Raw genomic sequence first — 57,445 nt, 5'->3', positions numbered from 1 at the left:
GTCCGTTCCAGGGGAGAGGAGTAGATGGCGGCGACGGGCAAGCCCGCGAGGCGCTCCGACACCCGTTGGGCCTGGGCCCGGCCCCGCTCGGACAGGTGCAGTCCCGGCGCGCGGCCCGGCAGCACCTTCCCGGTGGTTGGCGTCTCCCCATGCCGGATCAGGAGAATCAGGGTGCGCTGGGCAGTCATCACCACAAGAGTAGATGGGCCGGCTGGACAGCGTGCGATGATTCCCGGAATTTCCTCGATTCCCGGCAGGCCTGGGGCTACCGTGGAGTGGTGACTGATCGACCCGAAATCTTCACTGTTGGTGAATTGCGTGCAGCCGGGCATGTCCAGAAAGACCTGCGCCACGAAATCCGCGACAACCTGCTCGCCGCGCTCGCCGAAGGCCGCGATCCGTGGCCCGGGCTGTATGGCTTCAGCCGCACGGTCATTCCCCAGCTGGAGCGCGCCCTGATCGCCGGCCACGATGTGGTCCTGCTCGGAGAGCGCGGGCAGGGCAAGACGCGGCTCCTGCGCACGCTCGCGGGGTTGCTGGACGAATGGTCTCCTGTGATCGAGGAGTCGGAGCTGAACGAGCACCCCTACGAGCCGATCACCGGGCAGTCCCGGGCCCGCGCCCTCACCGAAGGGGACCGGATGCGGGTGGCATGGCGGCACCGCTCGGAGCGGTACGTGGAGAAGCTTGCCACCCCGGACACCTCCGTCGCGGACCTGATCGGAGACGTGGACCCGATGCGCGTCGCCGAAGGCCGCCGCCTGGGCGATCCTGAAACCATCCACTACGGCCTGGTGCCCCGCTCCAACCGGGGGATCATCGCCATCAACGAACTGCCGGACCTCGCCGAGCGGATCCAGGTGTCGATGCTCAACGTGATGGAGGAACGTGACATCCAGATCCGCGGCTACGTGTTGCGGCTGCCACTGGATGTCCTTGTTGTCGCCTCCGCCAACCCCGAGGACTACACCAACCGCGGCCGGATCATCACGCCGTTGAAGGACCGCTTCGGCGCCGAAATCCGCACGCACTACCCCCTTGAGCTGGACGATGAGGTCTCGGTGATCCGGCAGGAGGGGCAACTGGTGGCTGACGTGCCGCCGGTCATCCTCGAAATCCTGGCCCGCTACACCCGGGCGCTCCGGCAGTCACCGGCGATCAACCAGACCTCCGGCGTCTCAGCGCGGTTCGCGATCGCCGGTGCCGAAACGGTGGCGGCGGCTGCACTGCGCCGGGCCAGCGTGCGCGGCGAAGGCGAAGCCGTGGCAAGGATCGTGGACCTCGGCACCGCGGTGGACGTCCTCACGGGCAAGATCGAATTCGAATCAGGTGAGGAGGGCCGGGAACAGGCAGTCCTCGACCACCTCCTGCGCACGGCCACTGCCGAAGCGGTGCGGGCGCACTTCCAGGGCATCGACATGGGCCCGCTGGTGGCCGCGCTGGACGGCCACCGGACAGTGACCACCGGGGACCATGTCACGGCGGATGAGTTCCTGGCCAACCTGCCGTCCCTGAACGGCTCGGGACTATACGACCAGATCAGCGGACGCCTGGGAGCGAAGAACCAGGGACAGCGCGCCGCCGCCATCGAACTTGCCCTGGAAGGCTTGTACCTCGCCCGCCGGATCTCGAAGGAATCCGACGACGAGGAAACCATCTACGGCTAGCCGTGTTGGAAGCAGTACAGCCGGGAGCACAGCAGAGGAGGCGTCATGGCCAGCCACAACCACTCCGCCAGGTACGGCCGGTACACGGGCGGGCCCGATCCGCTCGCGCCGCCGGTTGACCTTGCCGAAGCGCTGGACGCCGTCGCCGAGGACGTGATGGCCGGGTACTCGCCGCGGCATGCGCTGGAGGAGTTCCTGCGCCGCGGCGGGCGGGACCGGGAAGGCCTGGATGACCTCGCCCGGCGCGTGCAGCAGCGCCGCAGCGAACTGCTGGGCCGGCACCGGCTGGACGGAACACTCAACGAGGTCCAGAAGCTGCTTGAGACGGCGGTGCTGGAGGAACGCAAGCAGCTCGCCCGCGACGCGATGATGGATGACAACGACCGGGCCTTCCGTGAGATGCAGTTGCAGAACCTGCCGCAGTCCACGGCGGCGGCGGTGAACGAACTGGCCTCCTATGACTGGCAGTCGGGGACCGCCCGGGAAGCCTACGAGCGGATCAAGGACCTGCTGGGCCGCGAGGTCCTCGACCAGCGGTTCGCCGGCATGAAGCAGGCACTCGAAAACGCCACGGACGAGGACAAGGCAGCTGTGGCAGAGATGCTGCGGGACCTCAACGGGCTGCTGGACAAACGCCGGCGCGGCGAGGACACGGACCAGGACTTCCAGGACTTCATGGCAAAGCACGGCGGCTTCTTCCCGGAGAACCCGCAATCGGTCGAAGAGCTGATCGATGCCCTCGCCAAGCGCGCCGCCGCCGCCCAGCGACTCCTGCAGTCGATGTCCCCTGAGCAGCGCGAGGAGCTGATGCGGCTTTCCGCCCAGGCTTTCGGCTCACCGGAACTGATGGCGCAGCTGGACCAGCTCGATGACAGCCTCCGCGCCCTGCGGCCGGGTGAGGACTGGAACGGATCCGAGCGGTTCGAGGGCCAGGAGGGCCTGGGACTGGGCGACGGCACAGGAGTACTCCAGGACATCGCCGAACTGGACGGACTCGCCGACCAGCTGTCCCAGTCCTACAACGGATCCAACCTGGACGACCTGGACCTCGATGCCCTGGCCCGCCAGCTCGGCCAGAACGCTGCCGTCACGGCCCGCACCCTGGCCGGGATTGAACGGGCCATGCAGGACGGCGGCTACCTGCGCAAGGGAAGTGACGGCGACCTGCGGCTCTCCCCGCAAGCCATGCGGCAACTGGGCAGGTCCCTGTTGCGGGACACCGCGAAGCAGCTGTCCGGCCGGCAGGGGCGCCGGGACACGCGCACCGCCGGCGCAGCCGGCGAGCAGACCGGTTCCAGCCGCCCCTGGGAGTTCGGGGACGCCGAGCCCTGGGACGTCACCCGTACGATGACCAACGCGATCCACCGCACGGTGGCCGACGGCGGCACGCCGGCACAGGGACTGCGGCTCACCGCCGCCGACATCGAAGTCAGCGAAACCGAGGCACGTACCCAGGCCGCCGTCGTCCTGCTGGTTGACGTCTCCTTCTCGATGGCTGCCGAGGGGCGCTGGGTGCCGATGAAGCGCACTGCCCTGGCCCTGCACCACCTCATCTCCACGCGCTTCCGCGGCGACCGCCTCGAACTGATCACTTTCGGCCGCTATGCCCGGTCCATGGACATCGCCGAACTGACGGCACTGCCGTCGCGGCGGGAACAGGGCACCAACCTGCACCACGGCCTGCTGCTGGCCGGCCGCTTCTTCCGCCGCCACCCGTCGATGCAGCACGTCCTGCTGCTGGTGACCGACGGCGAACCCACCGCCCACCTGCTGCCCGATGGCGAGCCGTGGTTCTGCTGGCCCTCGGATCCGGAAACCATCCGGGTCACGGTGGCGGAGCTCGACCGGCTGGGCCGCGGCGGCACCCAAACCACGTTCTTCCGGCTCGGCAATGATCCCAGCCTGGAGCGGTTCGTGCAGCGCATGGCCCGGCGGGTGGGGGCCAGGGTGGTGGCGCCCGACGTCGGCGGGCTGGGGGCTGCGGTGGTGGGGGAGTACCTGCGGGCGCACTTCCGCGGACAGGCGTTCGACGACGCCGACTGGACGTCCTGGGACCGCTGACCGTCCTACTGCGCCGGCGTGGGCAGGGTGAGGATCTCGGCACCGTCCCCGGTGATTGCGATGGTGTGCTCGCTGTGCGCTGTCAGGCATCCGGTGGCGCTGCGGAGGGTCCACCCGTCAGCGTCGGTGACGAGTTCGGCGGTGTCCGCCATCACCCAGGGCTCCAGCGCCAGCAGCAGGCCCGGTAGCAGCGTGTACCCGCGGCCCGGCCGCCCGGTGTTGGGGACGTGGGGGTCCTGGTGCATGGTTGAGCCGATGCCGTGGCCGCCGAACTGCGTGTTGATGGGGTAGCCGGCCTCGCTGAGGACCGAACCGATGGCATGGGAGATATCGCCGATGCGGGCGCCGGGACGGGCAGCGGCGATGCCGGCATACAAAGCGCGTTCGGTGGCATCGATCATGGTGATGCTTTCCAGCGGCTGTGAGCTGCCCACGATGAAACTGATGGCGGAGTCCGCAGCCACCCCGCCCTTGACGACGGCGAGGTCAAGGGTGAGCAGGTCGCCGTCGGCCAGGGTGTAGTTGTAGGGCTTCCCGTGCAGCACGGCATCGTTGACCGCTGTGCAGATGTAGTGGCCGAACGGCCCGCGGCCAAAGGACGGCTCGTAGTCGATGTAGCAGGATGACGCCCCGGCGCCGATGATCATTTCCCCGGCCCACCGGTTGATGTCCAGGAGGTTGGTACCCACCGTGGCGCGGCTCTTGATGGCCTGCAGGATGTCGGCGACGAGGGCTCCTGTTTCCCTTGCCCGGATAACTTCGGCGGGGGTCAGGATCTCGATCATGCGGCGGCCTTCCTCGTCTGGAGACCAACAACTATACCCAGCACTGGGCCAGCAGGTTCAGGCGCGGGAATCCTGGGCCGGCCCCTGGTCCGAGGGCGCTGCCGGTGCACTGGCCCGGTCCGCCGGAGCACCCTGCCGCCGGCTGGCCACCAGGAATGGAACTGCAAGGCTCTGGAAGATTCCGGCCAGGGCCAGTGACGCCGGGTAGCCATAGAGGTCCGCGCTCCGGCCAAGCAGCGGCTGCACCACCACGCCGCCGCTGGACCCCATCAGGGAGGCGAAGCTCAGCACCGTGGCCCGCTGCTTCGACGGGATCATGTCGTTCACGTACGCCTGCCGCACGGGCATGGCGCATGAGTCGACGACGGCCCAGAGCGTCAGCAGGACCAGGGCGGGCCAGAAGACCCGGGTGAAGCCGAGCACCAGCAGGAGCACCGCACTGATGCTGCCGGTCAGGATCAGCACAGACGTCCGTTTATGGAACAGCCTCCTGGCATAGGGCGCCAGCCAGCCGCCCACCACTTGGGCGCCGGCCACGATGGCCGCCGCGAGGCCAGCCACGGAGTAAGCGTGCGGGTCGCCGTAGAGTTCCAGCAGGAAAGGCTGCAGCGCATAGAAGACATAGATCCCGACGCCGGCACTGAACGGGGAGGCCAGCATCACGTACCGCACGGGCGGGATTTTCAGGCCATTATCGATGGAGGCCGTCAGGACAGCGCGCGTCGCCTTGAGGGGGTGCGTGGAGCGCTCAGGCGTGAACCCGACGTCGTGCATCAGGCCGAAGGCCACAGCGAACATGGCCAGCAGCACGCCCACCCGCACCAGGAACGGCACGCCGAGGCTGGTGGCCTGGGCGATCACGCCGCCGGCTACCGAACCGGCGAGCATCGCCACGCCCGAGACCATCTGCCCCCGCCCGAAAACCGGTTCCAGGCCGCCCTCGTAGCCGGAGTAGCGCAGTGCGTCGACGAGCCACGCCTCAACGGCGCCCGAGAAGAAGGTGAAGCCCAGCCCCAACAGCACAGACACCACTGCCCACAGCGGAAACGGGGCTGAGAACTGCCACAGCAGGTAGTAGAGATAGGTGGAGCCTGCCAGGGTTACGGTGCCCAGCAGGAACGACGCCCGGCGGCCCCAGCCGTCAGCAACAACCCCCGTGGGAACCTCGAAAATCACCATCCCCGCGGTGAAGAAAGCGTTGGCGGCGAAGGCCTCGAAGTTGCTCAGGCCGGCGTCCAGCAGGAACAACGTGTTGACGCCCCAGATGAAGGAGGCGGCAAGGGTATTGCCCAGCGTCAACGTCAAGTAAATGCGCTGGATCTTTCGGGCGGCAGCGTTCATGGGTTCGCTGTCCCGGCTGCGGATAGCACGGAACACGAGGCCATTCTCGTCCCGATCCGCCCGCTATGCCAGAGCTGGTGCCAGGACGGAGTCTGGCGGACGTGCGGTGCCACAGGCGGTCATCTGGCAGGCTCTCCGAACCTCACGGTTCGTGCGTCGCGGTGATGTCGTGCGATGCGGCCCATTCACTCACATCCCGCCGTTCGATCGCCGCTGCCATCAGGTCGGGGAACAGATCGGGGGTGCAGGCGAAGGCCGGGACCCCGATTCCGGCGAGGGCTGCCGCGTGGTTGGCATCGAAGGACGGGTGACCGCTGTCACTGAGGGCCAGCAGCGCGATCATGGTGGTGCCGGACCCGACGATGCTGGCGGCCCGGCGCAGCATCTCCTCGGCGATGCCGCCTTCGTAGAGGTCGCTGATGAGCACCAGGATGGTCTCGGTGGGCTGGGTGATCCGGTCCTGGCAGTACGCCAGGGCACGGTTGATGTCCGTGCCGCCGCCCAGCTGGACGCCGAACAGCACATCCACCGGATCGTCCAGTTCATCGGTCAGGTCCACCACTTCGGTGTCGAAGGCCACCAGCCGGGTACGCACTGAGCGCAGGGAGCTGAGCACCGCCCCGAACACACTGGAGTACACCACCGACTCGGCCATGGAGCCGGACTGGTCGATGCACAGGATGATCTCACGCTGGATCTGGGTGCTGCGCCGGGCATGCCCCACCAGCCGCTCGGGCACGATGGTCCTGTATTCGGGCTGGTAGTGCCTGAGGTTGGCCGCGATGGTCCTGTTCCAGTCGATGTCCCGGTGCCGCGGCCGCCTGGTCCGTGCGGCCCGGTTCAGCGCACCGGTGACCGCCTGGATGGTCCTGGCACGCAGCCGCTCCTCCAACTCATTGGTCACCTGGCGGACCACCGCCCTGGCCGTCTCGCGGGAATGCTCGGGAATCACCCGGCCCAGGCCGATCAGCGTACTGACAAGCCCGACGTCGGGCTGTACCGTCCGGAGCATCTCCGGCTCGAGGAGCAGCTGCCGCAGGCCCAGCCGTTCCATGGCGTCCGCCTGCATCACCTGCACCACGCTGGACGGGAAGTACCCGCGGATGTCGCCCAGCCAGCGCGACACGCGGGGGCTGGAGGCCCCGAGGCCGCCGCGGCGCTGGTCCTCACCGTATAACTCCTCCAGGGCGTGGTCGCGCCGGGCGTCGGCGGCCGAAAGCTCCACCTTGTTGCCTTGTGCGTCCCTGATGCCATCGGCCCCGTGCCCGCCAAGCACCAGCCGCCAGCGGGCCAGGCGTCCGCGGCTGTCATCGCGCTCCGTCACGCCACCACGTCCCATCCGAGGTACCGGGCCATTGTCCGGACCGCGGGGCCCGCCGCCGCCAGGTCCGGCAGATCTTCGTTTCCGGCCTGGACGCTGCCGCCAATCCGTGTCACTTGTTCGCCGATCTCCCGCCGTTCAGGCTCACTGAACGCCGAAAACGTCCTGCGCAGGAGCGGCAGGACGTCGTCGAAGGTCTCGTCGTCCACGCCGGCCACCCAGCGGTCCACCAGCTGCAGGAGCCGCGGATCGTAGATCAGCAGCGTTGCGTCGCCGGAGACCACGCCATCAAGCCAGGCCGCGGCTTCCCTCGCGGGGGTGGCAACGGAGAGCCGGCGGCTGAGCCGTGCGGCAACCTGGTCCGGTTCAACCAGTCCCGCATCCAGCAGCAGCCGGGTGGCCCGTCCCGCCACCGCTCCATGGATCAGGTCCGAGCCTGCGACGGCGGACAGGGCCCTGTGCCAGTCATCCAGGGGAAGGTCCGGCACCAGGGACAGCCCGTGCTGTGCGGAGTCGATGGCGCGCCGCATCACGTCCGCGGCTTCATCATCCAGGCCGGCGCACGCCGTCGGCAGGCCTACGCAGGCGCGCACCACTGTAGTGTCCAGGATCATCCGCACCCCCGTCACGTCCACACCGCGCACATTGCCGTACCGGCAGGTGCGGGCCAGGGGCGCGACTGCTTCCAGAAGCGGGGCGACGTCCTGCTGCAGGGCAGTCCGCTCGGCGAGGACCGAGACCACGGCACCGATTCCCTCCGGCAGGTCTGCGAGGAGGCAGTTCGCGAGCAATCCGCTCAGGCTTCCCAGGTTGGCGTCTTCCCGGGCGCGCTCGGCAACATAGGCCGAGGCGGCCGCGGCCACGGTGGTGCCGTACCGGCCGGCCTCCACCACGGCGATGGCCAGCTCCGGCTTCCACTGCAGCGTCCACGCCTCCTTGAACGTGCCCAGGGTCCGGCCCGTTTCGGCGGGAATTCCCCAGTCCACCCCGAGCAGCGCCAGCCGGTGCAGCAGTACGGAGCGGGCCAGCTGTGCGGGTTTGCGCAGGTCCAGGGCCAGGACCTCCTCCATGGCGCTTGGCTTCCACCGCAGCCTGCGCTGGGTGGCGGCAAGATCGGCGGCGAGGGGGACGGTGGGCGCGGAATCAGGCACGCTACCCAGCTCGAGTCCCACGGTCAGCTCCCGGTGAACCAGGGCCAGCGGCAGCGGCGACCCGTCGCACAGCACCGCCTGGGCGGCATCGTCAAGTTCTGCCAGTCCCGGACTGGGCCGTCCGCGGACAGTGGCGAGTGCGTCCGCCATCCTTGTTGCCTCCACCACTGATGCCGTTGACGCGTCCAGGTTCTCGCCGCGCAATGCGCGCGCCACCCGGACCAGCCAGGTGGTGGACACGTCCGTGCCCGGGTCTTTCCCCATCCAGTGGGTGAACAGATGCTGGTACCAGCCGGGTGCGGTGACGCCGGCGCCGTACCCGCTGGCCAGGCTGAGCCGGCCCGAGGTCCACGGCACCCACGTCACGGCGATCTTCGTTTTGGGCAGGCCGGCCAGGACCTTATTGTCGGCGGCGGCCGGCGGAAAGTGGGCGGGTACCAGTGCCGGTGCATGGTAGGCGCCGCACACCACGGCAATGCGGGCGTGCCCCTCGCGGAGGGCGGCCCGGAGCAGCCGCCGCATCGACGCTTCCCGCCGGTTGTTTTCCAGCACATCAGGATGGTGGGCCGGCCTGTCATCGGCTGCGCGGATTTCGGCAATCGCTTCAGTCAGCGCCTCGAACCGCTCCACGGGGTCGCTGTGGCGGTGCTCCACGGCGTCCTCCCACCAGCGCTCGGCATCGCTGTACCCGGCCGCGCGGGCGAGGATCCCGATGGCGTCCGGCCGGTAGGGGCGGGAATCCGCGGAGGAGGAGCCGCCGTCGTCCGCCAATAGCGGCTCCTCCTCTGCCGGCGCCTCGTCCGACGGCGGGACGTCACCCGCCTCCCGCAGCGCGAAAGTATGCGCTGCGGGCAGGTCAATGGCGCGCACCTGCGCGCCTGTGGACAGCGCCCAGCGGATGGCCACCCACTCCGGGGAAAAGCTGGCCATTGGGTAAAAGGAAGCCAGCCTCGGCTCATCCGGAACATAGATCAGTCCGGCTACCGGCGGGACCATCTCCGGGTCGCTGAGAAGGGGAATCACCTGGTCCAATTCCGGCGGTCCCTCCACCAGCACAAGGTCCGGCCGGAGGGCGGCGAGCGCCTCGGCCACGGAGTGCGCCGAGCCGGGTCCGTGGTGCCGGATTCCGAGGACGTGGACTTCTGTCATGGTTGCAGGAGTCCCGGTTTCAGTTGGAGGATTCGAGGTCGCGGCAGGCCCGGTAAAGGTCCTTCCACTCCGGCCGGTTCCGGACCACGGTCTCCAGGTATTCCTGCCAGATCACCCGGTCCTGCACGGGGTCCTTGACCACGGCGCCCACCAGGCTGGCGGCCACGTCCTGTGCCCGGACGGTCCCGTCGCCGAAGTGGGCGGCCAGGGAGAGGCCGTTGGTCATCACCGAGATGGCCTCAGCGGTGGACAGCGTTGCCGAGGGCGACTTGATGGTGGTGCGCTGGTCCTGGGTGACGCCGGCCCGGAGCTCGCGCATCACCGTCACCACGCGCCGGACTTCGGAAAGCGCCGCCAGATCGGCCGGCAGTTCCAGGGACGCCCCCAGGCTGCGGACGCGGGTGGTGACGATCTCCACCTCCTGCTCCATGCTGTCCGGGAGTGGCAGCACCACGGTGTTGAAGCGCCGCCGCAGCGCGGAGGAGAGGTCGTTGACGCCTTTGTCCCTGTTGTTTGCCGTGGCGATGACGTTGAACCCCTTGCGGGCCTGCACCTCTTCATTGAGTTCCGGAATGGGCAGGCTCTTTTCGCTGAGGATGGTGATGAGTGAGTCCTGGACGTCGGACGGGATCCTGGTCAGTTCCTCCACCCGGACCAGGCTTCCGGTTTCCATGGCCCGCATCACCGGCCCCGGGACCAGTGCCGCCCGGGACGGCCCGTCGGCGAGCAGCCGGGCATAGTTCCAGCCATAGCGCAGTGCCTCTTCCGGCGTGCCCGCCGTCCCCTGCACCACCAGGGTGGAAGTTCCCGAGATGGCCGCCGCCAGATGTTCGCCCAGCCAGGTCTTGGCCGTGCCCGGCACCCCGAGCAGGAGCAGGGCCCGGTCCGTGGCCAGGGACGCCACCGCGATTTCCACGAGCCGCTCCGACCCCAGGTACTTGGGCGTGACCACCACGCCGTTGGGCAGGGTTCCACCCAGGATGTAGGTGGTGACGGCCCAGGGGGACAGCCGCCAGCTGGGCGGCCGGGGCCGGTCGTCGGCGGCGGCCAAGGCCGCGAGTTCCTCCGCGTAGGCGGTTTCGGCGTGGGCGCGGAGAACGTCCTGGGCGGGCTGGGCATCGGTCATGAAAAAGCCTCCGTCAGGGATTGTCGGAACGATTGGTATTGCACGGCGTCGCGAAGCACGCGGCGCCGTGCGGCGTCGTCGTCGGAACGCTCCAGGAGCTGCCGGCACTGTCCGGCGGCCTCGGGCGGGAGTGCTGCCGGCAGGATCCCTGCCAGCATGACCGCCAGCTGGCCGCCGTTTTTGGCGGTGATCTGCTCCAACACTTCGGCAGCGAGTGCGGGTCCCCAGGGCCGGGGCAGGTCCCGCAGGGGTTCGACCAATGCGAAGGGCGGTGCCGCGCTGCTCCGGAGCTGCCGCACCAGCCTCTCCTCGCGTTCAACCGATGGCAGGCAGGCCAGCAGGCGCGGCTCAAAGCGGTCCTCCAGCAATGCACGCACCCACTCGAGGTCGGCCCGCCGGGCAGCGGTGGACGCGATGGCTTCCAGCACCCGCGTCTCGCCCTTAAGCAAGGCAATGGCCGACGCCGGGCCGCGGCCGGTTGCCGAGGTCCAGGTATCGAGCGGGGCACCCCGGATAATAGCGTCGAGCCGGGCCAGCCGGTCCGGTTCGCCGCTGCGCGGATGCGCAGGAACTCCGTCCCGGAGCGCGGCAGCGTCAGGTTCCGGCGGCAGCCCGATCTCGAGGTGCTTGCGCAGCACGCCGTTGAGCCGGAGCAGGGGGCGGAGCCGTGCCGCCATGCGCGCTGCGCGGGCGCTGTCCGGCAGCCGGTCGAGCAGCGCCGCCGCGGTGTCGCGTACGCTTTTGGCTTTGTCATCCAGGGCCCGCTCCAGCAGTTCCTCGTCGTCCGGTCCGAGGTTGACGGTGAACGTGGCGAGGTGGGCGGCACGTTCCCGGGCGGCGAGGTTGTCCCAGTGCCCGCCAAGCAGCGTGCGGGCGGCGGCCGGATCAGTGCGGCGGAGCCGTTCCAGTTCTACGGTGGCGTCCGTACCCGCCAGCTCTGCCCAGTCACCCGCTGCACCGCCTTGCTGATGTCCGGCGCCGGAATCGCTGGTCCCTTGGTCACTCTCAAGCAGGCCCTGCAGCCACCGGCCGCGCGTTCCGATGGCCGGGTGCAGGTGCTCCGCAACCGATGGTCTGGTGGCGGCCGCGGCGAGGAGGGGCGGCAGGAGCTTGTGTGGAACCCGCACTCCTGAAGCTGCGGCCAGCCGCAGCCAGTCCGCCACCAGCAGGGTGCGCAGCTCCGGCCCCACCGGCGGCTGCGTGAGCAGGAGGTCCAGCAGCCGGGCGGCCTCACCGGTGGCCTGCGGACACTGGTCCGGTGGCGCTGGTTCGGCCAGGCCGGCATCATCCAGGCGGCGGGGTTGCCGGGCGGCGCGGATGACGGCGTCGGCGAGCGCGGCCTGGTCCAGAAGCGATTCTTCGGCGGTGCGACCTTCCGGCGGGCGGACGCCCAGCTCTGCGGGCGGGGGAGGCGCGGGTCGCCGGGCGGTTCCCACCAGGGCGGCAGCACGGAGTTCGGCCAGCCAGGTCATGGCGTCACCACCGCGTTGCCGACCACGGCGGACAGCGGCCGCACGCGGCCCTCCTCCAGCTCACCAAAAATATCCACCGGATGGCCGCCGGTGAGGGCGAGCAGGGAGTCCAGGGGCGCATCGACCAGAGGAAGCGCATCTCCGGCTTCATCCCGAAGCCACCCGGAGCCGCCAGTGGAGAGGCGCACTCCGGCCAGCAGCACCGGATGGCGCTGCCGCCACGGGGACGAGGCGACGGCGGCTGATTCGGCGTTGAGTGCCTGGCGGATACTGCTTCCCTCGCCCAGAGTCTGGGCCGTCCCCGCCGTGCCAACGCTGCCGGTGAACAGCGCCCGCCGGGGCGCTGATCCCGGATACCTTGCCACTGTGGCCTCCAACAGCGCGCCGGCGAGTTGGGGTGTTGCGAGTGGCTCGCTCCGGGCAGCGAAATCCAGGAGGACCACCACCGTTCCGTCCGGGCCGCGCAGCCATGTACGCTGCTGCTGGAGCCGCCCGTCGTCGCTGCGGTGGGCGCCGAGGACCAGCCAGGGGCCCGGCAAGGCCTCCACGCCCTCGACCTCCGAGGCAGGAACGGACCAGCCGACGGCAACCCGGAGGTCGGCAAGTTCGTCGGGGGGCAGGTGGTCCCGGATCCGCCAGGCTTTGGTGAGCGCCCACCACCTGCCTGCCCGGTGGAGGAGGTGATCGGTCCAATCGCTGCGGGCGTGGATGTCCGAACCCATGGTGCGCACCTGTTCGGCCAGGCCCGGGAGCTGGGCATCCACCAGGCGGGCGGCCACACCGTCCCACCACGAATAGGGCTGGGACCTGGCCGAGGCCATGCCCGTCCGTACCAGGTCTGCCAGCCACCGGGAGAAGTCCGCGATGCCGGCATCCATGAGTGCCAGCCGGTCGGCAAGCCGTTTTGCCTGTGCCGCCGGATCGGCCGGCTGTTCGGACTGGCGCCGTTCCCGCACGGTTGCCCGGCCGGCGCGCTGTTCCGCCCATTCCCGGGCGAAATCCGCAGCCTCTGTTCCGGCGTCGGCCGCTTCACCCCGGGACCACAGCAGGAGGAGGGCGAGCGCATGCTTGCACGGAAACTTCCGGCTGGGGCAGGAGCACCGGTAGGCCGGGGCGGCGAGGTCAACGCTCACCTGGTAGGGGGTCTTTCCGCTGCCCTGGCACTTGCCCCACACCAGCACGTCGTTGCTGCCCGTCTCGGACCAGGGCCCCGGGCGGGCGAGTTTGCGGGCGGCGGCCAGGGAAGCTGCATCGGGCGCGGCGCCGGCCACCCTGTCCTCGCTCCAACGCCCCATGAAGCACATTGTGCCCGATGTTCCCAGCCGCGCAAGGGCGGGCCGGCGGCGTGGCGGCCGGCGCATGCTGCCCCGGAGGGCCGTTTTCCGTGTCAGGATCAGGGTATGCCTGACCGCCTGATGCTGCTGGACACCGCCTCGCTGTACTTCCGTGCCTTCTACGGCCTGCCCGATTCGATCCGCCGCCCGGACGGGATACCCGTCAACGCGGTCCGGGGCCTGCTGGACATGATCGCTCGGCTCACCACGGACTACGGCGCCACCCACCTCATCGCCTGCTGGGATGACGACTGGCGGCCGCAATGGCGGGTGGACCTGCTCCCCACCTATAAGGCCCACCGGGTGGCAGAAGTGAACGCCGGCGCTCCGGACATTGAGGTGGTGCCGGACGCACTTGAGGCCCAGCTGCCCATGATCCGCACGGTACTGGGCCTGGCCGGCATCGCGATTGTCGGTGCGCCCGACCACGAGGCCGACGACGTGGTGGGCACCTACGCCAGCCACGCCGGCATCCCGGTGGACGTGGTCACGGGGGACCGCGACCTTTTCCAGGTCTGCGATGACTCCAGGCAGGTGCGGGTCATCTACACCGCCCGCGGCATGCGGAACCTGGATGTGATGACCGAAGAGGTGGTGGTGGGGAAGTACCGCGTGCTGCCCCAGCAATATGCCGACTACGCCACCCTCCGCGGTGACGCCTCCGACGGACTGCCCGGCGTCGCGGGGATAGGTGAAAAAACGGCGGCATCGCTGTTGTTGAAGTACGGAAGCCTCGAGAACCTGCTCGAGGCGGCTGCGGACGCCGGCAGCGGCCTCTCGTCGCCGGTCCGGGCCAAGCTGGAAGCCGCCGCGGACTACCTCAAGGCAGCGCCCGCCGTCGTACGCCTTGTCCGGGACCTCGAGCTGCCCAGCCTGGAGGAGGCAGGCGCCCGGCTGAACCCCGCCACCGGCGAAGCACGCACCGAACTGGAACGCCTCGCCGTGGACTGGAACCTGGGCGGCTCTGTCCGCCGCCTCCTCGATGCACTGGACCGCGCCCGCCCGTCCTGAATCGCTCCGCACGGCCCTGGGTGCCGGCCTGGCTGGGGTGCGGAAAACTGCCCATTTCTTGAGCAAAAGTGACATCCCGGGGTGGATACCCTGCCGCTAGGGTGGCTTCAATGGTTCAAGCAGCCGGACCTCTTCAACGGGGGATTGGAGTGGCTATGGCTGACAGCCCGCACAGGCGCGGTACTGGCAGAAATGACGGCGGGAAGAAACGCGGCCCGGACGAGGCAGGGGATGCCGAGGCGCCGCAGCAGGAGGAATCCGAAGCAGCCGGCCGGGAGGAAGCACCTGCTGACCCCGGGCAGGCACCCCGCCCGCCGCGTCTTTACGGTTATGACCCGGACCAATGGCCGGAGCCCCGTTGACGGACTTTTCCCGGTCACAGGTTGCAGGCGGTCCGGGCAGCAGACAAGCAAAGCAGGGCGTGGCTAAGCTGGGTGTGTTCCGCATGATCAGTCCTGCTGACGAAAGTTAGGTGAGTGCCATGCCGAAGACCGGGAAGAACGATCACGCCCGCAAGGATGAGCTTCCCTCGACCCTGCAACGATCGGACCAGAAGGCGCAGGATACGTTCGCCAAAACCTACGACTCCGCCATGGAGTCCTATGACAATGACGAAAGCCGCGCAGGGCGTGCCGCCTACGCTTCCCTGAAGCACAGCTACGAAAAGGTCGGCGACCATTGGGAGCCCAAGGAGAAGCGCGGGCCTTCGGACGAGCGCGCGGAAAAGGGGCTTGGCTCGAAAGAGCCCACTGCGGGCGGCGTGGACGCCAATGCCTCCAAGAAGCACCTGATGGAGCGGGCCCGGGAACTGGACATCAGCGGCCGGTCCAGCATGGACAAAGAAGAACTCGTCAAAGCGCTGCAAAAGGCGAATGACGCCGCAACCCGCAAGGCGCGCGGCAAGTAAGAGCAGCAGCCAGTACAACCAGGCAAGGACGCCAGGAGGTTCCGATGTCGGTGAAGGGCAAGGACGCAGCAGGCCGGGGCGGGCCGGAAGGACGCCAGGGCAACGGCTCCGCCGGCATCACGCCCAGGGATCCTGCCCTGGTCCGGAACGTGGCGCTCGTGGGCCGGTCCGGCGCTGGCAAAACCACCCTCATCGAGGCGCTGCTGGAAGCCAACGGCATGATCACCCGGAAGGGCTCTGTGGTCGACGGAACCACCGTGAGCGACTCCGATCCCGCCGCCATCCACCAGCAGCGCTCCGTGGCGCTGTCCGTGGTGCCGCTGCCCGTGGCGGGCATCAAGGTCAACCTCCTCGACACGCCCGGTTATCCTGACTTCATCGGCGAACTCCGCGCGGGCCTGCGCGCCGCGGACGCCGTCCTGTTCGCCGTCTCCGCCGTGGACGGGGTGGATGCAGGCACCACCGCAATCTGGCAGGAGTGCCAGTACCTGGGCATGCCCCGCGCGGTGGTCATCACCCGGCTGGACCATCCCCGCGCTGATTACGACGGCGTCCTGGCGGCCTGCCGCGAAGCGTTCGGCGACACTGTGCTGCCGTTGTACGTTCCGGTCCGGGCCGGCGGGGAAGTCACTGGCCTGCATGGCCTGCTGACCGGGACGGTCTTCGAGTATCCAGCGGAGGGTTCCGGCCCGGCGGCTCGGGCGGCGGACCCCGGGGAACTGGCGGACGCGGAGTCTTCCCGGGCTGAGCTCATCGAGGGAATCATCGCCGAAAGCGAAGACGAGACACTGATGGACCGCTACCTTGGCGGGGAGGACATCGATGCCGGCGTCCTCATCCCTGACCTGGAAACCGCCGTCGCCCGCGGGTCCTTCTTCCCGGCCGTGCCCGCCTCGGCGATGACCGGGCTGGGAACCGCCGAACTGCTGGAGCTCCTCACGAAAGCGTTCCCGTCTCCACCGGAGCGCAGCCTGCCGCGGGCCACCGACCTGTCAGGCTCCCCGGTGCGCGCCCTCGCCTGCGACCCTGCCGGGCCGCTCGCGGCAGAGGTTGTCCGCACCACGGTGGATGCTTTCCTGGGCCGTGTCTGCTTGGTCCGGGTCTTCTCCGGCACCCTGAGCGGGGACACGCCCGTGCATGTCAGCGGGCACGGGCTGGCGGACCGGGGTCACCAGGACCATGACACCGACGAACGGCTCACGCACCTTTACTCACCGCTGGGATCCACCCTCCGGCCCGTCCCTTTTTGCATCGCCGGTGACATCGCGGCCGTGGCCAAGCTGGGCACCGCGGAGACCGGGGACACCATCTCCGCGAAGGACCAGCCGCTGCTGCTGGCCACGTGGGAGATGCCGGAGCCGCTGATGCCGGTGGCCGTCGAAGCCGATTCCCACAGTGACGAGGACGCCCTCGCCCGCAGCCTGGGGAAGGTGGCCGCCGGAGACCCGACGCTGAGGGTGGAACGGAACGCCGAAACCCACCAGCTGATCCTTTGGTGCATGGGGGAGGCGCACGCCGAAGTGGTGCTGGACAGGCTCCGCGACCAGGGCGTGAAGCTGCACACTGTGGACGTGGTCACGCCGTTGCGGGAAACCTTCTCGGCCCCGGCAGCCGGGCACGGCCGGCACGTCAAGCAGTCCGGCGGCCACGGCCAGTACGCCGTGTGCGACATCGAGGTGGAACCGCTGGCCAGGGGCGCAGGCTTCGAGTTCGTTGACAAGACTGTGGGCGGGGTGATCCCCGGAACGTTCATTTCGTCAGTGGAAAAGGGTGTCCGGGCGCAGATGCAACGAGGTGTTGCCTCCGGCTTTCCTGTGGTGGACCTTCGGGTGACCCTGGTAGGAGGCAAGGCGCACAGTGTTGATTCCTCCGACGCAGCATTCCAGGCGGCCGGCGCCCTGGCCCTGAGGGAGGCCGCCGCCGCGGGAAGCATCCAGCTGCTCGAGCCTGTCTCGTCGGTGGTGCTCAGCGTTCCGGACGAGCATGTGGGCACAGTGATGAGCGATCTCTCCGGCCGTCGGGGCAGGCTCACCGGGACGTCGTCATCCGGCGGGGACCGGACCGAAATCACGGCGGAAGTCCCGGACCAGGAACTGCTGAAATACGCGGTTGAGCTGCGCGCTTTGACTGCTGGCACCGGAACGTTCAGCCGGCACTACCTCCGGCATGATCCCCTGCCGGGCAACCTGGCCGCGGCGGGCCGCTGATCGGGGGATCGGCAGCAGAAGAAAAGCCCCATGGACGGGTCCGGACCCGAGGCGCTGCAGCGTTCGGCGGAAACGCTGCAGCGCACCCTCGCCAGTCAGGGCTTCTGATCCGGCGCCCGGAGCCGTTTCGGCTACTGCTCCTGCAACGCCGGTCCTGCACCGCCGGAGTCAATAGGAAATGAATGCCACCAGTTCGCCCACCCGGTCCTCCGGGTAGTTTTTCGCAATGTCGCCCTGGCTGAGGACGCCCACCAGGTCATGGCCGTCAATGACCGGCAACCTCCGCACCTGGTGGTCCTGCATGGTCCTGATGGCCTCCTCGATGGAGTCGTCGGCTCCGATGGTCACGGGTTTGCCTTCGCCGAACTGACCCGCAGTCGCGGTCCGCGGATCCCCGCCCTCCGCCAGGCACTTAACCACGATGTCCCGGTCCGTGAGCATGCCCTTGAGCCGGTTGTCCTCGCCGCAGATGGGCAGTGAGCCCACATCAAGTTCCTTCATCTTCCGTGCTGCCGCTTCCAGGGTTTCGTTTTCACCCACGCACTCCGCGCCCCCGGTCATGATCTCCCGTGCCGTTGCCATGATCGCTCCTTCCTGATGTGGTGCCGCGTCGACGGCCTCTTCGGGTGGCCCTTCGGGACCTTGCTCCTGATGGGCGGCCCGCAGAACCAGCTGATGACAAAAATGCTAAGCCTGCTGATTATTAGTGTCCAGAGGTGGAGTATGACTGCCAGGGCCGGAGTTAGGACCGCTCGGCGGGCTCCGGTCTCCTCGAGATCAATGCTTGCTTCGCCGCCATCAGGTAGTAAGCTTGCTGACCAATACTAGTAAGCCTGCTGATTAATTGAGACAGGAAGAGGCCATGGGTACAGTTTTCGCCGCCGCTTCGGCATTGGTGGTTGCCGCAGCCGGTGCAGCCGCGGCCCTCAGCGCTCCCTTTGGTGCTGCCGGCCACGGGGGCCAGTATCTTGCAGGACACGTGCTCCTCGGGCTGGGCCTCGGGCAGTCGATCGCCATCCTGCTGCGCGTCGCGGTCAAGCGGCTGCTCGCACGGCGGGCCGCCGCCAGCGTTGCTGAGGCTCCTGTATACACGGCGCCGGTCGGTGTCCTGCCGGCCCGGCCGGCGGCGCTGGCCCCGGCAGCAATCGCCCAAACATCCGCTTTCCCAACACCGGATACCCATGCAACCGCTGCCCGTGAATCGATGGCTCCAGTAAGTGTGCTTCCGGCGCGGCCTGCGGCGATGGTTCCGCTGCGGGGCCGGCATGCCGCCTGAGGCTCCGGTATTGGCCGCGGGCAGTGATGGCCGTCCCGGCCGAAAAAACTCCTGGCTGTGGCGTGCAGCCGCTGCCCTGGCTGGTGCCGCCTGTCTTGCCGTGGTTCTGTATACCGCCGCACCGCTCCTGCGGCCCCGGGATTCTGATGCCGGGACACTTCGGGGCCTGCAGGTCAGGGTCCTGAACATCAGCCAGGCGGCGGCAGAGAACAGGATGGATGGCGCCCTCGCCGCACTTGAGGCCCTGGAGAAGGACCTGAACGATGCCGCCGGCCAGGGCCTGATTTCCTTGTCCCGTTACCGCGGAATCGAAGCCGCGGTGGAGGACGTGCGGGCGGACATCAATGGCCAGCTTGCGGCAGCGTCGGCCCTCGCACCAGTAGTCCCGGCTCCGGCAGCATCCGAGCCGTCTACACCGGCTGAGCCTGCGGAACCGGCACCCCAAACCCAACCCGAACAGCCGGCCTTGGTTCCGGCACCGGCTCCGGTCCAGCCGCAACCGGTGGTGCCGGGTCCGGCCAAGGAGTCAAAGGGCAAAGGCAAGGGGAAACCCTAGCCCGGTTCCGGGCACAATGGACCAATGACTTCTTCGGGCAGGCAGCAGCAGCCGTTGGCGGCCAAACCCTTTGATCTTGGGACCATTGGTGCCGGTTTGGCCTTTGCGGAATCGTTGCCTGCCCTCACCCGGGCGCTCGGTGGCGGGGCAGGACCGGCGGCAGTTGTACAGGCGCCGCCCGGGACCGGCAAGACCACGCTCGTCCCGCCGCTCCTTGCAAACCTCGTGGCACACGGCAGCGGACGCATTGTGGTCACCCAGCCCCGCCGCGTTGCTGCCCGGGCGGCCGCCAGGCGCCTCGCCGTGCTGGACGGCAGCGCTCTGGGCGGCCGCGTTGGCTACTCCGTGCGCGGCGAGCGGAAGGCAAGCCAGGGAACCGTCGTCGAATTCGTCACGCCCGGAATCCTGTTGCGCCGCTTGCTGGCCGACCCCGGCCTCGAAGGCATGGCGGCGGTGGTCCTCGACGAGGTCCACGAACGCGGGATGGAAACGGACCTGCTGGTGGGCATGCTCGCCGAGGTCCGGGAGCTGCGGGGCGACCTGACCGTCGTCGCCATGTCCGCGACCCTGGACGCTCCGCGGTTTGCTGCACTTTTTTCCAACAGCGGCGGCAGTACTGACGACGACGGGGCGCCGGCTCCCGTAGTGGACTGCGCCTCAGTGCTTCACACCCTTCACAACGACTGGCGGCCCGCGCCCGGGCCACGGCTGGACGGCAGGGGAGTGACGCCCGCCTTCCTGGAGCACGTGGCCCGGACGGCCGCGGAGGAGTTCATCCGGGTCCTCAGGGGCGACACTTCCAGTGACGCGCTCGTTTTCCTCCCCGGCGCGAGGGAGGTTTCGCGGGTCGCGGCCGACCTTCGGCGGCAGCTGGGCAGCAGCGCTGACGTCCTGGAACTCCATGGTCAGGTGACAGCCGCTGAACAGGATCTGGCGGTTTCCGGGCGGTTGCCCGGCGGCAAGGCACGGATGATTGTCTCCACCGACCTGGCCGAGTCCTCCCTCACGGTTCCCGGTGTCCGGCTGGTTATTGACTCCGGCCTGACCCGCGAGCCGCGCCGCGACGCCGGCCGGGGCATGAGCGGGCTGGTCACGGTTTCCTGTTCCCGGGCCTCGGCCGATCAACGGGCGGGGCGTGCTGCCCGCCAGGGACCGGGGCGCGTGGTGCGCTGCTACGACCAGCAGGCCTATGGCGCAGCCCCTGCCCACGTCATGCCGGAAATCAGGGTGGCGGACCTCACCGGCGCCGCGCTGCTGCTCTCTGCCTGGGGTTCTCCCCGGGGCGAAGGCCTCGCGCTGCCGGACCAGCCGCCGGGGCCGGCCATGGACGACGCGATGGAGGTGCTCCGCGAACTGGGCGCCGTGGCGCCTGACGGCCACGTCACCGCCGCGGGTCGGCTTCTTGCCGGCATCCCGGCCGATCCGCGGCTGGGACGGGCGCTGCTGGACGGAGCGGCCGCCGTCGGGCAGCTGGCCGCCGCGGAGGCAGTGGCTCTGGTCTCGGCTGACCACCGGGCTCCGGGCGCAGACCTCACCCGCCTCCTGTCCCAGCTCCGTGATAAAAAGGGCGCAGCTGCCCGGCGCTGGGCGGAGGACACGCGCCGGCTTGCCGCCCTGGCGCAGCGCGGTGCGCTCTCCGCTTCGCCCGTCCTGCCATCGCCGGTGACCGGCAGCGCAGTGGTGGGAGCCGTCGTCGCCCTTGCCTTCCCCGACCGGGTGGCACGCCGCGTGGACGGCGACCCGCCCAACCGCTACCTCCTGTCCTCCGGAACGCGCGCCGGGCTGCCCGCCGGCAGTTCCTTGTCCGGCTACGAATGGCTGGCCGTGGCAGAAGTAACCCGTGCCGACGGCAGGGATGCCGCCCGCACCGGCGCCGTGATCCGCTCCGCCGCACCGCTGACGCCTGACCTCGCCGAAGCCGCGGCCGGGCACCTCCTGACGGACGCCGTCGAAGCGCAATTTGTGGGCGGCCGCGTGTCCGCCCGGAAAGTCCGGCGCCTCGGGGCGATCGTCCTGTCGTCCACCCCTGTCCGGCCGTCACGGGCCGAGGGGAGCGCCGCCGTCGCGAGGGCCTTGAAAAAGGAAGGACTCGGCGCCCTGGAATGGTCGACGGCGGCAGAGGCGCTCCGCCGCCGGCTCGCCTTCCTGCACCACGGACTGGATGGTTCCTGGCCGGATGTCTCGGACCAGGCCCTGTTGCTGCGGCTCGAGGAGTGGCTGGGCCCGGAGCTGGAAGCCCTCGCCGGCGGAGCAGCCGCACGTTCGGTTGACCTGGCCGGCCCGCTCCGGCGGCTGCTGCCCTGGCCGGAGGCCGCCCAACTTGATGACCTCGTGCCGGAATGGCTCGAGGTGCCCAGCGGGTCGCGGATCAGGATCGGGTACCCGGAGGCTGCGGATAACACGGGCCGCCCGGTGGTGGCCGTCAAGCTGCAGGAGTGCTTCGGGTGGGCAGAGACACCCCGGCTCCTGGGCGGCCGCGTGCCGGTCCTGTTCCACCTGCTGTCGCCGGCCCGGCGCCCCCTGGCCGTCACCGACGATCTCACATCCTTCTGGTCGGGCCCCTACGCCCAGGTCCGGGCTGAAATGCGCGGGCGCTACCCCAAGCACCCCTGGCCCGAGGATCCCTGGGCGGCCACCGCCACCGCACGCGTCAAACCCCGTCAGTAGCCGCATTCCGGGCACGCCTTGCAGCCTGGTCCAGGCTCCGTGAGAACTAAGATACACAGCCGAAACGTCCCGTCGATGGGCTGAAACATGCTCCGGTTAGGCTCGTTCCTACCTGGACAGAGTGGTCCACATCAGACATGGAAGGACGTAAAGATGTTTCTCTTGAACAGCCTTAACCTTTTGCTCGACGGCCGCCGCTTCGAGGACGGCCGGTCCCAAAACGGCGCCGGCGGAACCAGCGAGTTCCCAGAAGGCCGCCTCACCTCCGCCGCCTGGGAAGGCTGGTGGCACGAGGACGCAGCCGCGTAGCACTGCCACGGGGACTGAGGGCAGTTTCACCACTGCTAAATCATGACCGCATTATGGGGACCTGTCCTTGATAAACGCTGCCACCGGCCCGGCCAGGGAGGCGCCCACCTCAGCGGCGGGGCGCCTGGTGCCGGCGACAGCGAAGGAGTGGTCGCCGCCCTCCACCCACTGAAGGACAGCATTGGGGCCGATGCGGGACACCACGTCGGCCAGGAGTTCCGGAGTGGCGAATGTGTCCCGGCTGCCCTGCAGGAACAGCATGGGAGCGGCCAGCCCGTACAGATGTTCGTCCCGCAGCTTCTCGGGCTTGCCCGGCGGATGCAGGGGATACCCCAGGTAGACGAGCCCGGCAGCGTCCATACCATCCGCCACAGCCATGGACGCCATCCGGCCGCCAAAGGATTTACCGGCCGCCCAGAGCGGGCCCGCGTCCTGATGCTTCCCTGCCTGCTCGGCAGCGATAGCCATGGCAGCACGCCATGCCGCGATGGCCACAGGCGGCCGGTCCGGAAACTTCCTTCCGGCTTCGCGGTAGGGAAAATTGAAGCGCAGTGTCGCCACGCCCAGCCCGTTCAGTGCCGCCGTGAACCCCGTGAGGAACGGATGGTCCATCCCGGCGCCGGCGCCGTGGGCAACCACCAACGTGGCGGAAGGATTGTCGGGGCGGGCATAAGTTGCGGTGACGGTCACGTCGCCCACCGTAATGGTCAGGGGAACTTCCGGGGCTGGCATCCCTCCATCATGCCGGACCGGGAGGCGGAAATCTGTCCGGTTTCCGGAGCCGGGGTGTACGTTGTCCCCATGGCGAGCGAACAGACCACCATCATGGTTCCGGGCCCCGACGGCGGCCGTGAGATGCGCATTTCCAGCCCCAACCGCGTCCTTTGGCCGGACCTGGGGCTCACCAAACTGGACCTGGCACGTTACATCTGCGACGTGGGAGAAGCCTTCATCGCGGCCAACGGGGACCGGCCGGTGGCCCTTCAAAGGTACTCGGACAACGTCAATGGCGAGATGTTCTTCTCAAAGAACCCGCCCAAGGGGACGCCGGACTTCATCCGGACGCAGAAGGTGGTTTTTCCCAGCGCCCGCACGCATCCGATGCTGATCCTGGATGAGCCCGCTGCTGCCGTGTGGGCTGTCCAGATGAACACGGTGGTCTTCCATCCGTGGCCCTCACGCAGCGCTGACACCGACAACCCGGACCAGCTGCGCATCGACCTGGATCCGCAGCCGGGCACCGACTTTGGGGATGCCGTCCCCGCGGCGCTGGTGATGAAGGAGGTCCTGGCCGAGGCCGGACTGACCTGCTTCATCAAGACCTCCGGCAACCGCGGGCTGCACGTCTACGCCCCCATCGAGCCCACGCGGGAGTTCCTCGACGTGCGGCATGCCGTCATTGCCGCCGCCCGTGAAGTGGAGCGGCGGATGCCGGAGCAGGTCACTACCGCGTGGTGGAAGGAAGAACGGGGGAAGCGGGTATTCCTGGACTTCAACCAGGCCAACCGCGACCGCACCATCGCCGGCGCCTACAGCCCGCGTGCGCTGCCGCATGCTTCGGTCTCCTGCCCGATCACCTGGGACGAGCTGGAGACTGCCGACCCGAAGGACTTCACCATCCTGACCGTGCCGGACCGTCTCAAAACTGTGGGCGACCCGTGGGCGGACATGCACAGCACGTCGGGCACCATCGACACGCTTCTAAAGTGGTGGGAGCGGGACCTTAAGGCCGGCCTCGAGGAGATGCCATTCCCGCCGGACTACCCCAAAATGCCCGGCGAGCCGCCCCGGGTGCAGCCCAGCCGCGCCCGGAAGCAGGACTGACGGACTATTCGAAGCGTGCCGGGTCTCCGGTACCGCGCCGGACCACCTCAGCCACTCCGCTGGAGAAATCCACTACGGTGGTGGGCTCCGCCCCGCAGTCGCCGGCATCGATCACCGCGTCCACCAGGTGGTCCAGCCGCTCCTTGATCTCCCAGCCCTGGGTCAGCGGGTCTTCCTCGTCCGGCAGCAGCAGCGTGCTGGACAGCAGGGGCTCACCGAGTTCTGCCAGCAGCGCCTGCACCACCCTGTTGTCGGGGATCCTGACTCCTACTGTCTTCTTTTTGGGGTGCAGGAGCCGCCGCGGAACCTCTTTGGTGGCAGGCAGGATAAAGGTGTAGCTTCCGGGGGTCACGGATTTGATGCTGCGGAAGACGTCGTTGCCTATGTTCACGAACTGCCCCAGCTGGGCGAAATCCTTGCAGACCAGGGTGAAATGGTGCTTGTCGTCCAGGCTGCGGATGCTCCTGATCCGGTCCAGGGCGTCCTTGTTGCCCAGCTGGGCCCCCAACGCATAGCAGGAGTCTGTGGGATAGGCGATCAGTCCGCCGTCGAGCACCATGCGTACTGCCTGGGCGATGGCCCGGGGCTGCGGATCCTGCGGATGAACGTCAAAGTATCTGGCCATGTACCCGAGCCTACGTTCCCGCGCCGCGCCGCCGCATCATTGAAGCGCCCGCCGCATGTGATGCGGGCGGGGCGCACGGCACGCGGGGGCCGGACTGGGTGGCAGAATGTGGCTCATGGCTATGGAACGGATCGTCGTGGGCCTTCAGGGCGACGACGACGGGGAACTCCTGGTGCGCCGCGCCGCGAGGCTTCTCCACCGGGGCGTTGGCGGGGAACTGCTCGCCGTCCATGTACGCACCCCGGCCGGGACCCGGGCGGAGTCCCCGCAGGCACTCGAAGCCCAGCGCCGCCTGGTCGCAGACGTCGGCGGCAGCTATCACACGGTATCGGCCTCCGACGCCGCCGCCGCCCTCGTGGAGTTCGCCCGCTCGGCAGCGGCCTCCCACATCCTGGTGGGCCAGTCCCGCCGCCGCAGGATCACGGCCCCCTTCAGCCTGGGCGTGGACACCAAAGTGGTGCGGGAGGCGGCGGACATTGACGTCCAGGTGGTGCCACTGGTCCGGTACTCAGGCGGCCGGGGGAGGCGGCCGGAACTGGGCCGGGCGCGGACGGGGTTCGGGTTTGCCCTCGCCGCGGTTCTTCCGCCTTTGTTGCAGCTCCTCCTGGCCATGTTCGATCACAGTGTGGCCACCGCGGTGCTGATTCAGCTCACCGGCGCCGTGGCCGTAGCTCTCGTGGGCGGATTGTGGCCGGCGGTTTCGGGTGCCCTCTGGAGCAGCCTGCTGGTGAACTACTTTTCCACTCCGCCCCTCGGCGACCTCGCCATCCACGACCCCCAGGACCTGCTCTCGCTGGCGGTATTTGTCGGCGTTTCGGTGGCGGTGGCCGGCGTGGTGGATGGATCTGCCCGGCGTTCCAAGGAAGCGTCCCGGGCACAGGCCGAAGCCGCCACCCTGGGTGATCTTGCCTTGGGCGCGTCCCGGTCCGAGGACACCCTCCACGGCCTGCTCGCTGAAGCCCTCGATGCCTTCGGTGCCTCCGGGGCCGCCGTCGTCAGCAACCTCCCGGCCGCCGGGCATCGGGATCCGAGGGGTCAGGAAACAGGGCGCACGCCGCTCCTGCTGGCGGGAGCCGGTGATATTTCCGGCTGGCAGGACGGAGCCCAGGACCTCCGCGGCCTTCCGGGCGCCACTACCGTCCAGGTGGACCCGGTGACGTGGCTGGTCCTGTTCGGCAGGGAGGTGCCGCCGGCGGGGCGGAGGCTGCTCGGCGCCTTCGCTGTGCATGTCAAAGCCCAACTGGAGCGCCGGCAGCTGGAGTCCAGCCGGCACGAGATCCTGCGCCTTGCAGAAGGCAACACCATGCGCACGGCCATCCTGCAGGCCGTCTCCCACGACCTGCGTACCCCGCTGGCCGGAATCAAACTCGCGGCCGGCGGGCTCCTGCAAAATGGTGTTGCCTATACGCCGGCTGAGCAGCGGGAGCTGCTGGAGACCATTGATGCGTGCAGTGACCGGCTCGATTCTCTGGTGGGGAACCTGCTGGACATGTCCCGGATCACCGCCCGTTCGGTGGAGCCGCTGCTGGGCCCCGTGAGGTGGAGCGAGGCAATTGATGCGGCGTTGCGCGGGCTTCCGGACGGTGCTGTTGCGGTGGCGCTGCCGGCCAACCTGCCGCCGGTGGAAGCGGACCGCGGGCTGCTGGAACGGGTCATTGCCAACATCCTTGAGAACGCGCTCAAACATGCCCCGGGCTCGGGAGTGTCGGTGACCACGACGGCGGACGGGCTGGGCGGTGTGACTCCTGAGGGACACCCATGCGGCGAACTGCGCATCGTCGATCATGGTCCCGGCGTCCCCGAGCGGAAGGTGCTGGACATGTTCAGACCGTTCCAGCGGGTTGATGACCTGCCCCAGGCCAGCGGCCTGGGCCTGGGACTGGCCGTCGCCCAGGGCTTCGTCCAGGCCATGCGGGGAACCCTGAGCGCCGAGGGGACCCCAGGGGGAGGGCTGACGATGATCATCCGGTTGCCGCTCTCCACCGGAAGCCCCGGTGGCGCCGGCAGTATTGCCGCGAATGCGGACATTGTTCCGGGCAGCGGGACGGTGCTGACGTGACGGGACCAGCCTCGGCAGGACCAGTACACCAGAAGGAAGGGCCCCAAAAGGCCGGACTCCAGAAGGCCGTCCGGCATGAGCCCATGGTTCAGGAGGCCGCGCCGCAGGGTGCGAAGATCCTCGTGGTGGATGACGACCCCCACCTGCTGAAGGCGCTGCGCATCACCCTGGCGGCGCATGGCTATGACGTTGCTGTCGCGGAGGACGGCGCGTCTGCCCTCGCCGCTGCCGGCCGCAACGTTCCGGATGTTGTGGTCCTGGACCTCGGGCTGCCGGACATGGACGGCGCAGAGGTCCTGGGTAATCTTCGCCGGTGGAGTTCCGTGCCGGTGCTGGTCCTGTCGGCGCGGCACGGCTCATCGGACAAGGTGGGAGCGCTGGACGCCGGTGCCGATGACTACATCACCAAGCCGTTCGGACTGGACGAGCTTCTGGCACGGCTTCGGGCCCTCATGCGGCGGGTTCCGGGTCCGGAGTCAGCCCCGGTGGTGGCATCGTCCGGATTTTCAGTGGACCTCGTTCACCGGCAGGTGCTTCGCGACGGAACCGCTGTGCGGCTCACGCCCACTGAGTGGAACATCCTCGAAATCCTTGTGCGGAATCCGAAAAGCCTCGTCACGCAGCAGCAACTGCTGGCGCACGCCTGGGGGCCTGCCTACCAGAAGGAAGCCAACTATCTGCGGGTTTACATGGCGCAGCTGCGCAGGAAACTCGAAGCTGACCCCGGCAATCCCCGCCACCTGCTGACCGAACCCGGAATCGGATACCGCTTCGTTCCTTAGAACCCGGCCAGACGGGGCGGTCCTGCCCCTACCCAGAGGCCTGCCTGGTGGGGCAGGATGTTGTCTGGTTCCATTCCTTTCAGTTCAAACTCAAGGAGATCCAGCTATGCCCACCACACTCAACCCCTACCTCAGCTTCCGCGACAACGCACGGGAGGCCATGAACTTCTACCAGTCGGTTTTCGGCGGTGAGCTGACACTCAGCACCTTTGGCGAGTTTCAAGCCAGCGAGGACCCGGCTGAGGCCGAGAAGATCATGCACGGGATGCTGACCACCACCCAGGGCCTGGTGCTGATGGGTGCCGACACCCCGAACAGCATGGAGTTCAGTTCGGGCTCGTCCATCTCCATCTCCCTCAGCGGTGAAGATGAGGGAGAACTGCGTGGTTACTACGACAAGCTCAGCGGCGGGGGCGGCACCGTGACAGTTCCCATGGAGCAGGCTCCCTGGGGTGACATTTTCGGCATGTGCACCGACAAGTACGGGGTGTCCTGGCTTGTGAACGTCAACAACCAGCAGGCAGCCGGGGCCTCGTAACCTGGCGGCCGGGCAGGGCCCGGCCCTGTTTCCTTGAGGAGGGACGCCACGCAGTGCGACGATGGACGCGTGGAGTCCCTCCTTGATTTTCTTTCGGATAAATGGTGGCTTGTTTTCCCCATGAGCGCCCTCGCCGGCCACTGGGCAAATACCTGGCGGAAGGCCGGTGACCGGCGCCACCAGCGGAAAGTGGAGCTGTATAAGCTCCGGAACCAGGCCTATGCGGTGGAGAACGCCTCCGTGGCCGACGTCGAATCGCTGATGGCCGCCCATGATGCCACCAACAAACGCTGGCTGGAGTACGAGCTCGATGTGGGCAAGCTCATCGACTTTCCACTGATGACCGATGTCCGTGAACCGCTGACCGTTGCGTTCCTGCGCGCCAAACGGGAAGCCGACGGCCTCAGGCCCTCATCCCCGGCGGAAATGACTGCTCCTTCCCGCGTCGAGGCGTACCGGAAGGCCGTTGACGGTTTCAGTGTGGCCTTGGACGTCGCCGAGCGGGAGGCCAGGCGCCTCAGGGACAGCAAGTTCACGGGGCCGGAGCGTGAGCGGCTGGCCACTGCCCGGCAGCTGCTGAAAATCGCCGAGGACCAGGCGGCAACTCCGGCTGAACGGCAGGCCGCATACAAGCGGGCACGCCGTGAACTGGACGGGCTCATTGTGCTGCCGGACGTCACCCTGGCGGCGCTGGAGGACAAGATCTCCCCCATGCTCGAGCCCGGCGTGCAGCCCTCGGACCCGCAGCACCGCTGAGTTCCCGGAGATGAACAATGGCCCTCCGCACGTTGTACCTCGACGTGGACGGCGTCCTCTGTCCGTTTGGTGCGGCAGGGAGCAACGGGTGGGGAACGGCGTGGCGGTATGCAGATGCGGGCCTCCTGCCGGTGGCCTTCGCGCCCGAACTCGTGGCCGGACTGAACAGCTTGACGGCGACGGCGGAACTCCGGTGCGTCTGGCTGACCAGCTGGGAGGAGCTGGCGCCCCAATACCTCTGTCCGGCGATTGGCCTGGACGGCGCCCGGTGGCCGCACCTGACGGCCGGGGGAGCGGGAAGCGGTCCCGGCTGGTGGAAGCTCGATGCCATCCAGGACGACGTGGAACGGACATCGCCCGACGCCGTCGCCTGGGTGGACGACCAGCTCGCCTACGAGGCCGAAGCCCAGGCCTGGGCCCGGATTATGGGCCACCGGCTGCTGGTTTTCTCGCCGGATCCCAGGCAGGGGATTTCGCCGTCGGAACTGGAAGCGGTGCGTTCCTTCCTCAGGCAACCGTTGTTTTGACCTCCTGCCCCGGACGCGTACGATCGATAAGGTTTCACGCCGGCTGACTTAACGCCGCAGGTCATTCCAAGCGAACAGCTGGTGAATTATGCTGTGCAAGGCAGCCGGGGGAAAGAAACTGCTGAACGTCGACTCTGCAGATTGGGCAACAGGTGGATATCACCTTTATGGTGGCGCTGGTCATCGCACTGGCACTATTTTTCGACTTCACGAACGGTTTCCACGACACCGCGAATGCCATGGCCACGCCCATTGCAACCGGTGCGATCAAGCCGAAGACAGCCGTGACCCTCGCAGCAATCCTGAACCTGGTGGGAGCCTTCCTGTCCACAGAGGTGGCGAAAACGGTCTCCGGCGGGATCATCCGTGAAGGCTCCGATGGCGTGCAGATCACGCCGGACATCATCTTCGCGGGCCTGATGGGTGCCATCCTGTGGAACATGATCACCTGGCTGAAGGGCCTGCCGTCGAGTTCATCCCATGCGCTGTTTGGCGGCCTGATCGGCGCGGCCATCGCCGGCATCGGGTTCAACTCCATCAATCTTGAGACGCTGCTGCAGAAGGTGATCCTGCCGGCAATCTTTGCTCCGGTCATCGCAGGAGTCGTTGCCTACGTCTGCACCCGCCTGGCCTACGCATTGACGGCCCGCCAGGATCCCGAAACGGGGTCCAAGCTGACGCAGAAGCGCGGCGGCTTCCGGACGGGCCAGATCTTTACCTCCAGCCTGGTGGCCCTGGCCCATGGCACGAATGATGCCCAGAAGACGATGGGTATCATCACGCTGGTGCTTATTGCCGCCGGCACCCAGACCCCCGGCTCGGGCCCCCAGGTCTGGGTGATCGCAGCCTGCGCCCTTGCCATCGCCATCGGCACCTACGCCGGCGGTTGGCGCATCATCCGGACCATGGGGTCTGGCCTCACGGAGGTCAAGCCCGCGCAGGGCTTCGCCGCAGAAACCAGCACCGCTTCGGCCATCCTCGCGTCCTCGCACCTCGGTTTCGCCCTTTCCACCACGCAGGTTGCGTCCGGCTCCGTGATCGGCTCCGGCATGGGCCGCCGGGGAACCACGGTCCGCTGGAACATGGTAGGCAAGATCGCCCTCGGCTGGCTGTTTACCCTTCCTGCTGCCGGGATCGTGGGCGCGCTCACAGCGCTGCTCGTCAAGACCGGGGTGGTGGGCGTCCTGATTGCCGCCATCGCGGGCACGGCAGCAGTACTCTTTATGTTCTTCTACTCCCGGAAGTCCGCTGTGGGCCACCACAACGCCGTCGAGGTTGAGGAAGCCGGCCAGGCCGTCCGCTTCGCCAAGAAGAAGGCAATGGCCCGCGCCCGTGCAGATGCCAAGGCGAAGGCCAAAGCGAAAGCCAAGTTGAAGGCCGAGGCGGACGCTTCGAACCCTACAGAATCTCCGGCTGAGGCAGAGGCCGAAGCCACCACAACGAAGGATGCCCAGCGATGAAGTGGTTGGAACTGCTGACCGTGGCAGGTGCCACCCTGGTGGCCGCAGTAACCGTGGTGGTGCTCTACTCGCTCGGCGTTCGGCTCACCGCCATTGCGGGTGACGCCCAACAGGCCTCGCCGGGCCTCAAAAAGTCCCTTGCCTATGCGTGCTTTGGCCTGTGCGGGCTGGCTGTGCTCTTCGGGCTCTACCTGATCATTCCCTACTTCTCCCGGTAGCGTCAGGGGATCCGCGCGCCAGCCATTGGCCAGTACGGGGCCGCTCGCTAGGCTTGTGGCATGTCACGGATCCAGTATTTTGTAGCCGCGTCCCTCGACGGATTCATTGCCACTCCCGCCGACGACCTTGGCTGGCTCCTGCAGTTCGACGGCTTCGAAGGCGGCATGGAAAGCTACGAGGCTTTTATGGCGGGCGTGGGCTGCATCGTGATGGGCGGCGGCACCTACGCCTGGCTCATGAAGCACGAGCAGGGCAACTGGCCGTACCCGGGCACACCTTGCTACGTCTTCACCCGGCATGAGCACACAGCACCTGCGGGCGCGGACATCACGTTCGTGCGCGGGGACGTCAGCGAGTTCATGGCGGATTTCACGGCGGACGCCGGAAGCCGGAACATCTGGTTGGTGGGGGGCGGAGACCTCGCCGCCCAGTTTGCCGAGGCCGGCCTGCTGGATGAACTCATCCTCTCGGTGATCCCTGTAGTGCTGGGTAATGGCAAGCGCCTCTTGCCATTGGCAGGCCCCACGGCGCCGCTTGAATTGACTGGATCCCGCGCCATGGGGAGCGGCATCATTGAGCTGCGGTACCTGCTCAACGGCAACGGCAAGGTAGACGGCCGCTAGACGCGCCGCCCGCTGCGTCCGTCTTGCGTCACGCAGGGCATGGTTTTCGGGCCTGCCCGACGGCGGGACCGCGGCGTTTAGCGTTAGTGGCACCCGAGGCAGCCCAAAAGGCTGCCTGGCGTGACGCCGTCGTGCCTCCCGGCGCCGGGCGCCTAACCCTGCGCGGGGCCGGCGTTGTCCCTGATCATGTTGGTGATGCGGGCCGTGGACAGCCGCCGGCCCTGCTCATCTGTCATAACGATCTCGTGCGTGGCAAGCGTCCGGCCCAGGTGGATCGCTGTACAGGTACCGGTCACCGTGCCGCCCGAGATGGAACGGTGGTGGGTGGCACTGACCTCGATGCCAACCGCATGGCGGCCGGGGCCTGCGTGCATACCGGCCGAAAACGATCCGAGGGTCTCCGCCAACACCACGTGCGCCCCGCCGTGAAGTATTCCGGCCACCTGGGTGTTGCCCTCCACCGGCATGGTGGCCACTGTCCGCTCAGGGCCCATCTCGAGAAAATGGATGCCCATTTTCACCACCAGTGCGCCAATCCCGAATTGGCCAAGCCAGCGGTGCAGGTGCTCCGGGACTCCAGCGGCAGCAAGCTCCCCCGCATAGGGGCCGGGCGTGAAATTGTCCATCATGGCAACTAGGCTGGCACCTGTGAGTGAAACAACCAAACCGGCCCCCTTCCCGTCCAACGTCCGCCAGGACCACAACGCCCCGCAGGGCTCAACCGCCCTCCAGGACATTGTCATCAAGGACGATGCAGTTCAGGAGAAGGACCCGGCAGAGGCCGGCGGATCGGTGTCAGCAACTGCCGCCCCCGTGATTCCCATGACGGGCCAGCCGCGGCTGCTGGTGCTGGACGGGCACTCCATGGCTTTCCGCGCCTTTTTCGCCCTGCCCGCGGACAAGTTCTCCACCGCCAACGGGCAGCACACCAACGCTATCCACGGCTTCACGTCTATGCTGATCAACCTGATCAAGGAACAGCAGCCCACACACATCGCCGTTGCCTTCGACGTCTCGGATGAGACCACCCACCGCAAGGCCGACTACAGCGACTACAAGGGCGGCCGCAACGAGACGCCCCGCGAGATGAACAACCAGATCGACCTCATCGGCCAGGTCATGGAGGCCTGGGGCATCAAGACCATCAAGATGCCCGGCTACGAGGCAGACGACATCCTGGCAACCCTTGCCGCCATGGGCGACCAGGCCGGCTTCGAAGTCCTGCTGGTTACCGGCGACCGGGACGCCTTCCAGCTGATCACGGACAACGTGTTCGTCCTTTATCCGAAGAAGGGCGTCAGCGACATCCCCAAAATGGATGCCGCCGCCATTGAGGCGAAGTACTTCGTCAGCCCGGCCCGCTACTCCGATCTAGCGGCGCTGGTGGGGGAGACGGCGGACAACCTTCCGGGCGTGCCCGGCGTGGGACCCAAGACCGCCGCCAAGTGGATCAACCTCTACGGCGGGCTCGAAGGCGTACTGGAAAACCTCGATTCCATCGGCGGGAAGGTGGGAGACGCCCTGCGCGAGAACGTTGAGTCCGTCAAGCGCAACCGCCGGCTGAACCGGCTCCACGATGATCTGGAACTTCCCGTCACCCTGGATGACCTGTACCAGCCGCGCCCCGACCAGGCAGCCCTTGAGGATCTGTTCGACCAGCTCGAATTCAAAGCGATCCGCGGCCGCCTCTTCGCCCTCTATGGCGACGACGACACCCCCGCCCCCGAGCGCGCCAGCATCGAAACGCCTGACTTCATCACGCCGTTGGGCGCTGCGGAACTGAACGCTTTCCTGGCGGCCGGCGCCGGCCAGCGGTCCGCCCTCGCCGTGGACCTGGTCCCCGGAAGGATCGGCGAGGACGCTGCCGGGCTGGCCATCGTCCGCGACGGCGCCGCCGCCTACATCGACCTCGCCGGCCAGGACGCCGAAGCCGAAAACGTCCTTTCCGGCTGGCTGCGCGACCCCGAAGCGCCCAAGGTGATGCACGGGTTCAAGGCCGCGCTCAAAGCACTGTCTTCACGGGGCCTCGAACTCGAAGGCGTGGTGGACGATACCTCCATCTCGGGCTACCTCATCGAACCGGACCGGCGCACCTACGAGCTCGCCGAACTCGCCCAGCACCACCTCAACGTCGGCATCCCGGCCGCCACCGCCAAGGCAGGCCAGCTGGAGCTGTCCTTCGACGGCGACGACGAAGCCGCCGCCGGTGCGCTGGTGCAGGCCGCCGCCGTCGTCCTTGAACTGAGCAGGTTCTTTGAAGCGGAACTGAAGGAGCGCCGCGCCGAAGAACTGCTCTCCACGCTCGAACTCCCGGTCAGCCGTGTGCTGGCCGACATGGAGCTGGCGGGCATCGGGATCGACATGGCCCGGATGGATGAGCAGATTGCAGACCTTGCCAGGGTCATCGACAACGCACAGGAGCAGGCGTTCGCGGCGATCGGGCACGAGGTAAACCTCGGCTCGCCCAAGCAGCTGCAGACCGTGCTGTTCGAGGAACTCCAGCTGCCCAAGACCAAAAAGATCAAGTCCGGCTACACCACCGATGCCGCCTCCCTGAAGAATCTCCTGGAGAAAACCGGACACGAGTTCCTGGTCCAGCTCATGGCCCACCGGGAGGCGGCCAAGCTGCGGCAGATGCTGGAGTCGTTGAAGAAGTCGGTGGCCGAGGACGGCCGGATCCACACCACCTACGCCCAAAACGTCGCGGCCACAGGGCGGATCTCGTCCAACAACCCGAACCTTCAGAACATCCCCATCCGCAGCGAGGAAGGCCGCCGTGTCCGCGGGATCTTTGTGGTCAGCGACGGCTACGAGTGCCTGCTCTCCGCGGACTACTCCCAGATCGAGATGCGCATCATGGCACACCTGTCCGGCGATGCGGGCCTGATCCAGGCGTACAAGGACGGTGAGGACCTGCACCGGTTCGTGGGCTCGAACATCTTCCACGTGCCCACCGAGGAAGTCACCAGCGCCATGCGCTCCAAGGTCAAGGCCATGTCCTACGGCCTGGCCTATGGGCTGACCTCGTTCGGCCTGTCCAAACAGCTGGAGATTTCGGTGGACGAGGCCCGAACCCTGATGAAGGACTACTTCGACCGGTTCGGTGCGGTCCGCGACTACCTGCGGGGCGTGGTGGACCAGGCCCGCGTGGACGGCTACACCGCAACCATCGAGGGGCGCCGCCGGTACCTGCCCGACCTCACCAGCACCGACCGGCAGCTCCGGGAAAACGCCGAACGGATCGCGCTCAACAGCCCCATCCAGGGCTCGGCCGCGGACATCATCAAACGGGCCATGCTTGGCGTGCACGGGGAACTCCAGTCGCAGGGCCTGAAGTCCCGGATGCTGCTGCAGGTCCACGACGAACTGGTCCTGGAAGTCGCCGCAGGGGAGCGGGAAGCGGTGGAGAAGCTGGTCACCGATCAGATGGCCGCCGCGGCGGACCTCAGCGTTCCGCTCGAGGTCCAGATCGGTGTTGGCCCCAGCTGGTACGACGCCGGGCACTAGAAGTCCCGCCGACACGGTGGCGCAGGAAACCGCAGATCTTCCTGCGCCACCGTCGTCCGCCAGCTCAACTGTCCGCGGACGCGTGTCGCTGCTGGCGGCCCCGGGGAGTTATTGGCTAGGCTCGGGCGGGTGGCTGAACTGAGCGGTAACTACGGGATCCGGCGCTTCCCTGCGGTATCCGAGGGCAAAACCGGCTATGCGGAAGCATCCACCTGGCTCCGGGCCGTGGCCTTCGGGTTCCACGAATCCACCCGCACACCGGAACACGTGGCGAGGTCCCTGGCCACCTACGAAGCCGACGGCCGGGTCCTGACCGGGGCCTACCAGACGGGAGAGGTGGCACAATCGTCGCTGCCGGCGGACGTTCCGGTGGCCACCTTTGCCACCTTCCGGAAAAGCCTCAATATCGGTTTTGGCCGCATGCTCGAAAGCCAGCTCGTGACGGCGGTGACCGTCCGCACCTCGCACCGGCGGCGCGGCCTGTTGCGCCGGATGATGAGTGAGGACCTGCGCCTGGCCAAGGAGGACGGCGTTGCAATGGCCGCCCTGACCGCCTCCGAAGGAACCATTTACGGCCGCTTTGGGTACGGCGTGGCCAGCTTCGAACGCAAGGTCCACGTGGACACCACGGCCCGGTTCAGCGTGCGGCACCAGCCAGTGGGCAGTGTTGAGATCGCCGATCCCAAGGTACTGCTGGAACTCGCGCCGGAAATCTTCGGCCGCGTGCACCGGCTCACGCCCGGCTCCATCAGCCGGCAGGACTGGTACCGGCAGCTGGCATCGGGGTCCCTCGGCCGGGACGGCAAGGAGGATCCTGCCATCAAAGTGGCCCTGCACTATTCAGCGGACGGAATTGCCGACGGCTACGTGTCGTACAAATTCCTGGGCTGGGACACCGAGCCCTACACGGTGGAAGTGGTGGACCTCGTGGCCGCCGGAAACAGTGCCTACCTCGAACTCTGGCAGTTCCTGGGCGCCATCGACCTCGTGGAACGGGTCTCCTGGGCCGAAGCGCCTCTGGATGACCCGCTGGCCTGGGCGCTGACCGACCCCCGTTGCATCGTTTCCTCGGACAGCCGGGACATGCTGTGGCTTCGCATCCTGGACACCGCCCAGGCGCTGGAAGCCAGGCACTACCCGGCAGACGGCCGCCTGGTCCTCGAAGTCAACGACCCCCTCGGCCTCACGGCGGGAACGTTCGCCCTCGACGTGGCCGGCGGCCAGGCCGCCGTCGAACGCCTCCCGGAAGGTGCCACGGCGGACCTGTCCCTGGACATCTCCGCCCTGTCCTCGATCTACCTGGGCGCCGTCTGTCCGGTCACCCTGACGGCGGCGGGGCGGATGGGGGAGAACACGCCCGGCTCGGCGCTGAAGGCCCGGCAGATGTTCGCCGTCGAGCGGTCCACGCACTGCCTGACGCACTTCTGACTCCACTGTGGACACAGAAACGGCCGCTTTTGACCCGTGTTGCGGGCAGCGACTAGAATAAACGGGCGTGTGTTACGTGTGCATCGCTTTGGTTCGCATTTGAACGCCACGCAATCAGGATGACCCGGCAATCCGCCGCGCTCCGCCTCCAGGTCAGTACCCGGAAGTGGTGGTCACCTGACCGACTAACTATCCACAACGGAGCCCCTACTACATGACCATCACCTCCACCGAGAAGCCCGGTACCCCCGTAGTCGCCATTAACGACATCGGTACCGCTGAGGACTTCCTCGCAGCAGTCGACGCGACCATCAAGTACTTCAACGACGGAGATCTCGTCGAAGGTACCGTCGTCAAGGTCGACCGCGACGAAGTTCTGCTCGACATCGGTTACAAGACCGAAGGTGTCATCCCCTCCCGCGAGCTTTCCATCAAGCACGACGTTGATCCCGGAGACGTTGTCTCCGTTGGCGATCAGGTCGAAGCCCTGGTGCTCACCAAGGAAGACAAAGAAGGCCGCCTGATCCTCTCCAAGAAGCGCGCTCAGTACGAGCGTGCCTGGGGCGACATCGAGAAGGTCAAGGAAGAAGACGGTGTTGTCACCGGTACCGTCATCGAGGTCGTCAAGGGTGGTCTTATCCTCGACATCGGCCTGCGCGGCTTCCTGCCCGCATCCCTCGTCGAGATGCGCCGTGTGCGCGACCTGGCTCCGTACATCGGCCAGCAGATCGAAGCCAAGATCATCGAGCTGGACAAGAACCGCAACAACGTGGTCCTGTCCCGCCGTGCATGGCTCGAGCAGACCCAGTCCGAGGTCCGCTCCACGTTCCTCAACAAGCTGGAAAAGGGCCAGGTCCGTCCCGGCGTCGTTTCCTCCATCGTCAACTTCGGTGCCTTCGTGGACCTGGGCGGCGTAGACGGCCTCGTCCACGTTTCCGAGCTGTCCTGGAAGCACATCGACCACCCGTCCGAGGTTGTCGAAGTTGGCCAGGAAGTCACCGTCGAGGTACTCGAGGTGGACCTGGACCGCGAGCGTGTTTCCCTGTCGCTCAAGGCTACGCAGGAAGACCCGTGGCAGACCTTCGCCCGCACCCACGCCCTCGGCCAGGTTGTTCCGGGTAAGGTCACCAAGCTCGTTCCGTTCGGTGCGTTCGTCCGCGTCGAAGACGGCATCGAAGGCCTGGTCCACATCTCCGAACTGGCTGTCCGCCACGTGGAGCTGGCAGAGCAGGTTGTCTCCGTTGGCGACGAACTGTTCGTCAAGGTCATCGACATCGACCTCGAGCGCCGCCGCATCTCGCTGTCCCTCAAGCAGGCCAACGAGGGCGTCGACGCCGACAGCACCGAATTCGATCCGGCTCTGTACGGCATGGCCGCAGAGTACGACGAAGAGGGCAACTACAAGTACCCCGAGGGCTTCGACCCCGAGTCCAACGAATGGCTCGAGGGCTACGAGGCACAGCGCGCCGCCTGGGAGCAGCAGTACGCTGACGCCCAGACCCGCTGGGAAGCACACAAGAAGCAGGTTGCCCAGCACGCTGCCGACGACGCTGCAGCTGCAACGTCCGGTGACAGCGATTCCGGCACCACCAGCTACTCCTCCGAGCCTGCTGCCACCGACACCGGTGCCGGCACCCTGGCTTCGGACGAGGCACTTGCTGCTCTCCGCGAGAAGCTGACCGGCAACTAATTGCCACCGGCCCTTTCCGGGCTGTAAACAACAGACCCCCTGCCTTCGGGCAGGGGGTCTGTTGTTTTTAACGGCCTTCGCCCGCCGGTGCGGGGGAGCCAAATGCGTAACTTTTGCTTGTCGCGGGGTGGGGTATTGCCTCCCTAAAGGACGACGACGCCGCGCACCGTTCCGTCGTCGTCCGGAGTCAGCGTTGCCCCCGCCGCCGCCAGGAGACGCTGCGCGCCAGCGTTTCCGGCCAGGGTGCGGGCGGTCACTTCCACCAAACCCGCCCGGCGCGCTTCGTCCAGGACCAGGTGGAGTGCGGCACTTCCGATGCCACGGGACCGGAAGCTCCTGCCGAGCCAGATCCCCGTTTCCGCGCTTTTCCTGCCATTGCCGGTATCCATGCGCTTAAGCCGGATGGAACCGGCGGGGCTGCCGCCGGCGAGGATGGCCCAGGTCTTTTCGCCGGCTTCCCCGTCCAGGCCCTGTGCGGCGGCCCGGTGGTAGCTGAAGAACCATGCTGTCCTTTCCAGGTTCCAGCCCGGTCCGCCCAGCGGGGGAGCCACCTCGTCCGGGGAGGCGTCGCGCTTGGCCAGGTCCAAGAGTTGGTCCAAGACCGCTTCGTCCACGTCCGCCAGGGACACGTCAGGAGAGCGGGACATCCACCCACTCCGTTCCCTCCGGGATGAGGATGGCGCTGCCGGCGGTCAACAATTGCAGGCGTTCCGCGGCGCCGGCGATGGTTCCTGCGTCATCCGGAACGGCCACGCGCAGGACCGTGTGCCGGGCCGCGTAGCTTGTTTCGGCCATCACAAAGCCGGCGGCGCGGAGGTCGTTTTCCAGCCGGCCGGCAGCAGTGTGCGGCACCTCGGCTGCGCAGATCCGCAGCCGGCTCCGCCGCACCATGGGCACCAGCGACAGCGCCGAGGAAACCGACTCCGAGTACGCGCGGACCAGGCCGCCCGCCCCCAGCAGCACGCCGCCGAAGTAGCGTACGACGACGGCACTGACGTCGCTGAGGTCGGCCACCCCGGGTGCCGTTTCCCTTTTGGCCAGCGCCTCAAGCATGGGGATGCCTGCCGTCCCCGACGGCTCTCCGTCGTCATTGGAACGTTGGATATCCCGGTCCGGGCCAATAATGAAGGCCGAGCAGTGGTGCCGGGCATCGTGGAATTCGCGGCGGAGGCCGGCCACCAGGTCCCGTGCTGCTTCTTCGGTGCCGGCCCGGCGCAGGACAGTGATGAACCGGGACCGTTTGATCTCGATCTCGTGGCGGAAATCCGGGCCCGGAGCCAGTGTGGTGTAGGCCGCAGCCCTGCTCAGCCCTGTATCCACTGCTTCTGCCACCGCCCCAGTCTAGTCCCGGGGCATGGGCCGGTCAGCCGGGTTACGAGCCAGCCATTTCACGGCGGCCGCGCCGGAGCGTCTTCGTCAGGGACAGCTTGCCGGTGTACTGGATGGAGCCGTAACGGAACAGGTGGACGGAAAAACGCAGCATCAGGATTCCGACGATGAACAGTTCGGCGATGACTATGATCGACTCGACTGGACCCAAGGTGCCAAAACCGTTGCGGAGCATCGCGGTGACCGGAGCCGACAACGGAAAGTATGTGAAGGCCTGGACGATCGGGGAGGTGGGGTCGCTCAGTATCAGGCTGATCGCGTAGAACGGCACAAAGATCAGGGCCATCAGCGGGCCGAAGACCACACCGGCTTCCTTGGCGTTGGGCATCACAGCGCCGATGGCGCCCAGGACGGCCGTGAACAGCAGGAAGCCGCCCAGCAGCAGCAGGGCTCCCACCAGCAGCGGTCCGGGTTCGAAGACCACATCGGAGAGGTCCACATCGGGCAGGGAGAGCCGGTCCCGGAAGAACACAAAGCCGATGATGATGGGCGCCAGGAACACCGAAATCTGCACGAGCCCCACCAGGAGCAGGGAGATGATCTTGCCCATGATGAGTGTGGTCGGGTTCAGGGTGGTGAGGATCATCTCCGTGACCCGGTTTTCCTTCTCCTCAAGGGTGCTGTTCAGCATCTGGTTGGAGAGCAGGATCACCATGACATAGAAGAGGACCAGGAACATCAGCGGCGGGACGGCAGCGCCAAAGCCTCCCGACGCCGCGCCGCCCCGGTAGGTCTCGGTATCCACCCGGACGTTCCCGCTTGCGGCCGCTGTGAGCTGTGGCGAGCCGATGTCCGCCTGCGCGGCGACCATCAGCAGTTGCTTTGCCACGGCTTCGTACGTTCCGTTGGCAAACACGCCGCGATCCGCACCGTAGACCTTTACCGGCTCCGCGGCAGGGTCGGCGGGATAGGCGAAGTACGCGTCAACCCGGCCTGACTTCACGTCCGCCACGGCCTGGGCCGGATCTGCCGCCCTGGCTCCACCTGCCGCCTGCGCCGCCGGTTCGGGGATGATGCCCGAGCCGTCCGTGTACACAAACGCCAGGGCGGCGTTCTTCTGGGCGTCGGCACTGGCGCTGGTGGAGCTGTTGCTGACGAAAATCAGGGCGAAGACGATCGCCGTGACCAGGGGAATGGCGAGTGTAGCGATCCAGAAGCGCGGTTTCTTGGTGGTCCGGAAGAACTCAAAGCCCACCACGGTGCCAAGGTTGTGCCAGCGGAGCGGGGAACGTTGTGCAGGTGCTGTGCCCATGGTCAGGCCTCCACGGTCTGGTGCTGTTCACCGTAGACCCGGATGAAGATCTCTTCCAGGGAAACACGGGCAGTGGTGAAGCTGGTGATGGCGGCGCCGCTGGTGACGAGCTCCCGCAGTACGGCAGCCTGGTCTGCGCCCGGGCGCGGAGCGAGTTCAGCGTACCCGCCGGTGTTCCGCACGACGTCGTACAGGGCCGACGGCGGAAGGACGCCGTCGTAGCCCACGCGGTAGACCGTGCCGCCGAACTGTTTCTGCACGTCGGTCACCGTGCCGTAGGCGCGCGACGTGCCGTCCTTAAGCAGGATCACCCGGTCGCAGAGCCGTTCCACTTCCTCCATTTGGTGCGTCACCATAATGACGGTGGCGCCAGCGAGCTTCTGTTCTTCGATGATGTCCATCAGCAGCCGCCGGTTCACGGGGTCGAAGCCCTTGGTGGGCTCGTCCAGGATGAGCAGCTCGGGATCGTTCATGATGGTGACGCCGAGCTGGATCTTCTGCTGCTGCCCGCCGGAGAGTTTATCCAGGTTGGCTGTTGCCTTGTCAGCGAGCTGGACGCGTTCCAGGTAGTCGAGCGACCACGCCCGTGCCTGTGCCTTGCCCAGTCCCTTGAGCCGGCCGAAGTAGACCATCACGTCCAGGACCGGTTCTTTTTTATAGAGGCCGCGTTCCTCCGGCAGGTAGCCCAGCCGTGCGCCGTCCTTCGGTTCAAAGGACTTCCCGCCAATGTGCAGGGTCCCGGCAGTGGGCTGGTAAATCCCCAGCAGGGCCCGCAGCGTGGTGGTTTTCCCCGACCCGTTGCTGCCAAGGAACCCGAAGGTCTCACCGGCGTCGACATCGAAGGACAGGTCCTTGATGACAGTATGATCACCAAAATCCATCCGGAAATCTTCGATATGAACCAGCGGCTCCCTGGCCGCACCCCCTGCAGTCATGACTTCACCCTACCGTCCCTTGGGGTGCAGTCCGTCTAGGGTGGGAGGGTGCTGAAAATCGGGTTGACAGGCGGAATCGCATCCGGGAAGTCAGTGGCCGCATCGCGCCTTAGGGAGCGCGGGGCAGTGCTGGTGGATGCTGATGCGCTGGCGAGGGAAGTGGTGGAGCCCGGCACCGAAGGCCTCGAACGCATTGTCGCCGAGTTCGGCGTCGGGATGCTCGACGGCGGCGGGCGCCTCAACCGGGCCAGGCTCGGCGAGGCGGTGTTCGGCAGCCCGGAGCGCCTGGCGCTCCTGAACGGGATCGTCCATCCGCTGGTGCGGTCCCGTGCTGCGGCCATTGTGGCAGAGGCGGGGGAGGGGTCAGTGGTGGTGCAGGATATTCCGCTCCTCGTGGAGACCGGGCAGGGCGGAGACTTCCATCTCGTGGTGGTGGTGGATGCGTCGGAGGACATCAGGCTGCAGCGGATGCTGGCGCACCGTGGCATGACCTCCGAGGCCGCCCGGGCCCGCATGGCAGCCCAGGCAAGCCGGGAGGAAAGGCTGGATGCTGCCGACGTGGTCCTGCACAACTCCGGCAGCGTGCAGGACCTTCTGGACCAGGTGGACCGGCTCTGGGACTCCCGGCTGGAGCCGTTCGCCCGCAACCTTGCCGCAGGAGTGCGGGCCAAACGGCATGGAGGGCCGGTCCTGGTGCCCGCGGACCCGCTGTGGGCGCAGCAGGCGCAGCGGCTGATGAACAGGATCGCCAAGGCCCTTCCCGTGGAGCAGCGGGACGCGGCGCGGCTGGATCACATCGGGTCCACCTCGGTTCCCGGCCTGGACGCCAAGGACGTCATTGATCTGCAGCTGACCGTGCCGGACATTCATGCCGCCGACGCCCTTGCTCCTGAGCTGGCGGCCGCAGGGTTCCCCGTGGTTCGCGGCATCAAGGCCGACACCCCGAAACCCAGCCGCCCGCACCGGGAAGACTGGCAAAAGCGCTTCCACGCCAACGCCGACCCCGGGCGGGACGTGAACCTCCACATCCGGGCCGAAGGCTCCGCCGGCTGGCGCTTTGCCCTGTGCTTCCGGGACTGGCTCCGCGCTGAGCCGGCAGCCGCCGCGGAATACCTTGCGGCGAAGCGCACGCTGGCAGCCGCCCACTCCGGTGACCGGTCCACAGCAGGCTACGCGGAGGCAAAGGAAGAGTGGTTCAACTCGGTCGAAGAAGCCCTGGAACGGTGGGCCAAAAGCTCCCGCTGGCAGCCGCCGTCGTCCGGCTCCTAGCCTGCCTGGAACCGTACCCGCCCGCCGTCGTACACGTCCCGAGGCCGGCCTGCAAACCGGCGCTTGTTCGCCCGTAACGGACTGGCCCTTCCAGTGTCGGTGCCCGGTTGTAGATTAGATCCATGAGCCTTGCGCAGGAGATCAACCGGGTTGTGGCGCCCTTTGAAGTCATCAGCGAATTCAAGCCTGCCGGCGACCAGCCCGCCGCCATCGCGGAGCTGACGGAGCGCATCAATAACGGTGAGAAGGACGTGGTGCTGCTTGGCGCCACCGGTACCGGCAAGAGTGCCACCACAGCCTGGCTGATCGAGCAGGTCCAGCGGCCCACCCTGGTGATGGTGCAGAACAAGACCCTCGCCGCGCAGCTGGCCAACGAGTTCCGGGAGCTGCTGCCCAACAACGCGGTGGAGTACTTCGTCTCCTACTACGACTACTACCAGCCCGAAGCCTACGTTCCGCAGACGGACACCTTCATCGAGAAGGACTCCTCCATCAATGAGGAAGTGGAGCGGCTTCGCCACTCAGCGACGAACGCCCTCCTGACCCGCCGCGATGTCATTGTGGTGGCCACGGTGTCCTGCATCTATGGCCTCGGCACGCCCGAAGAGTACATCGCGGGGATGGTGACCCTCCGCAGGGGGCAGGAAATGAACCGGGACGCGCTGCTGCGCAAGTTCGTGTCCATGCAATACGCCCGCAACGACATGGACTTCCACCGCGGTACGTTCCGGGTGCGCGGAGATACCGTCGAGATCATCCCCATGTACGAGGAACTCGCCCTGCGGATCGAGTTCTTCGGCGACGAAGTGGAGAACATCTACACCCTGCACCCCGTCACGGGCGAGGTCATCCGCGAAGAGACCGAGATGTACGTCTTCCCCGCCTCGCACTATGTGGCCGGACCCGAGCGGATGACCCGCGCCATCAAGTCCATCGAGGACGAACTGGCCAGCCGGCTGGCAGTGCTGGAGGGGCAGAACAAGCTCGTGGAGGCGCAACGCCTGCGGATGCGCACCACGTATGACCTGGAAATGATGCAGCAGATGGGCTTCTGCAACGGCATCGAGAACTACTCCCGGCACATCGACGGGCGGGCCGGCGGCACGGCCCCCCACTGCCTCATCGACTACTTCCCGGACGACTTCCTGCTGGTGGTGGACGAATCCCACGTGACCATCCCGCAGATCGGGGCCATGTACGAAGGGGACATGTCGCGCAAGCGCACCCTGGTGGACCACGGCTTCCGGCTGCCTTCAGCAATGGACAACCGGCCGCTGAAATGGGACGAGTTCCTGGAGCGCATCGGCCAGACGGTCTACCTTTCAGCCACTCCGGGCAAGTACGAACTGGGCAAGGCCGACGGCTACGTCCAGCAGATCATCCGCCCCACAGGCCTGATCGATCCCGAGGTCATCGTCAAACCCACCAAGGGCCAGATCGACGATCTCCTGGGCGAAATCAGGACCAGGGTGGAGAAGGACGAACGCGTCCTGGTCACCACGCTGACCAAGCGCATGGCCGAGGACCTCACGGATTACCTCCTGGGCCACGGCATCAAGGTGGAATACCTGCACTCCGACGTCGATACGCTGCGGCGGGTGGAGCTGCTGCGTGAACTGCGGCTGGGCAGCTTCGACGTGCTCGTGGGCATCAACCTGCTCCGTGAAGGCCTTGACCTGCCTGAAGTCTCGCTGGTCAGCATCCTGGACGCGGACAAGGAAGGGTTCCTCCGGTCCTCCACGTCCCTGATCCAGACCATCGGCCGCGCGGCCCGCAACGTGTCCGGCCAGGTCCACATGTACGCCGACCGGATCACCGATTCCATGGCCAACGCCATTGACGAAACCAACCGGCGCCGCGCCATCCAGGTGGCCTACAACAAAGAGAACGGCGTGGACCCGCAGCCGCTGCGGAAAAAGATCGCCGACATCACCGACCAGCTGGCCCGGGAAGACGCGGACACCCAGGAACTGCTCAACAACAACCGCCTGGCCAAGGGCGGCAAGCGCAAGGCCGCAGCCAAGGGTGCCGCCCAGGTGCGTTCCGACGGGCTCGCCGCGGCTCCCGCCGAGGATCTCGTGGGCCTCATCGAGCAACTCACCGAGCAGATGCACGGGGCGGCAGCAGAGCTGCAGTTCGAGGTGGCGGCACGCATCAGGGACGAAGTCAGCGAGCTGAAGAAGGAACTGCGCCAGATGCAGGCCGCCGGACACGCCTGACGCAAAACACGCGCTCGAAGGCGGCCGGCAGCGGCCTGGGGTACAGTTAACGTCACGTAGGGGAGTATCCCAAGCGCTACGATCGTCAACACGCAGGGCATGGTTGCCCCGCCGGGCGTAGCGGGCCGCCACTTCAGCACCAAGTGCACAGGCAGGCCGGAGAGACTTACAACGCATCTCTGTACCCTGCGAAAGGCTACCCTGTGCTCGATTTGCCCATCTGGTTTGAGGTCGGCTCCTTTGTCGTCCTCGGCCTGATCCTCCTGACCGACCTCCTCCTGGTGGTCCGCCGCCCGCACGAACCCTCCATGAAGGAAGCCGGTTTGTGGGTGGCGTTCTACGTCACTCTGGCCCTGGTGTTCGCCGGCGCCATGTTCGCGTTCACGGGCCCGGAATACGGCGGCCAGTTCGTCGCCGGCTGGGTCACTGAATACAGCCTCAGCATCGACAACCTGTTTGTCTTCATCATCATCATGGCCAGGTTCTCGGTGCCCCGGAAGTACCAGCAGGAAGTGCTGATGGTGGGCATCATCATCGCCCTGATCCTGCGCGGCATCTTCATCCTGCTCGGCGCCATCGTGATCGAACAGTTCAGCTGGGTGTTCTACATCTTCGGTGCCTTCCTCCTCTGGACCGCCTGGAAGCAGGCCCAGGATGAAGGCGAAGACGAAGAGGACCGGGAAAACCCGCTCATCGCGAAGATCCGCAAGATCATTCCGATGTCGGAGAAGTACGACGGCGGCAAGCTCCGCACCGTGGTGAACGGCAAGAAGGTCTTCACCCCCATGGTTATCGTGTTCATCACGATCGGCATGACCGACCTGCTCTTCGCCGTCGACTCCATCCCTGCCATCTTCGGACTTACCCAGAGCCCCTTCATTGTGTTCACGGCAAACCTCTTCGCGCTGATGGGCCTGCGTCAGCTGTACTTCCTGCTGGGCGGCCTCATGAACCGCCTGATCTACCTGAAGCACGCGCTGTCCTTCATCCTGGCGTTCATTGGCGTCAAGCTGGTGCTGCACGCGATGCACGTGAACGAGCTTCCGTTCATCAACGGTGGCAAGCACATCGAGTGGGCTCCTGAGATCCCCACTTTTGTGTCCCTGGCAGTCATCGTTGGTACCATCCTGATCGCCGTGGTGGCCAGCCTCCTCAGCTCCAAGGCCAAGGAAGCCCACATGGATCCGCGGCTCGAGGAAGACGCCCGGAAGAGCCATAGCGACATCGACTAGTTCCACTCTGCAACTGCGAGGACACGTAATCCCGGCCGCCCCGCGGCCGGGATTACGTGCTTAAAAAACACTCCAAGACGCACGCGCCGAGGTCTATGCTCGGATCATGGCCGGCACTTTGATGACCGAAAGCGGAGTGCGCCAGGTGCAGCGGCGCACCGTGGTGCTGCTGAGTGCAGCCCAGGTGTTCGGCGGGATTGGTACCGGGGCCACTGTGTCCATCGGGTCCATCCTTGCCGTCGAACTCTCCGGATCCAGTGCGTGGGCTGGCGCCGTCGCTACCGTCATGACTCTCGGCGCCGCACTGGCTGCCTTGCCGCTGGCCGCGCTGGCTGACCGGCGGGGACGCCGCATCGGCCAGGTGGCGGGGCTGTCGGCCGCCATGGCCGGCGCGCTGCTGATGGTCCTGTCGGTGGTCACTGGCCTCTTCTTCCTGCTCATCCTGGGCGCAGCCGGGATCGGGATAGGCACCGCTGCGAGCCTGCAGGCGCGCTTCGCCGCCGTCGACCTCGCGGACGCCGAACACCGCGGCCGGGCACTGTCCGCCGTCGTGTGGGCCGTAACCGTCGGAGCCGTCACCGGACCCAACCTGATCCAGCCCGGGGCCGTGGTGGGCCAGGCCCTTGGCCTCCCGCCTGTCGCGGGTCCCTTTGTGATCTCGGCCGCCGGACTCCTGCTCGCCGTCGTCCTGCTCTTTTTTGGCCTTCGGCCTGACCCCCTGCTGCTGGCCCGGGAACTCGCCGCCGTGCCATCACTGAACCAGTCCGCCGGCCAGCCGGCAGCCAACCCTGCCGGCCGCCCCGTCAACCAGCCGGCAGCCCTGCAGGCCCGGGCACCCGGGTCACTGGTTCGCGGGATGCGGGCCATCCGCGCATCCCGGGCAGCCCTGCTGGCGCTGGCCGCCCTGGTGGGAGCGCATGGGGTGATGGTGGGCGTGATGTCCATGACGCCGCTTCATCTGCAGGAACTCCTGGCCGGCCCTGGCCACTCCGGCCATGCTGCCACGGGCGACGTCCTGGTGATCATCGGCTTCACCATTTCCCTGCATATTGCCGGGATGTTCGCGCTGTCGCCCGTGATGGGGTGGCTGACAGACAAGGCCGGCAGGCCTGAGACCATCATGATCGGCTTTGCGACAATGATCACGGCCGTCGCCGTTGCCGGATTCGGCGAGGACTCCACCACGGCGGTGGCGGTGGGGCTGGTCCTGTTGGGCGTGGGTTGGTCCGCGTCCACCATTTCCGGGTCAACCCTGCTTGCCGAGAGCGTTGGCCAGGAGTCACGTGTGGTGGTCCAGGGTGTTTCCGACATGCTGATGGGGGCCGCAGGTGCGGTGGGCGGTGCCGCGTCAGGCCTGGTCCTCAGCCAGGCCGGCTACCTGGGGCTGAACATGGCGGGTGCGGCAATAGGAGCCATGGTGCTCGGCGCGGCCATCCTGACACGGGCGGCGCGGCGGCGGGGGTCAGTGACTCCCTAACGCGCCCACCGGCCCGCGGCGTCTCAGCCCCGGACTCCGCGCACCATTCCCATCAATCGGTTGAAGATGCCCTCACCGTCGTCGGCTATCCCATCATGGTGGAAGTCCGGCGTTTCCCAGACCTGCAGCCCGCGGACCGCCGCGGCAGTCCTTAGGGAGAGGTTGCGGTCCACATAGATGTCGTCCGAGTAAACGGCGGCCGCGACAGGCACGGTATTGGCTGCCAGCCGGCCGGCATCGTACAGCGGCTTCCAGTCCGGCTTGGCCGCCAGCAGTCCGGCGACTTCGCGCAGCGGGCGCAGGGCAGGATCCTGGTCGAAGTACCACGGATAGACCATTTCGCCGGTGAGCAGCAGCGGGTCCGCATCCGGCCGGAATTCCGGGAACTCGCGCAGTATCCGCCACGCCGACCAGTGCGTGGCTTCGCCCTGCCCGTAGATGGACTCGTGCATGAGGGCATAGAGCGGGTTGGAGCGGCGCGAGACGATGCCCTGTACCTGCTCCAGGAAAGAATCCGTTAGCCGGGCTCCGCCGGAAGAGCCTGCGAACGCATCCTCCAGCAGGTAGTGGAGGCTGTCCACCCGGGTGTTGCCGCCCAGGAAGGCGCCCACCATCTGGAAGCGCTCTACGGTGAGCGTGCTGCCGTCGGGCAGGAGTTCCTGGACGGTCCGCAAGTGCTGCGCAATCCTGTCAACCGTGGCCCGGTCCTCCGGGTACCACGTGAAGTACTCCGCGTTCCGGGCCGCCACCCGCTTGAACGTCGCCCGGTACACATCGTCAGCCGGACCCGCGAGCGGAGCGAGGCCGCCGGTGATCAATGCCTGCTGCAGCCCCTCCGGGGCAAAGGAGAGGTAGGTGAGCGCGCAAAAGCCGCCGTAGCTCTGCCCATAGACGGTCCAGGGCGGTGAGCCCAGGGCAGCGCGGATCAGTTCGGCGTCGGCAACAATGGAGTCCGCGCGGAAATTTTCCAGGTAGGCGGCCTGTTCCAGCGCGGACCCCCGGAGCGGCAGCGTGTTCCGGTCCAGGGGAGTGGACAGCCCGGTGCCCCGCTGGTCCAGCATCAGGATGCGGAAGTCCTTGCCGGCGGCCTTGCTCCAGCCGCCCAGGGAACCGAACCTGTTGCCGCGGCCGCCCGGACCGCCCTGCAGGAACAACAGCCACGGCAGGCGCGCTGCTTCTTCCATGGTGTGGGCAGCCGAAACGTACTCACGGGCGAAGACGGTAATCGTTTCCGAGCTGCCGGAGGAGCCGAAATGGTCCAGGGGCACGGTGAAGTAGTGCTCGACGGTGCGCAGGCCGCGGAACTCGTGCCGGGCCCTGATCTCGTGCCGGACGTTACTGGTCCCGGAGCTCAAATGTCCGAAGGCGGGGCGTCCTGCCACGCGTGCCTCAGTCATGGCCGCTAGCCGTTGGCGGTGGCGGGAACAGCGCTGCCGAACTGCTCCAGCGCCTCGCCGGTGAGCCGGAAGGTGGACCAGCCATCCATGGGCCGGGCACCCAACCGCCGGTAGAAGTTGATGGAGGGCTCGTTCCAGTCCAGGACGCTCCACTCCACCCTTGCGTAGCCGTTCTCGACGGCGATGCCGGCCAGATGCTGCAGCAGCGCCTTGCCGTGCCCCTCGCCGCGGGCTTCCGGGCTGACGTAGAGGTCCTCCAGGTAGATCCCGTGCACACCTTCCCAGGTGGAGTAGTTCAGGAACCACAGGGCGAAACCGCGCACGTCCCCGTTGTCATTTTCCGCCATCGCGGCGAAGACCCTCGGGTTGTCGCCGAAGAGAACCTCTTGCAGCATCTCCGGAGTGTTCCGGACTGCGTCCGGTTCCTTCTCGTAGTGCGCCAGTTCGTGGATCATGCGGAGGATCGCGGGGACGTCGTGCGGGGCTGCAGGGCGGATTACACTCATTGTTCGAGCTTACCGCCGCCCCCGTGCCGGTGCAGTCAGCCCGTGCAGTCAGGAGCAGTGCCCGGCGCGGGCGGGCGCCCTGGAGAGGCGCCGGGCCGCACACTGTGGGCGGTCAGAGCCGGTTGACGTCCGTCACCCGGATCACCGCTGTCCCGGTTCCGTTCGATTCGTCCAGGTCCACTTCCGCGGAAATGCCCCAGTCGTGGTTGCCCGCCGGATCATCGAAGATCTGCCGGACCTTCCAGACGCCGGGCTCCTCGGTGATGATGAGCAGCCCGGGACCGCGGGCGTCAGGGCCGGTGCCGATGTCGTTGTGCTCGTCGAAGTAGTCGTCCAGGACGTCCTCCCAGCGGTCCGCATCCCAGCCGGCAGCGCCGTCGAGCCCGCCCAGCGCCGCGGCGTCTTCGTCCGCGAAGAGCTCTACCCGACGGAACATTTCGTTGCGCACCATGACCCGGAAGGCGCGGATATTGGACGTGAGCGACGGCGGGGGAGGCGGCGGTGCATCGTGCGGGGTGGGAGCTGCGCCAGAGGTCAGTTCCTCCCACTCGTCCAGCAGGCTTGAGTCGACCTGCCGGACCAGCTCGCCGAGCCAGGCAATGAGATCTTCCAGGTCATCGCGCAGCATGTCCTGCGGCACCGTCTGCCGCAGCGCCTTGAAGGCGTCCGCGAGGTACCGCAGCACAATCCCTTCCGAACGGGCCAGCCCATAGAACTGTACGAACTCGCCAAAGTTCATGGCACGTTCATACATGTCCCGCACCACGGACTTCGGCGCCAGTTCGAAGTCACCCACCCACGGGGCCGCTTTGCGGTACACCTCGAACGCTTCGCCCAGGATTTCAGCCAGCGGCTGCGGATACGTTACCTCGTCGAGCATCGCCATCCGCTGGTCGTACTCGATGCCGTCTGCCTTCATGGCCGCGATGGCCTCGCCGCGGGCTTTCTTCTGCTGCGCCGAGAGGATCTGCCGCGGCTTTTCGAGGGTTGCCTCGATCACGGACACCACGTCCAGGGCGTACGACGGCGACTCCGGATCAAGGAGCTCCAGCGCGGCGAGTGCGAAGGGGGACAGGGGCTGGTTGAGGGCAAAGTTGGGTTGCAGGTGGACGGTGAGGCGGACGGTGCGGCCGTCCGGCCCCTGCTGCCCGGCCGGAATCCGCTCCACCACTTCGGCGGCCAGCAGTTCGCGGTAGATCCCCAGGGCCTTCTTCATCAGCTGCAGCTGGGAGGACCTGGTTTCGTGGTTTTCCGTCAGGAGCCGCCGGGCCGCGGCGAATGGGTCCCCTGGCCGTTCCATCAGGTTCATCAGCATGGCATGTGTCACGGTGAAGCTGGAGGTCAATGGATCCGGCACCGATTCAACCAGCCGCTTGAACGTGGGTTCGCCCCAGGAGACAAAACCTTCCGGCGGCTTCTTTTTCACCACCTGCCGCAGCTTCCGCTGGTCGTCGCCGAACTTGGCGGTGGCCTTGGCCATCGCTTTAACGTTCTCGATGACATGTTCGGGAGCCTGTACCACTACCGTGCCCGCGGTGTCGTAGCCGGCCCGTCCGGCGCGGCCGGCGATCTGGTGGAACTCACGGGGGTTCAGCAGCCGGGTGCGAACGCCGTCGTACTTGCTCAGGGCGGTCAGGACCACGGTGCGGATGGGCACGTTAATGCCCACGCCCAGGGTGTCCGTGCCGCAGATGACTTTCAGCAGTCCGGCCTGGGCCAGCTGCTCCACCAGGCGGCGGTACTTGGGAAGCATTCCGGCGTGGTGCACGCCGATGCCATGGCGGACCAGCCGGTTGAGGGTCTTGCCGAAACCGGCGGCGAAGCGGAAGTTGGCGATCAGCTCGGCGATTTTGTCCTTCTCTTCGCGCGTGCACACGTTGATGCTCATCAGCGTCTGGGCGCGGTCTATCGCCTCGATCTGGCTGAAGTGCACTACGTAAACCGGAACCTGCCGGGTGGAGAGCAGCTCTTCCAGCGTCTCGTGCACGGGAGTCTCGTGATAGTAGTAATGCAGCGGAATGGGCCGTTCCGCCGAGCTCACCGTGGTGGTGGGACGCCCGGTCAGGTCCGTCAGGCCTTTTTCGAACCGGCTGACGTCGCCCAGCGTGGCGGACATCAGGAGGAACTGGGCCTGGGGGAGTTCCAGCAGGGGCACCTGCCAGGCCCAGCCGCGCTGCGGGTCCGAGTAGAAGTGGAACTCGTCCATGACCACGGATCCCAGTTCCGCGGCCGCGCCTTCCCGGAGGGCGGTGTTGGCCAGGATCTCGGCAGTGCAGCAGATGATGGGCGCGTCCTGGTTGACGCCCGAGTCGCCGGTAATCATCCCCACATTTTCGGCCCCGAAAATCTCGCACAGCGCAAAGAACTTTTCCGAGACAAGCGCCTTGATGGGCGCGGTGTAATAGCTGCGCCTGCCCTGGGCCATCGCCTGGAAGTGTGCGGCGATGGCCACCAGCGACTTTCCGGAGCCTGTCGGGGTAGCAAGGATTACGTTCGCGCCGGTAGCCAGCTCCATAATGGCCTCGTCCTGCGCGGGGTAGAGGTCCAGCCCCCGGCTCTGCGTCCATTCCAGGAACAGGGAGTACAGGGCATCAGGATCGGCGGCGGGCCCGGGCAGGTCCCGGGCGGAGACTTCGGGCAGCTGGTCAACGAGTTTCATTGTTTTCCAGCTTAGTGCCCCGGCGCGCCCGGAAATCCGTCCCGATCGGGTTAGGCTTCCCGGTACCTGCGGCACCCGAAAGTGGAGGAAAGCATGAAATGGGATCCGGCAAAGTACGTGCAGTTCGGCGACTACCGGGACCGCCCATTCTTTGACCTGACCGGCAGGGTCCACGCAGACCGGCCGGTGCAGGTGGTGGATCTGGGATGCGGACCGGGAAACCTCACCGCCACACTCGCCGAGCGCTGGCCCGCGGCCGACGTCGTAGGCCTGGACTCCTCGGCCGAGATGCTGGCCAAAGCCGCGGCGGTTGCGGACAGCACGCCGTCCCTGCGCTTTGAGCTGATGGATATCGCCGACTGGATTCCATCGGACCAAGCGGACGTGGTGGTGAGCAACGCTGCCCTGCAATGGGTACCCGGCCACCAGGACATGATGCGGAAGTGGCTGGCTGCGCTGCATCCGGGTTCCTGGTTTGCCATGCAGGTTCCAGGCAACTTCAACGCCCCTTCACATGCATTGATGCGCGGGCTGGCCGGCTCACCCCGCTGGGAACCAAAGCTGCGGGGAGTGCTGCGTGGAGGCGAGTCCGTAGGAGAGCCTGCGGAGTACCTGGGCATCCTGCTCGACGCCGGGTTCACGGCTGATGCGTGGGAGACCACCTACCAGCAGGTGCTTGCGGGCCCGGATCCTGTGCTGGAGTGGGTGCGGGGCACCGCGCTTCGGCCTGTCCTGGCAGTCCTGCCACCCGAAGACGGCGCAGAATTCGAAGCAGAATACGCCGCACTGCTGCGCGAAGCCTATCCGCCTGGTGTCCACGGCACAGTGTTTCCCTTCCGCCGGATCTTCGCGGTAGGGCGCAAGGTATAGCGGGTGAAAGTCCATTCGCTGGACGTTCTCCACAGGCTAGTCACGTGGCATGACAGAGAAAGTAAGTGATATGCCTTACAATTGCGGGGTTGGCTGAATTGGGGTGGCCGCCAGCCGCCCTGGCAGGCATCCCGATCACCGTGGAGGCGTGGTGCTGATCGCTCTGATGAGGCGGCTGCTGGACGGGTACAAAGCCCGGATCGCGGCCATCGTTCTCCTGCAACTGGTCCAGGCCGCAGCCAACCTCCTGCTGCCAACAGTGAATGCGGCAATCGTCGATGACGGCATCGTGGCAGGCAACACCGCAGTCATTTCGCGCCTGGGAATGGTGATGGCGGTGATCGCAGTCCTGCAGGCGGCCGCGGCCATAGCAGCCGGCTACCTGGCTGCTCTTGTCGCCATGAAGATGGGCCAACAGCTCCGCGGCGAGATTTTTGCCAAAATCCAGTCGCTGTCCTCCCAGGATGTTGCCGTCTTCGGAACCCAGAGCCTGACTACCCGCGCCACCAACGACACCCAGCAGATCCAGGCCTTCGCTGTACTGGTGTTCACCATGCTGGTGGCCGGGCCGGCGATGGGGGTGGGCGGAGTGGCCATGGCGCTGCAACAGGATGTGGCGTTGTCATCAGTGGTGATCGTTATCGTGCCCCTGCTCCTGCTGATCATGTATCTCATTGTCCGGCGGCTGATCCCGCTGTACCGCGACGGCCAGGAACTGCTGGACCGCGCGGGCGGCATCCTTCGGGAGCAGATCATCGGCGCCGCCGTGATCCGCTCCTTTGTCCGCCAGGACCATGAAATCCGGCGCTTCGCCCGGGTCAACAGCAGCCTCACCGCCAACAACCTTTCATCTGCGCTGCTGGTTGCAGGCATGCTCCCGCTGGTCATGCTCGTGGTGAACATCTCTTCAGTGGCCGTGGTGTGGTTCGGCGGGCACAGAATCCAGGCGGGCGAGATGAACATCGGCGCCCTGACGGCCTTCATCGCCTACATCCTGCAGATCCTGCTCGCCATCATGATGTCCATGTACGTCCTCATGACTGCCCCCCGCGCATCTGTCAGTGCCGAGCGGATCAGTGCGGTCCTGGATACGGAGCCATCAGTACGCCAACCAGAGAACCCCGAGTCCCTTTCCCCGCCGCTCCCGCAGCCGCTTCCCATGTCGACGGACCCGCTGCGTCCGGCCACACTGGAGTTCAGCCACGTTGGCTTCTCCTACCCGGGAGCCGAGGCTCCCGTCCTGACCGACATCAGCTTTACCGCCCGTCCGGGGACCATAACGGCAATCGTGGGTTCAACCGGCAGCGGAAAGTCCACCCTCCTCAACCTCATTCCGCGGTTCCTCGATTCCACGGCGGGACGCATCAGCCTGGGCGGGGTGGACATCAAGGCGGTGCCGCTGGACAGCCTGCGGGAATCCATGGCGGTTGTTCCACAGCGGTCCCATCTCTTCACGGGGACTATCGGCGACAACCTTCGAATGGCGAAACCGGACGCCACGGACGCGGAACTCTGGGAAGTCCTGGAGACCGCCCAGACCATGCGTTTTATGCGGGACCTGCCGCTGGGGCTTGCCACTCCGTTGGGCCAGGGCGGCACCAACCTTTCCGGCGGCCAGAGGCAGCGGTTGTGCATTGCCCGTGCGCTCCTGCGCACAGCTCCGCTGTACCTGTTCGATGACAGCTTCTCAGCACTGGACTACGACACCGATACCCGGCTCAGGCAGGCACTCCAGTCAACGTTGGCATCGGCCACAGTGATTGTTGTAGCGGAAAGGATTTCCGCTGTGGAAGGCGCCGGGCTCATCCTGGTGCTCGACGGCGGGCGGGTGGTAGCGCAGGGAACGCACCAGGAGTTGCTGGAGACATCCGAAACGTACCGGGAAATAGCGGAGTCTCAGCTTGCCCTGGATGGCCGGCAGTGACTGCGGAAGCCGCGGTACCGGCGGTCAGGTTCTGGCCCACCGCCCGCAGGCTCCTGCGGCTGCTCCGGCCTTTCCGGCGCCACATGCTGGGCGCTGTGGCAGCCACCTGCGCATTCGCCGGGCTGAACGTGGCTGCTCCGAAATACCTGGGCGACGCCACCGACCTTGTAGTGGACGGCGTACTCCAAGCGAACCTGGACCAGGAGGCGCTGGCGCTCATCCTGGGAACCGTGGCACTTATGTACGTCGGCGCCTCACTGTTCAATTGGATCCAGGGGGCACTCTCCGCCCGCTCGGTACAGGGCTTGATGTATGGACTCCGGGAGGCGGTGGAGGGAAAACTGCATCGGCTCCCGGCCACTTACTTCGGGGAGCGGTCCAGGGGCGATGTCCTCAGCCGCGCCACGAACGACATCGACAACATCACCCAGGCCCTGAACCAGCTCCTCACACAGCTCATCATGTCCGTCCTGATGCTGTGCGGATCGCTGGCCATGATGCTGTGGATCTCGCCCCTGCTGGCAGCCATTGCGATTGCCACCGTACCGCTGTCCGCCCTGATCACTGTGCAAGTGGCCCGGAAATCCCAGGCCCAGTTCGAGAAGCAATGGATGGAAACGGGCCAGCTGAATGCGCACATGGAGGAATTTATTACGGGCCATGAGGTCATCAAAGCCTTCGGGCGGCAGGCGCAGGCGGCAGACGTGGTGGCCCGGAGCAATGAACGGCTGGCCCGGGCAGCTACCCGGGCGCAGTATTCGGCGGGGGTTGTTCAGCCCCTGATGGCCTTGATGTCCAACCTCAGCTACATCGCTGTTGCGGTGGTGGGTGCCCTCCAGGTGATCGCCGGCGCCATGACCATCGGCGGCATCCAGGCTTTTATCCAGTTCAGCAGGCTCTTCACCCAGCCCGTTGGCCAGATAGGCGGAATGCTCAACCTCATGCAATCCTGCGCTGCTTCCGCAGCCCGGGTCTTCGCCCTGCTCGATACCTCCGAGGAGCCGCGGGACGCGCCGTCCCCGGCCGCAGGTGCGCCTGTTGCTCCAGATGTCCGGGATCATGAAGGCCGCATCGTCTTTGACAATGTGACGTTCGGGTACCCCGGAGCAGCACCGGCGGTGCGTAACCTGTCCTTCAGCGTGGACCCGGGCCGGACGGTAGCGATTGTTGGGCACACGGGGGCGGGCAAAAGCACCGTGATCAACCTCCTCCTGCGTTTTTGTGAACCGGATTCCGGCCGGATCACCATCGACGGAACGGATATCGCCGCTGTTCCCCGAGACCGCCTGCGGGAGCGTTTCGGCGTGGTACTCCAGGATGCGTGGCTCTTTGCCGGGACCATCCGGGAAAACCTCGCCTACGGCAGGCCTGGGGCTACGGAGGCGGACATCCTGGCCGCCGCCGAGGCCAGCTATGTGGACCGCTTCGTCAGGTCGCTGCCTCAGGGGTATGACACCGTCCTGGAAAACGGCGGTGACGGGCTCAGCCAGGGCCAGCGGCAGCTGATCACCATCGCCCGGGCACAGCTGGCGGGCCGTTCCATCCAAATCCTCGATGAGGCAACAAGTTCGGTGGACTCCCGGACGGAGTTGCTGATCCGCCAGGCGATGAACCGGCTGCGCCGTGGCCGCACCGGCTTCGTGATAGCCCACCGTTTGTCCACAGTGCGGGACGCTGATCTAATTCTGGTCATGGACCACGGACGGATCGTCGAGCAAGGCACCCACCAGGAGCTGCTCGTTGCGAACAGCTACTACACACGCCTCTACAACGCACAGTTCGCCCTGCAGGCGGGACGCAGCAGCGCGCTCGAGGCCGGACTTTGACAGCCGCGGGCTTCCCGGGGACGTGGAAGCCGAATGCAGCCAGTTCGGTGCCGCTGTTCGAGCAGCTGCGGCTCCAGGTGATCCATCTGGCCGACGGCGGGAAGCTGCCGCC

At 67.0% G+C, this 57,445-nt stretch carries 49 protein-coding genes (2 of these 49 only partly in view); 30 read left to right on the top strand and 19 right to left on the bottom strand.

Annotated elements, in window-relative coordinates; all coding sequences use genetic code 11:
- On the bottom strand, positions 1 to 188 hold the beginning of the coding sequence (locus QRN11_RS18000; RefSeq protein WP_285313879.1) for an MSMEG_4193 family putative phosphomutase. The gene continues 445 nt to the left of window position 1, outside the view; only the first 188 of its 633 coding nucleotides appear in the window; the start codon lies at positions 186 to 188; its stop codon lies beyond the left edge, outside the window.
- A 90-nt stretch (positions 189 to 278) separates the two neighbouring features.
- Here QRN11_RS18000 and QRN11_RS17995 point away from each other — a divergent pair, with 90 nt between their 5' ends.
- The gene (locus QRN11_RS17995; protein WP_285313878.1) at positions 279 to 1,667 is read left to right on the top strand and encodes a sigma 54-interacting transcriptional regulator; all 1,389 of its coding nucleotides are present in this window, start codon (positions 279 to 281) and stop codon (positions 1,665 to 1,667) included.
- A 45-nt stretch (positions 1,668 to 1,712) separates the two neighbouring features.
- On the top strand, positions 1,713 to 3,728 hold the full coding sequence (locus QRN11_RS17990) for a vWA domain-containing protein (RefSeq protein WP_285313877.1): 2,016 nt from the start codon (positions 1,713 to 1,715) through the stop codon (positions 3,726 to 3,728).
- A 5-nt stretch (positions 3,729 to 3,733) separates the two neighbouring features.
- Here QRN11_RS17990 and map read toward each other — a convergent pair whose 3' ends face one another.
- The 7 genes from map to QRN11_RS17955 form a co-directional block, all read right to left on the bottom strand.
- Positions 3,734 to 4,513 (bottom strand): type I methionyl aminopeptidase, encoded by a 780-nt coding sequence (map, locus tag QRN11_RS17985; RefSeq protein ID WP_285313876.1) that lies wholly within the window; start codon positions 4,511 to 4,513, stop codon positions 3,734 to 3,736.
- Positions 4,514 to 4,570: 57 nt separating this feature from the next.
- Positions 4,571 to 5,854 (bottom strand): MFS transporter, encoded by a 1,284-nt coding sequence (locus tag QRN11_RS17980; protein WP_285314026.1) that lies wholly within the window; start codon positions 5,852 to 5,854, stop codon positions 4,571 to 4,573.
- Between the two features lie 142 nt (positions 5,855 to 5,996).
- Positions 5,997 to 7,178, bottom strand: a complete 1,182-nt coding sequence (locus tag QRN11_RS17975; RefSeq protein WP_285313875.1) for a VWA domain-containing protein — start codon at positions 7,176 to 7,178, stop codon at positions 5,997 to 5,999.
- A complete protein-coding gene (locus tag QRN11_RS17970) occupies positions 7,175 to 9,475 on the bottom strand; it encodes a DUF5682 family protein (RefSeq protein ID WP_285313874.1) in 2,301 nt (766 codons plus the stop codon). Before QRN11_RS17970 ends, QRN11_RS17975 begins: the two co-directional genes overlap by 4 nt.
- Before the next feature lie 19 nt (positions 9,476 to 9,494).
- Complete coding sequence (locus QRN11_RS17965; protein WP_285313873.1) at positions 9,495 to 10,601, bottom strand: ATP-binding protein; 1,107 nt, start codon at positions 10,599 to 10,601, stop codon at positions 9,495 to 9,497.
- Positions 10,598 to 12,073, bottom strand: a complete 1,476-nt coding sequence (locus tag QRN11_RS17960) for a DUF5691 domain-containing protein (RefSeq protein WP_285313872.1) — start codon at positions 12,071 to 12,073, stop codon at positions 10,598 to 10,600. Before QRN11_RS17960 ends, QRN11_RS17965 begins: the two co-directional genes overlap by 4 nt.
- Positions 12,070 to 13,368 (bottom strand): SWIM zinc finger family protein, encoded by a 1,299-nt coding sequence (locus QRN11_RS17955; RefSeq protein WP_285313871.1) that lies wholly within the window; start codon positions 13,366 to 13,368, stop codon positions 12,070 to 12,072. The genes QRN11_RS17960 and QRN11_RS17955 overlap by 4 nt, the downstream gene beginning before the upstream one ends.
- A gap of 105 nt (positions 13,369 to 13,473) precedes the next feature.
- Here QRN11_RS17955 and QRN11_RS17950 point away from each other — a divergent pair, with 105 nt between their 5' ends.
- The 4 genes from QRN11_RS17950 to QRN11_RS17935 all read left to right on the top strand — a co-directional run bounded on the left by QRN11_RS17950 (position 13,474) and on the right by QRN11_RS17935 (position 17,532).
- Positions 13,474 to 14,418, top strand: a complete 945-nt coding sequence (locus tag QRN11_RS17950) for a 5'-3' exonuclease (RefSeq protein ID WP_285313870.1) — start codon at positions 13,474 to 13,476, stop codon at positions 14,416 to 14,418.
- Between the two features lie 155 nt (positions 14,419 to 14,573).
- Positions 14,574 to 14,780, top strand: coding sequence for a hypothetical protein (locus QRN11_RS17945; RefSeq protein WP_142063712.1), 207 nt, complete (start codon positions 14,574 to 14,576; stop codon positions 14,778 to 14,780).
- 119 nt (positions 14,781 to 14,899) lie between these two features.
- On the top strand, positions 14,900 to 15,325 hold the full coding sequence (locus QRN11_RS17940; RefSeq protein ID WP_285313869.1) for a ChaB family protein: 426 nt from the start codon (positions 14,900 to 14,902) through the stop codon (positions 15,323 to 15,325).
- Between the two features lie 44 nt (positions 15,326 to 15,369).
- Positions 15,370 to 17,532, top strand: a complete 2,163-nt coding sequence (locus QRN11_RS17935) for an elongation factor G-like protein EF-G2 (RefSeq protein ID WP_285313868.1) — start codon at positions 15,370 to 15,372, stop codon at positions 17,530 to 17,532.
- 168 nt (positions 17,533 to 17,700) lie between these two features.
- Here the strand turns inward: QRN11_RS17935 and QRN11_RS17930 are convergent, their stop codons facing one another.
- A complete protein-coding gene (locus tag QRN11_RS17930) occupies positions 17,701 to 18,114 on the bottom strand; it encodes a CBS domain-containing protein (protein ID WP_091418725.1) in 414 nt (137 codons plus the stop codon).
- A 280-nt stretch (positions 18,115 to 18,394) separates the two neighbouring features.
- On the opposite strand from QRN11_RS17930, the gene QRN11_RS17925 reads away from it, so the two are divergent.
- From QRN11_RS17925 to QRN11_RS17910, 4 genes are all read left to right on the top strand, one after another.
- Positions 18,395 to 18,808 (top strand): hypothetical protein, encoded by a 414-nt coding sequence (locus QRN11_RS17925; RefSeq protein WP_285313867.1) that lies wholly within the window; start codon positions 18,395 to 18,397, stop codon positions 18,806 to 18,808.
- Positions 18,798 to 19,364, top strand: coding sequence for a hypothetical protein (locus tag QRN11_RS17920; RefSeq protein WP_285313866.1), 567 nt, complete (start codon positions 18,798 to 18,800; stop codon positions 19,362 to 19,364). The genes QRN11_RS17925 and QRN11_RS17920 overlap by 11 nt, the downstream gene beginning before the upstream one ends.
- A gap of 24 nt (positions 19,365 to 19,388) precedes the next feature.
- A complete protein-coding gene (hrpB, locus tag QRN11_RS17915; RefSeq protein WP_285313865.1) occupies positions 19,389 to 22,031 on the top strand; it encodes an ATP-dependent helicase HrpB in 2,643 nt (880 codons plus the stop codon).
- Between the two features lie 153 nt (positions 22,032 to 22,184).
- On the top strand, positions 22,185 to 22,340 hold the full coding sequence (locus tag QRN11_RS17910; RefSeq protein WP_170850751.1) for a hypothetical protein: 156 nt from the start codon (positions 22,185 to 22,187) through the stop codon (positions 22,338 to 22,340).
- Positions 22,341 to 22,391: 51 nt separating this feature from the next.
- Here QRN11_RS17910 and QRN11_RS17905 read toward each other — a convergent pair whose 3' ends face one another.
- Entirely contained in the window at positions 22,392 to 23,072 is a 681-nt protein-coding gene (locus QRN11_RS17905; protein WP_285313864.1) for an alpha/beta hydrolase family protein, read from the bottom strand.
- A gap of 69 nt (positions 23,073 to 23,141) precedes the next feature.
- Here QRN11_RS17905 and ligD point away from each other — a divergent pair, with 69 nt between their 5' ends.
- Entirely contained in the window at positions 23,142 to 24,164 is a 1,023-nt protein-coding gene (gene ligD / locus QRN11_RS17900; protein ID WP_285313863.1) for a non-homologous end-joining DNA ligase, read from the top strand.
- A 4-nt stretch (positions 24,165 to 24,168) separates the two neighbouring features.
- On the opposite strand, the gene QRN11_RS17895 is transcribed toward ligD, so the two are convergent.
- Positions 24,169 to 24,789, bottom strand: coding sequence for an L-threonylcarbamoyladenylate synthase (locus QRN11_RS17895; RefSeq protein ID WP_142063669.1), 621 nt, complete (start codon positions 24,787 to 24,789; stop codon positions 24,169 to 24,171).
- A 115-nt stretch (positions 24,790 to 24,904) separates the two neighbouring features.
- On the opposite strand from QRN11_RS17895, the gene QRN11_RS17890 reads away from it, so the two are divergent.
- From QRN11_RS17890 to QRN11_RS17855, 8 genes are all read left to right on the top strand, one after another.
- A complete protein-coding gene (locus tag QRN11_RS17890; protein WP_285313862.1) occupies positions 24,905 to 26,848 on the top strand; it encodes a DUF4118 domain-containing protein in 1,944 nt (647 codons plus the stop codon).
- An 83-nt stretch (positions 26,849 to 26,931) separates the two neighbouring features.
- Positions 26,932 to 27,630 carry a response regulator gene (locus tag QRN11_RS17885; RefSeq protein WP_285314025.1) on the top strand — a complete coding sequence of 233 codons (699 nt, stop codon included), beginning with the start codon at positions 26,932 to 26,934 and terminating at the stop codon, positions 27,628 to 27,630.
- Positions 27,631 to 27,736: 106 nt separating this feature from the next.
- Complete coding sequence (locus QRN11_RS17880; protein WP_285313861.1) at positions 27,737 to 28,168, top strand: VOC family protein; 432 nt, start codon at positions 27,737 to 27,739, stop codon at positions 28,166 to 28,168.
- Positions 28,169 to 28,237: 69 nt separating this feature from the next.
- Positions 28,238 to 28,924, top strand: coding sequence for a hypothetical protein (locus QRN11_RS17875; RefSeq protein WP_285313860.1), 687 nt, complete (start codon positions 28,238 to 28,240; stop codon positions 28,922 to 28,924).
- A gap of 17 nt (positions 28,925 to 28,941) precedes the next feature.
- Entirely contained in the window at positions 28,942 to 29,451 is a 510-nt protein-coding gene (locus tag QRN11_RS17870) for an HAD domain-containing protein (RefSeq protein WP_285313859.1), read from the top strand.
- Between the two features lie 152 nt (positions 29,452 to 29,603).
- On the top strand, positions 29,604 to 30,911 hold the full coding sequence (locus tag QRN11_RS17865; protein ID WP_285313858.1) for an inorganic phosphate transporter: 1,308 nt from the start codon (positions 29,604 to 29,606) through the stop codon (positions 30,909 to 30,911).
- Complete coding sequence (locus QRN11_RS17860; RefSeq protein WP_285313857.1) at positions 30,908 to 31,129, top strand: hypothetical protein; 222 nt, start codon at positions 30,908 to 30,910, stop codon at positions 31,127 to 31,129. The genes QRN11_RS17865 and QRN11_RS17860 overlap by 4 nt, the downstream gene beginning before the upstream one ends.
- 60 nt (positions 31,130 to 31,189) lie before the next feature.
- Positions 31,190 to 31,753 carry a dihydrofolate reductase family protein gene (locus QRN11_RS17855; protein WP_285313856.1) on the top strand — a complete coding sequence of 188 codons (564 nt, stop codon included), beginning with the start codon at positions 31,190 to 31,192 and terminating at the stop codon, positions 31,751 to 31,753.
- A 152-nt stretch (positions 31,754 to 31,905) separates the two neighbouring features.
- Here the strand turns inward: QRN11_RS17855 and QRN11_RS17850 are convergent, their stop codons facing one another.
- Positions 31,906 to 32,382 (bottom strand): hotdog fold thioesterase, encoded by a 477-nt coding sequence (locus tag QRN11_RS17850; RefSeq protein ID WP_285313855.1) that lies wholly within the window; start codon positions 32,380 to 32,382, stop codon positions 31,906 to 31,908.
- Between the two features lie 193 nt (positions 32,383 to 32,575).
- Between QRN11_RS17850 and polA the strand changes: the two genes are divergently transcribed.
- From polA to rpsA, 3 genes are all read left to right on the top strand, one after another.
- Complete coding sequence (polA, locus tag QRN11_RS17845) at positions 32,576 to 35,260, top strand: DNA polymerase I (RefSeq protein WP_285314024.1); 2,685 nt, start codon at positions 32,576 to 32,578, stop codon at positions 35,258 to 35,260.
- Positions 35,261 to 35,398: 138 nt separating this feature from the next.
- The gene (locus QRN11_RS17840; protein WP_285314023.1) at positions 35,399 to 36,688 is read left to right on the top strand and encodes a GNAT family N-acetyltransferase; all 1,290 of its coding nucleotides are present in this window, start codon (positions 35,399 to 35,401) and stop codon (positions 36,686 to 36,688) included.
- A gap of 214 nt (positions 36,689 to 36,902) precedes the next feature.
- A complete protein-coding gene (rpsA, locus tag QRN11_RS17835) occupies positions 36,903 to 38,378 on the top strand; it encodes a 30S ribosomal protein S1 (RefSeq protein ID WP_050055365.1) in 1,476 nt (491 codons plus the stop codon).
- A 143-nt stretch (positions 38,379 to 38,521) separates the two neighbouring features.
- Here the strand turns inward: rpsA and QRN11_RS17830 are convergent, their stop codons facing one another.
- The 4 genes from QRN11_RS17830 to QRN11_RS17815 are packed head-to-tail and all read right to left on the bottom strand — an operon-like array spanning position 38,522 to position 41,954.
- On the bottom strand, positions 38,522 to 39,025 hold the full coding sequence (locus QRN11_RS17830; RefSeq protein WP_285313854.1) for a GNAT family N-acetyltransferase: 504 nt from the start codon (positions 39,023 to 39,025) through the stop codon (positions 38,522 to 38,524).
- Entirely contained in the window at positions 39,009 to 39,710 is a 702-nt protein-coding gene (locus QRN11_RS17825) for an IMPACT family protein (protein WP_285313853.1), read from the bottom strand. The genes QRN11_RS17830 and QRN11_RS17825 overlap by 17 nt, the downstream gene beginning before the upstream one ends.
- A 40-nt stretch (positions 39,711 to 39,750) precedes the next feature.
- The gene (locus tag QRN11_RS17820; RefSeq protein ID WP_285313852.1) at positions 39,751 to 41,019 is read right to left on the bottom strand and encodes an ABC transporter permease; all 1,269 of its coding nucleotides are present in this window, start codon (positions 41,017 to 41,019) and stop codon (positions 39,751 to 39,753) included.
- A gap of 2 nt (positions 41,020 to 41,021) precedes the next feature.
- A complete protein-coding gene (locus QRN11_RS17815; RefSeq protein WP_285313851.1) occupies positions 41,022 to 41,954 on the bottom strand; it encodes an ABC transporter ATP-binding protein in 933 nt (310 codons plus the stop codon).
- Between the two features lie 48 nt (positions 41,955 to 42,002).
- Between QRN11_RS17815 and coaE the strand changes: the two genes are divergently transcribed.
- From coaE to QRN11_RS17795, 4 genes are all read left to right on the top strand, one after another.
- The gene (gene coaE / locus QRN11_RS17810) at positions 42,003 to 43,223 is read left to right on the top strand and encodes a dephospho-CoA kinase (protein ID WP_285313850.1); all 1,221 of its coding nucleotides are present in this window, start codon (positions 42,003 to 42,005) and stop codon (positions 43,221 to 43,223) included.
- A 122-nt stretch (positions 43,224 to 43,345) separates the two neighbouring features.
- Complete coding sequence (gene uvrB / locus QRN11_RS17805; RefSeq protein WP_142063633.1) at positions 43,346 to 45,442, top strand: excinuclease ABC subunit UvrB; 2,097 nt, start codon at positions 43,346 to 43,348, stop codon at positions 45,440 to 45,442.
- 203 nt (positions 45,443 to 45,645) lie between these two features.
- On the top strand, positions 45,646 to 46,674 hold the full coding sequence (locus QRN11_RS17800; RefSeq protein ID WP_142063630.1) for a TerC family protein: 1,029 nt from the start codon (positions 45,646 to 45,648) through the stop codon (positions 46,672 to 46,674).
- Positions 46,675 to 46,780: 106 nt separating this feature from the next.
- Positions 46,781 to 48,151, top strand: coding sequence for an MFS transporter (locus QRN11_RS17795; protein ID WP_285313849.1), 1,371 nt, complete (start codon positions 46,781 to 46,783; stop codon positions 48,149 to 48,151).
- Positions 48,152 to 48,174: 23 nt separating this feature from the next.
- Here the strand turns inward: QRN11_RS17795 and QRN11_RS17790 are convergent, their stop codons facing one another.
- The 3 genes from QRN11_RS17790 to QRN11_RS17780 all read right to left on the bottom strand — a co-directional run bounded on the left by QRN11_RS17790 (position 48,175) and on the right by QRN11_RS17780 (position 52,713).
- Positions 48,175 to 49,548: an alpha/beta fold hydrolase gene (locus tag QRN11_RS17790; RefSeq protein WP_285313848.1), complete on the bottom strand. Its 1,374-nt coding sequence runs from the start codon at positions 49,546 to 49,548 to the stop codon at positions 48,175 to 48,177.
- Between the two features lie 5 nt (positions 49,549 to 49,553).
- Complete coding sequence (locus QRN11_RS17785; protein WP_285313847.1) at positions 49,554 to 50,054, bottom strand: GNAT family N-acetyltransferase; 501 nt, start codon at positions 50,052 to 50,054, stop codon at positions 49,554 to 49,556.
- Between the two features lie 112 nt (positions 50,055 to 50,166).
- Complete coding sequence (locus tag QRN11_RS17780; protein ID WP_285313846.1) at positions 50,167 to 52,713, bottom strand: DEAD/DEAH box helicase; 2,547 nt, start codon at positions 52,711 to 52,713, stop codon at positions 50,167 to 50,169.
- A 93-nt stretch (positions 52,714 to 52,806) separates the two neighbouring features.
- Between QRN11_RS17780 and QRN11_RS17775 the strand changes: the two genes are divergently transcribed.
- The 4 genes from QRN11_RS17775 to QRN11_RS17760 all read left to right on the top strand — a co-directional run.
- The gene (locus QRN11_RS17775) at positions 52,807 to 53,583 is read left to right on the top strand and encodes a trans-aconitate 2-methyltransferase (protein WP_285313845.1); all 777 of its coding nucleotides are present in this window, start codon (positions 52,807 to 52,809) and stop codon (positions 53,581 to 53,583) included.
- A gap of 166 nt (positions 53,584 to 53,749) precedes the next feature.
- Positions 53,750 to 55,507, top strand: a complete 1,758-nt coding sequence (locus QRN11_RS17770; protein WP_285314022.1) for an ABC transporter ATP-binding protein — start codon at positions 53,750 to 53,752, stop codon at positions 55,505 to 55,507.
- Positions 55,508 to 55,590: 83 nt separating this feature from the next.
- On the top strand, positions 55,591 to 57,333 hold the full coding sequence (locus tag QRN11_RS17765; RefSeq protein WP_502935052.1) for an ABC transporter ATP-binding protein: 1,743 nt from the start codon (positions 55,591 to 55,593) through the stop codon (positions 57,331 to 57,333).
- Positions 57,330 to 57,445, top strand: the 5' portion of a protein-coding gene (locus tag QRN11_RS17760) for a GntR family transcriptional regulator (RefSeq protein WP_091418766.1). It continues 262 nt past the right edge of the window; only the first 116 of its 378 coding nucleotides appear in the window; it begins with the start codon at positions 57,330 to 57,332; its stop codon lies off the right edge, out of view. Before QRN11_RS17765 ends, QRN11_RS17760 begins: the two co-directional genes overlap by 4 nt.

This window comes from Pseudarthrobacter sp. fls2-241-R2A-168, assembly GCF_030209335.1.
Lineage (GTDB): Bacteria > Actinomycetota > Actinomycetes > Actinomycetales > Micrococcaceae > Arthrobacter.
This window is presented reverse-complemented; position numbering and strand designations above follow the sequence as displayed.

Excerpts from the sequence above, each read along its gene's own strand:
- QRN11_RS17990 (WP_285313877.1), top strand. The coding sequence starts at position 1,713 with ATGGCCAGCCACAACCACTCCGCCAGGTACGGCCGGTACACGGGCGGG.
- map (WP_285313876.1), bottom strand. The coding sequence starts at position 4,513 with ATGATCGAGATCCTGACCCCCGCCGAAGTTATCCGGGCAAGGGAAACA.
- QRN11_RS17980 (WP_285314026.1), bottom strand. The coding sequence starts at position 5,854 with ATGAACGCTGCCGCCCGAAAGATCCAGCGCATTTACTTGACGTTGACG.
- QRN11_RS17970 (WP_285313874.1), bottom strand. The coding sequence starts at position 9,475 with ATGACAGAAGTCCACGTCCTCGGAATCCGGCACCACGGACCCGGCTCG.
- QRN11_RS17965 (WP_285313873.1), bottom strand. The coding sequence starts at position 10,601 with ATGACCGATGCCCAGCCCGCCCAGGACGTTCTCCGCGCCCACGCCGAA.
- QRN11_RS17960 (WP_285313872.1), bottom strand. The coding sequence starts at position 12,073 with ATGACCTGGCTGGCCGAACTCCGTGCTGCCGCCCTGGTGGGAACCGCC.
- QRN11_RS17955 (WP_285313871.1), bottom strand. The coding sequence starts at position 13,368 with ATGGGGCGTTGGAGCGAGGACAGGGTGGCCGGCGCCGCGCCCGATGCA.
- QRN11_RS17950 (WP_285313870.1), top strand. The coding sequence starts at position 13,474 with ATGCCTGACCGCCTGATGCTGCTGGACACCGCCTCGCTGTACTTCCGT.
- QRN11_RS17945 (WP_142063712.1), top strand. The coding sequence starts at position 14,574 with ATGGCTGACAGCCCGCACAGGCGCGGTACTGGCAGAAATGACGGCGGG.
- QRN11_RS17940 (WP_285313869.1), top strand. The coding sequence starts at position 14,900 with ATGCCGAAGACCGGGAAGAACGATCACGCCCGCAAGGATGAGCTTCCC.
- QRN11_RS17935 (WP_285313868.1), top strand. The coding sequence starts at position 15,370 with ATGTCGGTGAAGGGCAAGGACGCAGCAGGCCGGGGCGGGCCGGAAGGA.
- QRN11_RS17930 (WP_091418725.1), bottom strand. The coding sequence starts at position 18,114 with ATGGCAACGGCACGGGAGATCATGACCGGGGGCGCGGAGTGCGTGGGT.
- QRN11_RS17925 (WP_285313867.1), top strand. The coding sequence starts at position 18,395 with ATGGGTACAGTTTTCGCCGCCGCTTCGGCATTGGTGGTTGCCGCAGCC.
- QRN11_RS17920 (WP_285313866.1), top strand. The coding sequence starts at position 18,798 with ATGCCGCCTGAGGCTCCGGTATTGGCCGCGGGCAGTGATGGCCGTCCC.
- hrpB (WP_285313865.1), top strand. The coding sequence starts at position 19,389 with ATGACTTCTTCGGGCAGGCAGCAGCAGCCGTTGGCGGCCAAACCCTTT.
- QRN11_RS17910 (WP_170850751.1), top strand. The coding sequence starts at position 22,185 with ATGTTTCTCTTGAACAGCCTTAACCTTTTGCTCGACGGCCGCCGCTTC.
- QRN11_RS17905 (WP_285313864.1), bottom strand. The coding sequence starts at position 23,072 with ATGCCAGCCCCGGAAGTTCCCCTGACCATTACGGTGGGCGACGTGACC.
- ligD (WP_285313863.1), top strand. The coding sequence starts at position 23,142 with ATGGCGAGCGAACAGACCACCATCATGGTTCCGGGCCCCGACGGCGGC.
- QRN11_RS17895 (WP_142063669.1), bottom strand. The coding sequence starts at position 24,789 with ATGGCCAGATACTTTGACGTTCATCCGCAGGATCCGCAGCCCCGGGCC.
- QRN11_RS17890 (WP_285313862.1), top strand. The coding sequence starts at position 24,905 with ATGGCTATGGAACGGATCGTCGTGGGCCTTCAGGGCGACGACGACGGG.
- QRN11_RS17885 (WP_285314025.1), top strand. The coding sequence starts at position 26,932 with ATGGTTCAGGAGGCCGCGCCGCAGGGTGCGAAGATCCTCGTGGTGGAT.
- QRN11_RS17880 (WP_285313861.1), top strand. The coding sequence starts at position 27,737 with ATGCCCACCACACTCAACCCCTACCTCAGCTTCCGCGACAACGCACGG.
- QRN11_RS17870 (WP_285313859.1), top strand. The coding sequence starts at position 28,942 with ATGGCCCTCCGCACGTTGTACCTCGACGTGGACGGCGTCCTCTGTCCG.
- QRN11_RS17860 (WP_285313857.1), top strand. The coding sequence starts at position 30,908 with ATGAAGTGGTTGGAACTGCTGACCGTGGCAGGTGCCACCCTGGTGGCC.
- QRN11_RS17855 (WP_285313856.1), top strand. The coding sequence starts at position 31,190 with ATGTCACGGATCCAGTATTTTGTAGCCGCGTCCCTCGACGGATTCATT.
- QRN11_RS17850 (WP_285313855.1), bottom strand. The coding sequence starts at position 32,382 with ATGATGGACAATTTCACGCCCGGCCCCTATGCGGGGGAGCTTGCTGCC.
- polA (WP_285314024.1), top strand. The coding sequence starts at position 32,576 with ATGACGGGCCAGCCGCGGCTGCTGGTGCTGGACGGGCACTCCATGGCT.
- rpsA (WP_050055365.1), top strand. The coding sequence starts at position 36,903 with ATGACCATCACCTCCACCGAGAAGCCCGGTACCCCCGTAGTCGCCATT.
- QRN11_RS17830 (WP_285313854.1), bottom strand. The coding sequence starts at position 39,025 with ATGTCCCGCTCTCCTGACGTGTCCCTGGCGGACGTGGACGAAGCGGTC.
- QRN11_RS17820 (WP_285313852.1), bottom strand. The coding sequence starts at position 41,019 with ATGGGCACAGCACCTGCACAACGTTCCCCGCTCCGCTGGCACAACCTT.
- QRN11_RS17815 (WP_285313851.1), bottom strand. The coding sequence starts at position 41,954 with ATGACTGCAGGGGGTGCGGCCAGGGAGCCGCTGGTTCATATCGAAGAT.
- uvrB (WP_142063633.1), top strand. The coding sequence starts at position 43,346 with ATGAGCCTTGCGCAGGAGATCAACCGGGTTGTGGCGCCCTTTGAAGTC.
- QRN11_RS17795 (WP_285313849.1), top strand. The coding sequence starts at position 46,781 with ATGGCCGGCACTTTGATGACCGAAAGCGGAGTGCGCCAGGTGCAGCGG.
- QRN11_RS17790 (WP_285313848.1), bottom strand. The coding sequence starts at position 49,548 with ATGACTGAGGCACGCGTGGCAGGACGCCCCGCCTTCGGACATTTGAGC.
- QRN11_RS17785 (WP_285313847.1), bottom strand. The coding sequence starts at position 50,054 with ATGAGTGTAATCCGCCCTGCAGCCCCGCACGACGTCCCCGCGATCCTC.
- QRN11_RS17780 (WP_285313846.1), bottom strand. The coding sequence starts at position 52,713 with ATGAAACTCGTTGACCAGCTGCCCGAAGTCTCCGCCCGGGACCTGCCC.
- QRN11_RS17775 (WP_285313845.1), top strand. The coding sequence starts at position 52,807 with ATGAAATGGGATCCGGCAAAGTACGTGCAGTTCGGCGACTACCGGGAC.
- QRN11_RS17770 (WP_285314022.1), top strand. The coding sequence starts at position 53,750 with ATGAGGCGGCTGCTGGACGGGTACAAAGCCCGGATCGCGGCCATCGTT.
- QRN11_RS17765 (WP_502935052.1), top strand. The coding sequence starts at position 55,591 with ATGCTGGGCGCTGTGGCAGCCACCTGCGCATTCGCCGGGCTGAACGTG.